The sequence below is a fragment of the Dictyobacter formicarum genome (genome assembly GCF_016587435.1).
Map to the genome: position 1 here is coordinate 1 of NZ_BNJJ01000023.1, position 57,671 is coordinate 57,671.

The 57,671-nt window shown below is 50.3% G+C and carries 53 protein-coding genes and 2 tRNA genes; 26 read left to right on the top strand and 29 right to left on the bottom strand.

From position 1 onward, the window contains the following. The 6 genes from JMI88_RS30695 to JMI88_RS30720 form a co-directional block, all read right to left on the bottom strand. On the bottom strand, positions 1–1,330 hold a 1,330-nt coding region (locus JMI88_RS30695), incomplete at its 3' end, for an LON peptidase substrate-binding domain-containing protein (protein WP_201365863.1). 75 nt (positions 1,331–1,405) lie between these two features. After that, the gene (clpX, locus tag JMI88_RS30700; protein WP_201365968.1) at positions 1,406–2,680 is read right to left on the bottom strand and encodes an ATP-dependent Clp protease ATP-binding subunit ClpX; all 1,275 of its coding nucleotides are present in this window, start codon (positions 2,678–2,680) and stop codon (positions 1,406–1,408) included. A 67-nt stretch (positions 2,681–2,747) separates the two neighbouring features. Beyond that, complete coding sequence (gene tig, locus JMI88_RS30705) at positions 2,748–4,184, bottom strand: trigger factor (protein ID WP_201365864.1); 1,437 nt, start codon at positions 4,182–4,184, stop codon at positions 2,748–2,750. Positions 4,185–4,517: 333 nt separating this feature from the next. After that, a tRNA-Gly gene (locus JMI88_RS30710) sits at positions 4,518–4,592 on the bottom strand. 36 nt (positions 4,593–4,628) lie between these two features. Continuing rightward, positions 4,629–4,711: transfer RNA gene (locus JMI88_RS30715), tRNA-Leu, on the bottom strand. A 149-nt stretch (positions 4,712–4,860) separates the two neighbouring features. Then, positions 4,861–5,097: a hypothetical protein gene (locus tag JMI88_RS30720; protein WP_201365865.1), complete on the bottom strand. Its 237-nt coding sequence runs from the start codon at positions 5,095–5,097 to the stop codon at positions 4,861–4,863. Positions 5,098–5,418: 321 nt separating this feature from the next. On the opposite strand from JMI88_RS30720, the gene JMI88_RS30725 reads away from it, so the two are divergent. The 10 genes from JMI88_RS30725 (at position 5,419) to ilvA (ending at position 17,034) form a co-directional block, all read left to right on the top strand. Then, entirely contained in the window at positions 5,419–6,630 is a 1,212-nt protein-coding gene (locus tag JMI88_RS30725) for a helix-turn-helix domain-containing protein (protein WP_201365866.1), read from the top strand. A 227-nt stretch (positions 6,631–6,857) separates the two neighbouring features. Then, entirely contained in the window at positions 6,858–8,615 is a 1,758-nt protein-coding gene (locus JMI88_RS30730; protein ID WP_201365867.1) for a tetratricopeptide repeat protein, read from the top strand. Next, positions 8,615–9,436, top strand: a complete 822-nt coding sequence (locus JMI88_RS30735) for an ABC transporter permease (protein WP_201365868.1) — start codon at positions 8,615–8,617, stop codon at positions 9,434–9,436. Before JMI88_RS30730 ends, JMI88_RS30735 begins: the two co-directional genes overlap by 1 nt. A 185-nt stretch (positions 9,437–9,621) precedes the next feature. Then, positions 9,622–9,948: a hypothetical protein gene (locus JMI88_RS30740; protein WP_201365869.1), complete on the top strand. Its 327-nt coding sequence runs from the start codon at positions 9,622–9,624 to the stop codon at positions 9,946–9,948. Further along, positions 9,945–10,364 carry a type II toxin-antitoxin system PemK/MazF family toxin gene (locus JMI88_RS30745; protein ID WP_201365870.1) on the top strand — a complete coding sequence of 140 codons (420 nt, stop codon included), beginning with the start codon at positions 9,945–9,947 and terminating at the stop codon, positions 10,362–10,364. The genes JMI88_RS30740 and JMI88_RS30745 overlap by 4 nt, the downstream gene beginning before the upstream one ends. Before the next feature lie 443 nt (positions 10,365–10,807). Then, on the top strand, positions 10,808–11,695 hold the full coding sequence (gene pdxS, locus JMI88_RS30750) for a pyridoxal 5'-phosphate synthase lyase subunit PdxS (RefSeq protein ID WP_201365871.1): 888 nt from the start codon (positions 10,808–10,810) through the stop codon (positions 11,693–11,695). Positions 11,696–11,728: 33 nt separating this feature from the next. Further along, on the top strand, positions 11,729–12,337 hold the full coding sequence (gene pdxT / locus JMI88_RS30755; protein WP_201365872.1) for a pyridoxal 5'-phosphate synthase glutaminase subunit PdxT: 609 nt from the start codon (positions 11,729–11,731) through the stop codon (positions 12,335–12,337). Between the two features lie 43 nt (positions 12,338–12,380). Continuing rightward, a complete protein-coding gene (locus tag JMI88_RS30760; protein ID WP_201365873.1) occupies positions 12,381–13,454 on the top strand; it encodes a hypothetical protein in 1,074 nt (357 codons plus the stop codon). A gap of 10 nt (positions 13,455–13,464) precedes the next feature. Then, the gene (locus tag JMI88_RS30765) at positions 13,465–15,378 is read left to right on the top strand and encodes an AAA ATPase domain-containing protein (protein WP_201365874.1); all 1,914 of its coding nucleotides are present in this window, start codon (positions 13,465–13,467) and stop codon (positions 15,376–15,378) included. A gap of 378 nt (positions 15,379–15,756) precedes the next feature. Further along, positions 15,757–17,034 carry a threonine ammonia-lyase gene (gene ilvA, locus JMI88_RS30770; protein ID WP_201365875.1) on the top strand — a complete coding sequence of 426 codons (1,278 nt, stop codon included), beginning with the start codon at positions 15,757–15,759 and terminating at the stop codon, positions 17,032–17,034. 175 nt (positions 17,035–17,209) lie between these two features. Here ilvA and JMI88_RS30775 read toward each other — a convergent pair whose 3' ends face one another. The 8 genes from JMI88_RS30775 to JMI88_RS30810 all read right to left on the bottom strand — a co-directional run bounded on the left by JMI88_RS30775 (position 17,210) and on the right by JMI88_RS30810 (position 29,699). Next, positions 17,210–17,677 (bottom strand): acetyl-CoA carboxylase biotin carboxyl carrier protein, encoded by a 468-nt coding sequence (locus JMI88_RS30775; RefSeq protein WP_201365876.1) that lies wholly within the window; start codon positions 17,675–17,677, stop codon positions 17,210–17,212. Between the two features lie 6 nt (positions 17,678–17,683). Next, positions 17,684–18,922: a beta-ketoacyl-ACP synthase II gene (fabF, locus tag JMI88_RS30780; protein ID WP_201365877.1), complete on the bottom strand. Its 1,239-nt coding sequence runs from the start codon at positions 18,920–18,922 to the stop codon at positions 17,684–17,686. Positions 18,923–19,021: 99 nt separating this feature from the next. Next, positions 19,022–20,374, bottom strand: coding sequence for an acetyl-CoA carboxylase biotin carboxylase subunit (gene accC / locus JMI88_RS30785; RefSeq protein WP_201365878.1), 1,353 nt, complete (start codon positions 20,372–20,374; stop codon positions 19,022–19,024). 272 nt (positions 20,375–20,646) lie between these two features. Then, complete coding sequence (locus JMI88_RS30790; RefSeq protein ID WP_201365879.1) at positions 20,647–23,946, bottom strand: type 2 lanthipeptide synthetase LanM family protein; 3,300 nt, start codon at positions 23,944–23,946, stop codon at positions 20,647–20,649. Between the two features lie 123 nt (positions 23,947–24,069). Continuing rightward, positions 24,070–24,306, bottom strand: coding sequence for a mersacidin/lichenicidin family type 2 lantibiotic (locus JMI88_RS30795; protein ID WP_201365880.1), 237 nt, complete (start codon positions 24,304–24,306; stop codon positions 24,070–24,072). Between the two features lie 639 nt (positions 24,307–24,945). Then, the gene (locus tag JMI88_RS30800; protein WP_201365881.1) at positions 24,946–28,254 is read right to left on the bottom strand and encodes a type 2 lanthipeptide synthetase LanM family protein; all 3,309 of its coding nucleotides are present in this window, start codon (positions 28,252–28,254) and stop codon (positions 24,946–24,948) included. Positions 28,255–28,455: 201 nt separating this feature from the next. After that, positions 28,456–28,704, bottom strand: coding sequence for a mersacidin/lichenicidin family type 2 lantibiotic (locus JMI88_RS30805; protein WP_201365882.1), 249 nt, complete (start codon positions 28,702–28,704; stop codon positions 28,456–28,458). Positions 28,705–29,462: 758 nt separating this feature from the next. Beyond that, positions 29,463–29,699: a mersacidin/lichenicidin family type 2 lantibiotic gene (locus JMI88_RS30810; RefSeq protein WP_201365883.1), complete on the bottom strand. Its 237-nt coding sequence runs from the start codon at positions 29,697–29,699 to the stop codon at positions 29,463–29,465. A 584-nt stretch (positions 29,700–30,283) separates the two neighbouring features. On the opposite strand from JMI88_RS30810, the gene JMI88_RS30815 reads away from it, so the two are divergent. The 12 genes from JMI88_RS30815 (at position 30,284) to JMI88_RS30870 (ending at position 42,865) form a co-directional block, all read left to right on the top strand. After that, positions 30,284–30,766, top strand: a complete 483-nt coding sequence (locus tag JMI88_RS30815; protein ID WP_201365884.1) for an Lrp/AsnC family transcriptional regulator — start codon at positions 30,284–30,286, stop codon at positions 30,764–30,766. Between the two features lie 732 nt (positions 30,767–31,498). Next, positions 31,499–33,253 carry an efflux RND transporter periplasmic adaptor subunit gene (locus tag JMI88_RS30820; RefSeq protein WP_201365885.1) on the top strand — a complete coding sequence of 585 codons (1,755 nt, stop codon included), beginning with the start codon at positions 31,499–31,501 and terminating at the stop codon, positions 33,251–33,253. A gap of 186 nt (positions 33,254–33,439) precedes the next feature. Further along, positions 33,440–34,792 (top strand): transposase, encoded by a 1,353-nt coding sequence (locus tag JMI88_RS30825; RefSeq protein ID WP_201364419.1) that lies wholly within the window; start codon positions 33,440–33,442, stop codon positions 34,790–34,792. A 244-nt stretch (positions 34,793–35,036) separates the two neighbouring features. Further along, on the top strand, positions 35,037–35,486 hold the full coding sequence (locus tag JMI88_RS30830) for an FAS1-like dehydratase domain-containing protein (RefSeq protein WP_201365886.1): 450 nt from the start codon (positions 35,037–35,039) through the stop codon (positions 35,484–35,486). Between the two features lie 59 nt (positions 35,487–35,545). After that, positions 35,546–35,998 carry a MaoC/PaaZ C-terminal domain-containing protein gene (locus JMI88_RS30835; RefSeq protein ID WP_201365887.1) on the top strand — a complete coding sequence of 151 codons (453 nt, stop codon included), beginning with the start codon at positions 35,546–35,548 and terminating at the stop codon, positions 35,996–35,998. Positions 35,999–36,242: 244 nt separating this feature from the next. Next, the gene (locus JMI88_RS30840; RefSeq protein ID WP_201365888.1) at positions 36,243–37,436 is read left to right on the top strand and encodes a sensor histidine kinase; all 1,194 of its coding nucleotides are present in this window, start codon (positions 36,243–36,245) and stop codon (positions 37,434–37,436) included. A 351-nt stretch (positions 37,437–37,787) separates the two neighbouring features. Beyond that, positions 37,788–40,412, top strand: a complete 2,625-nt coding sequence (locus JMI88_RS30845; RefSeq protein WP_201365889.1) for an FAD-binding oxidoreductase — start codon at positions 37,788–37,790, stop codon at positions 40,410–40,412. Between the two features lie 122 nt (positions 40,413–40,534). Beyond that, positions 40,535–40,786 (top strand): hypothetical protein, encoded by a 252-nt coding sequence (locus JMI88_RS30850; RefSeq protein ID WP_201365890.1) that lies wholly within the window; start codon positions 40,535–40,537, stop codon positions 40,784–40,786. 447 nt (positions 40,787–41,233) lie between these two features. Then, entirely contained in the window at positions 41,234–41,878 is a 645-nt protein-coding gene (locus tag JMI88_RS30855) for an RNA polymerase sigma factor (RefSeq protein ID WP_201365891.1), read from the top strand. Between the two features lie 118 nt (positions 41,879–41,996). Next, the gene (locus tag JMI88_RS30860; RefSeq protein WP_201365892.1) at positions 41,997–42,203 is read left to right on the top strand and encodes a hypothetical protein; all 207 of its coding nucleotides are present in this window, start codon (positions 41,997–41,999) and stop codon (positions 42,201–42,203) included. Between the two features lie 162 nt (positions 42,204–42,365). After that, positions 42,366–42,539, top strand: a complete 174-nt coding sequence (locus JMI88_RS30865; RefSeq protein WP_201365893.1) for a hypothetical protein — start codon at positions 42,366–42,368, stop codon at positions 42,537–42,539. A gap of 167 nt (positions 42,540–42,706) precedes the next feature. Then, the gene (locus JMI88_RS30870) at positions 42,707–42,865 is read left to right on the top strand and encodes a hypothetical protein (protein WP_201365894.1); all 159 of its coding nucleotides are present in this window, start codon (positions 42,707–42,709) and stop codon (positions 42,863–42,865) included. Between the two features lie 341 nt (positions 42,866–43,206). Here the strand turns inward: JMI88_RS30870 and JMI88_RS30875 are convergent, their stop codons facing one another. Together JMI88_RS30875 and JMI88_RS30880 are read right to left on the bottom strand one after the other, a co-directional pair. After that, on the bottom strand, positions 43,207–43,617 hold the full coding sequence (locus JMI88_RS30875) for a RidA family protein (protein ID WP_201365895.1): 411 nt from the start codon (positions 43,615–43,617) through the stop codon (positions 43,207–43,209). A 185-nt stretch (positions 43,618–43,802) separates the two neighbouring features. Then, the gene (locus JMI88_RS30880) at positions 43,803–45,086 is read right to left on the bottom strand and encodes a multidrug effflux MFS transporter (protein WP_201365896.1); all 1,284 of its coding nucleotides are present in this window, start codon (positions 45,084–45,086) and stop codon (positions 43,803–43,805) included. A 141-nt stretch (positions 45,087–45,227) separates the two neighbouring features. On the opposite strand from JMI88_RS30880, the gene JMI88_RS30885 reads away from it, so the two are divergent. The 3 genes from JMI88_RS30885 (at position 45,228) to JMI88_RS30895 (ending at position 48,415) form a co-directional block, all read left to right on the top strand. After that, a complete protein-coding gene (locus JMI88_RS30885; RefSeq protein ID WP_201365897.1) occupies positions 45,228–46,121 on the top strand; it encodes a LysR family transcriptional regulator in 894 nt (297 codons plus the stop codon). Between the two features lie 266 nt (positions 46,122–46,387). Further along, positions 46,388–47,497, top strand: a complete 1,110-nt coding sequence (locus JMI88_RS30890) for a sensor histidine kinase (RefSeq protein WP_201365898.1) — start codon at positions 46,388–46,390, stop codon at positions 47,495–47,497. A 444-nt stretch (positions 47,498–47,941) separates the two neighbouring features. After that, complete coding sequence (locus JMI88_RS30895) at positions 47,942–48,415, top strand: hypothetical protein (RefSeq protein ID WP_201365899.1); 474 nt, start codon at positions 47,942–47,944, stop codon at positions 48,413–48,415. A 23-nt stretch (positions 48,416–48,438) separates the two neighbouring features. Here JMI88_RS30895 and JMI88_RS30900 read toward each other — a convergent pair whose 3' ends face one another. From JMI88_RS30900 to JMI88_RS30910, 3 genes are all read right to left on the bottom strand, one after another. Then, positions 48,439–49,440, bottom strand: coding sequence for a tyrosine-type recombinase/integrase (locus tag JMI88_RS30900; protein ID WP_201365900.1), 1,002 nt, complete (start codon positions 49,438–49,440; stop codon positions 48,439–48,441). Positions 49,441–49,450: 10 nt separating this feature from the next. Further along, entirely contained in the window at positions 49,451–50,761 is a 1,311-nt protein-coding gene (locus JMI88_RS30905; RefSeq protein ID WP_201365901.1) for a hypothetical protein, read from the bottom strand. A gap of 216 nt (positions 50,762–50,977) precedes the next feature. Continuing rightward, positions 50,978–51,568 (bottom strand): SprT family zinc-dependent metalloprotease, encoded by a 591-nt coding sequence (locus tag JMI88_RS30910; RefSeq protein ID WP_201365902.1) that lies wholly within the window; start codon positions 51,566–51,568, stop codon positions 50,978–50,980. Positions 51,569–51,703: 135 nt separating this feature from the next. Here JMI88_RS30910 and JMI88_RS30915 point away from each other — a divergent pair, with 135 nt between their 5' ends. Then, positions 51,704–52,534 carry a DUF6414 family protein gene (locus JMI88_RS30915; protein WP_201365903.1) on the top strand — a complete coding sequence of 277 codons (831 nt, stop codon included), beginning with the start codon at positions 51,704–51,706 and terminating at the stop codon, positions 52,532–52,534. A gap of 62 nt (positions 52,535–52,596) precedes the next feature. On the opposite strand, the gene JMI88_RS30920 is transcribed toward JMI88_RS30915, so the two are convergent. The 10 genes from JMI88_RS30920 to JMI88_RS30965 form a co-directional block, all read right to left on the bottom strand. Next, entirely contained in the window at positions 52,597–52,833 is a 237-nt protein-coding gene (locus tag JMI88_RS30920) for a hypothetical protein (protein WP_201365904.1), read from the bottom strand. A gap of 10 nt (positions 52,834–52,843) precedes the next feature. After that, positions 52,844–53,047 carry a hypothetical protein gene (locus JMI88_RS30925; RefSeq protein WP_201365905.1) on the bottom strand — a complete coding sequence of 68 codons (204 nt, stop codon included), beginning with the start codon at positions 53,045–53,047 and terminating at the stop codon, positions 52,844–52,846. 11 nt (positions 53,048–53,058) lie between these two features. After that, on the bottom strand, positions 53,059–54,036 hold the full coding sequence (locus tag JMI88_RS30930) for a TOTE conflict system archaeo-eukaryotic primase domain-containing protein (protein WP_201365906.1): 978 nt from the start codon (positions 54,034–54,036) through the stop codon (positions 53,059–53,061). An 81-nt stretch (positions 54,037–54,117) separates the two neighbouring features. Further along, on the bottom strand, positions 54,118–54,831 hold the full coding sequence (locus JMI88_RS30935; protein ID WP_201365907.1) for a hypothetical protein: 714 nt from the start codon (positions 54,829–54,831) through the stop codon (positions 54,118–54,120). Then, positions 54,747–55,124, bottom strand: a complete 378-nt coding sequence (locus JMI88_RS30940; RefSeq protein ID WP_201365908.1) for a hypothetical protein — start codon at positions 55,122–55,124, stop codon at positions 54,747–54,749. The genes JMI88_RS30935 and JMI88_RS30940 overlap by 85 nt, the downstream gene beginning before the upstream one ends. Positions 55,125–55,138: 14 nt before the next feature. Beyond that, positions 55,139–55,777 carry a hypothetical protein gene (locus JMI88_RS30945; RefSeq protein ID WP_201365909.1) on the bottom strand — a complete coding sequence of 213 codons (639 nt, stop codon included), beginning with the start codon at positions 55,775–55,777 and terminating at the stop codon, positions 55,139–55,141. Between the two features lie 87 nt (positions 55,778–55,864). Continuing rightward, on the bottom strand, positions 55,865–56,164 hold the full coding sequence (locus JMI88_RS30950; protein ID WP_201365910.1) for a hypothetical protein: 300 nt from the start codon (positions 56,162–56,164) through the stop codon (positions 55,865–55,867). Between the two features lie 12 nt (positions 56,165–56,176). Continuing rightward, complete coding sequence (locus JMI88_RS30955; RefSeq protein ID WP_201365911.1) at positions 56,177–56,800, bottom strand: lytic transglycosylase domain-containing protein; 624 nt, start codon at positions 56,798–56,800, stop codon at positions 56,177–56,179. A gap of 187 nt (positions 56,801–56,987) precedes the next feature. Continuing rightward, entirely contained in the window at positions 56,988–57,377 is a 390-nt protein-coding gene (locus tag JMI88_RS30960; RefSeq protein WP_201365912.1) for a DUF488 domain-containing protein, read from the bottom strand. A 13-nt stretch (positions 57,378–57,390) separates the two neighbouring features. After that, a complete protein-coding gene (locus tag JMI88_RS30965; protein ID WP_201365913.1) occupies positions 57,391–57,546 on the bottom strand; it encodes a hypothetical protein in 156 nt (51 codons plus the stop codon). Positions 57,547–57,671 lie beyond the last annotated feature (125 nt).

The following is a 57,671-nucleotide window of genomic DNA, read 5'->3' on the forward strand; positions in this document are numbered from 1 at the left end:
GCTTATCGATCTCGTCCAGCAAGAAGACGGGATTGCGCACCCCGACAGTTTTCATGCTCTGAATAATGCGGCCGGGCAGCGCGCCCACATAGGTGCGGCGATGGCCACGAATTTCAGCCTCATCGTGCACGCCACCGAGAGAGATACGTGCAAATTTTCGATTTAACGCTTTGGCGATTGATTGTGCCAGCGTAGTTTTACCGACGCCGGGGGGGCCAATCAGACAAAGGATTTGTCCCTGGCTCATGCTTCTCGGCTTGCCACTGCGTTGAGCGGCCTGAATACGCAATTGTCGTACTGCCAGAAACTCTAGAATGCGCTCTTTAATACCTTCCAGGCCATAGTGATCCTCATCAAGGATATTACGTGCATTTTCAATGTCGAATACGTCTTCGCTACGCTCATTCCATGGCAGAGCCAGTACCCAATCTATATACGAGCGGATTACCGTAAGCTCCGCCGACTGTGAAGGGGTTCGCTCCAGACGATCGATTTCCTTGCGCACTTTCGCCGCGGCTTCCGCTGGCAGCTGTTTTTCAGCGAGTTTGCTACGCAGTTCATCGGCTTCCGAAGAGGTCTCCATACCCAACTCTTCCTGGATGGCACGCAACTGCTCACGCAGATAGAACTCTTTTTGCGAGCGATCTACCTGCGAACGGACTCGACTGCGAATAGTCGTTTCCAGTTCAAGGATTTCAATCTCGTTACCCATAATCACACAGATCTTCTCCAGCCGCTCCATCGGGTCCGGCGTCTCCAGCAGATCTTGTTGCTGCTGCATATCTGTCACTAAATGGGCTGCGAGCGTATCAGAGAGGAGTGTGGGTGTTTTGAGCGCCACAATCGAGTTAATATCCTCAACGGAAAAACGCCGATTGAGCTGTGCATAGCGTTCAAAGAGGCTGGTCGTATGACGTACCAGAGCATCGGCCTTCGGGCCCTTCGGTTCGGGCTCAACCTGCTCGGTTACGCGTACCCGAATGAACGGCTCATGGTCCAGATATTCATCGATAGTGACCCGACTAATGCCTCGAATCAGCACCTGCAGGCTACCATCCGGCTGCCGATGCATGGTCACTATTTCGATTAGAGTACCAGTGGGATAGATATCTTTTGCCTGAGGGTCATCGATGTCAACACTACGTTGAGTAGAGGCCACAAGAATATGCTCAGGTTGTAACATTGCTTCTTCAATAGCACGTATGGTCTTCTCACGAGCGATGGGGAGTGCCTGACGATTGTGAGGAAACGCAACGATGCTCTTTAACGCAACCAGAGGATACCCGTTGTCTAAATTTTGTACCACATCCAGGCGTTCTTGCTCACTCATTGGTTTCCACCTATCTTCTAACTGATCAACCACAGAGATAACACAACTGTATTGAGAAAAACAGAAGAGTCTGCATTAAGCAGACTCATCTTCAGAATAGGTTGTATTTCTTTCACCACGCGTCACTAGTAGCGGTTTATTATGGATGTTTATCACGTCTCCGTTAATAATCACCTTTTTCACATCAGCACGAGAGGGTATCTCGTACATTATATCTAAGAGCACGTCCTCAATAATCGTACGCAATCCGCGCGCGCCCGTCTTTTGACGGAGGGCACATTCGGCGGCAGCCTCAAGGGCATCGTTCGTGAAAACTAGTTCAACACGATCAAGTTGTAAGAATTTCTGATATTGTTTGACAATCGCATTTTTCGGCTCAGTCAAGATACGGATCAGAGCTTCTTTATCCAGGCTGTCAAGGGCAACCTCGACTGGAAGACGCCCGACAAATTCAGGGATCAAACCATATTTAAGCAGATCATCGGGGATGAGCTGCGTCAGCACAGTCTCACCACTTTCTTTCGCCTTTGTGGATTTTTCGCTTTTATCTGCGTTGCGGAAGCCCATCGATTTATTGCTGCCGAGGCGCTGCTCGACAATCTTATCCAGGCCTTCAAAAGCGCCACCACAGATAAACAGAATATTGGCTGTATTGATTTGGATGAAGTCTTGATGTGGATGTTTGCGACCACCTTGTGGTGGAACGTTCGCTACTGTACCCTCAATGATTTTCAACAAGGCCTGCTGCACGCCTTCGCCAGAGACATCGCGTGTAATCGAAGGATTGTCCGATTTACGAGCAATCTTGTCGATTTCGTCGATATAGACTATCCCACGTTCCGCCCGAGCTACATCGAAATCAGCCATCTGGATCAAGCGCAAGAGAATGTTTTCCACATCTTCACCGACGTAGCCAGCCTCGGTTAAGGCGGTGGCATCGGCGATGCAGAAAGGCACATCCAGGACCTTGGCGAGCGTCTGTGCCAGGAGGGTCTTACCGCTACCGGTAGGGCCAATCATCAAGATATTACTCTTGCCTAGCTCGACGTCATCGACTTGCATCCCAACGCCAACACGTTTGTAGTGGTTATAGACCGCCACCGACAACGCCTTCTTGGCGCGTTCTTGCCCGATTACATACTGGCTGAGCTGTTCGTAGATCTTCTTCGGCGTGGGTAGTTTGCCCGTCTGGAGGCGAGGCTTGGCAACAGTGGCTTGCTCTTCCTCGATGATTTCTCGACAGAGGTCGATACACTCATCACAGATGTAAACACCGCCAGGGCCAGCGATCAAGCGCTGAACCTGGTCCTGGCTTTTACCGCAAAAAGAGCACCGGTATGTCGTACGCATATTCTTTGAGTTTGCCACTTCTGTTACCTTTCCTGCATGTACAACACAGCACCAAATGGTTGCATTTCTACTCTACTGTCTCCGTTTTTTGGTCGTCGGGTAGAGGTGTTGCTGCTGCGGATTCCTCAGCACTGGTATCAGTTGCCTCGGTTTCACTCGCTAGTGCTGCCGCCTCAGCGTTGGCTACTGCCGCATCCTCTGCTGCCTCTTCTTCCTCGATTTCCTCGTCGGGCTCGGGCTCAGTCGTCAGTTCGATCAAGCGCGTCAGAGTTTTTTCGCGGCGGAAGCTCAGCATCAAGGAACGAATCTGATCTTCTGTCTTTGGTAGCGGCTGACCGATCTGCTCATATGCATTAAAGAGCGCCTCAATCTCAGCGGGCTCAACCGTAATGTTTTCCTCATTCGCAATCTGTTCCTGCACCAGCTGGCGCTTGATGCGCTCTTCTGCGTCAGGGCGGAGCTCCTGGCGATATTCCTCTTCGGTTTTGTTGACCATCTTTAAGTACTGAGCCATATTGAGGTGCTGCTGCTCGAGCATATGACCAAACTGGTGCTCCATTTCAGCGACTTCCTCATCGATCAATACCGGGTGAATCACGAATTCAGACTTCTCGATAATGGCTTTCATGGCATTATCGCGCAATTCCTCGGTGATCGTGCGTTTTTTGCGCTCCAAGATATTGTCGCTGACTGCCTTTCGCAGATCTTCCATATTATCGAACTGATCGTCGCTTACCTTTTTCGCGAACTCATCATCCAGAGCAGGAACCTGCTTGGCCTCAACCGTATTCACGGTCACTTCGTAGTTCGCTTCTTTCCCGGCCAGCTTCTCATTACTGTAATCTTCAGGAATGGTCGTAGTAAAAGACTTGCTCTCGCCAGCTTTCATGCCAACGATATGCTCGTCCATGCCGGAAAATAGACCATGACGTTCTTTCGTAATCTCAAAGGTATTATCTTTTAAATCCGAGATCTGCTGTTCGCCCGAGGTCAACTTCAGATCAGCTTTAATGCGATCGTTATACTCTACCGGGCGCTCGACGCTTTCCCACTCAGCCAGGCGATTCTGGAATGACTCAATTTCCTGATCCACCTCTTCAGAGGTCACAGTGGCCTCTTCACGGTCAAAATGCATGGATTTATAATCGGGCAACTTGACCGGCGTAAGTATAGGAACCGTCAAACTGAAGTGGTAGTCCTGTCCCATTTCGAAGATTGGAGCATCCAGTTTAGGCTGGCTAATCGGAGTAAGATCATTTTCTTTCAGAGCGTTGCGATAGGCCTCTGAGATCAGGTCATCCAGACCCTCTTGATAGATATACTCTTTGCCTACACGGCGTTCCAAAATGGTGCGGGGTGCTTTACCACGGCGGAAGCCTTGTATATCGACTTGCTTTACCAGTTTGCGATAAGCTTTATCTGAAGCCTTTTGCATCTCGTCCCATGTCACATCTACATTCAGGACGGCCTCACTTGTTGGCAACTTTTCTACAGAGACCTTCACATTTCCTCCAACGGGTTTTCTTTGTTGTATTTGTGTCACTTGACAGTGTTTAACTTTTTTGCAAAGCTGCTTTTCACTTCTGTCTTGCTGTACTGGTTGCAAAAGCATAATGCTCGCCGTACATTTGAAAGAAGGAATAGCATATTGAAACCAGACTACGGGAAGCGCAGGGGGAATCACTACCATAGACCACCCCACAGCAGAAGCTTGCATAACCGCATTAACCAACTATCTGTATACTTTACAAACGCGTTGTGATCTACGTCTGATGCAGGTTGCTTGTGCGCTTACCATAGAGGGCAGCCTTGCGGATGCCCTCTGTCTTAGATAAGTTGGAGCGGGAGACGGGATTCGAACCCGCGACATCTTCCTTGGCAAGGAAGTGCTCTACCACTGAGCCACTCCCGCTTAACTGCGTCTACTATTATAATACATTTTGCTAAGTGGGCGGTGAGAGACTCGAACTCTCACGGTTCATCACCAACAGATCCTAAGTCTGCCCTGTCTACCAATTTCAGCAACCGCCCATATACTTAACGGATAAGAGACAATGGCCTCCACTTGTGGATAATACATCAGTAGCTCACCTGATGTCAAGACAATTTTGGCTGTATTCCGTCTGGATCACGCCTATTTCGATGCTTTACCGTTTTAACCCGTGGCCATCAGATTTTTGTTATGTGCCCGTGCTCTTATTACTCATTAGTGCACTTTTTGTACTATTAATATGAAGATTTTCCGCTTGATAAGGAGTAGTCGTCCAGTTGCCATAATCCTGTTTTGTGGTCTGGGTTGCATTGTAAATATCAAAGCTTTTGCCAGCTATTTGACCACCGGTATTGGTGCTGCCGATAAATTTGATGACCTGGCCAGAATTCAGCATGACTGAAACATTTATGTGTTGATGCGACATGCGCTCTTTGAGCATATGTCGCATCAACACATAAAACAAGTCAAGGGGGTGCACATGCGCTTGTCCGCCGGGGGCGACAAACTTTGAAAAGTAAAAGGGAGGAGGGGGGTATTTAAAGTACTGGGTGAGACCGATGTTTATAGTAAGAATTTTGTTTTGTCCCTCAAATAGAGTCTTATACAATATATTACTATGCCAGAAACGGATGATGGACGCAATACCCTTGACTATGAGTGCTCTATATTTTAATTTTTATATTTGACGTATAACGAGGAATGGGCTTATAAAAAAGCCAGGTAAAATGTGCTGGGCGAGGATAATATGGAGAAACAGAACCGCATGCTCAAATCTGCTCGTATGCAGAGAGCCTGGACGCCAGAGTTTGTCAGTGGATTGGTTGGGGTGAGTCGTAGCACATATATTCGTTGGGAATCTGGCGCTCAGAGGCCACGCCATGCCTCATTAGATGCCCTCTGCAAAGTTTTTGCCATGTCCCCTGCAGAATTGGGTTTTGTTGCGAGCCGCATGAGGCAGGTGCATGCATTAGAAAAGCCAGAAAAGCCCGCAGACATTTCCTCTACGCTGAGCGCGGATGGGATGGTGGAGGTGGATGAAGACGATACGTTCGATATTGCCGAGGAGGATCTTCCAGCCTCTTTAGCAACCTGGTCTATCGGGCTGGCCTCCTGCTGGCAATGGTATATGGCAGGGAGCCAGCGAGAGCTAGAACGGTTGGTTCCCACTTATCTGACGCGTCTGATGAAGCCGACCCTGACCCCTGGGCCCGAACAGAAGACGGCGGCCTGCCTGACGGCACAGGCCTATCAATTGATCGCGCTACTAGATTTACAGCGTGGAGATTTCGCCTCTGCCCAGACAAATGGCACCCAGGCATTGGTCTATAGCCAGCTGGCAAAAGACTGGAATGTCTATGTCGCGGCGCAGATTCGCCTGGCCACCATCTTTTCCGCCCGTAAGCGTATTGGCTCGGCCTTAAATGCGTATAATAATGCTCTGCATCGTATCAATACCAACAACGACAACATTTCGCCAATACTCCATAGCTGGATCTTCGCCGGTCTGGCAGAGATCCAGGCTACCATGGGACGCGAGACAGAGGCCCTGCAATTTTTGAAGTTGGCGCTGGCTGTCTTTCCTGAGAAACCAGAAGAAGATGCCTGCATGACCTATGCCCAGTGCGATCGCTCCATGCTTTATCTGTACCAGGGACTAGTCTTTCTCAGGCTGGGACAGCCCAGACTGGCCTGGGAGGCGTTCTCCCAGGTTGATGAGCTCAAGCCGGTCCCTTCTGAACGCATGCGCGCAGAATTTTTAAAATATCGCACCTATACCTCGCTGGTGCTCGGCAATATGATTCAATCATGCATTTATCTGGAGGCGGCAGCCAGGGCGGCGCGTGCCATCAATAGCGACCTTGTGTTCAGCGAGATTTACGTATTATATGAACACATGCTCGCTATCTGGGGACAGGAACCACGCGTCAAGGCGCTGGCGGTCCTTTTCCAGAGCTGAGCTGTCTCTCCCCTGGCCGTTTTCAGGCGCTGGTCACACCCCTACTGATCTTGATGCTTTACCTTCCAGCACGGGCGTCACACAAAGAACTCATCCTTAGTGCCGAGAACATAGTTGACAAGCAGCAAGGCACAACATACAATCCATATGAGAAGTTTTTTGTTTTATGCATATAACGCGCCTGGAGGGGCCCCTCCTTTTCGTCACATGCAGGATGTTATTTCGGAATGAAAGACGACAAAGAGTGGCGCATAGCCGCTGATGCCCAATATGCATTGGGCATAAAATATCGTAACATTTCCACAGGAGATCAACAGGCCAATCTGGAACAAGCCATTGCTTGCTTTCAAAAGGCACTGAGTCTCTATTCTTTACAAAGCACGCCCGTTGAATGGGCCAGGACGCAGCAACAATTAGGCATCTTATACCGCAATTTAACGACTGGCCCCGACCGTCAACAGCATTTAAGTAAAGCCCTGGCTGCCCTGCAATCCTCACTGGAAGTGTTCACCAGTGAAGAATATCCTTTGGATTGGGCGCAAATTCAGTATGAGCTGGCTTTGACCTATTTATATCTCCCTGGCGGCAATCGGCGATCAGTGCTTTTTAAGGCACTGGCCTGTCTGCAATCATGCCTTGAAGTGTATACCATCGAGGCCTTTCCTGAGCAATGGGCCAGCATTCAATACAATCTAGGCAATGTATATTGCCTGCTTCCCTCCGATGATCGCTATTCAACTTTGCGTAAAGCAATCCTTTGTTATGAGGCCTCATTGCGCGTCTATACCTGTGACGCCACGCCCCAGGAATGGGCGATGGCACAGTATAGTCTGGCCAATGTATATGCATTTCTGCCTGGAGGGGAGCGGCAGACGAACCTGGAGCGCTCGATTATCCACTACCAGGCTGCCTTGCAGGTCAATACATTTGACAAGCACCCGGATCTGTGGGCCAATACTATGCAGAGCATGGGCAATGCCTACCGCAATATGCCCGGCGATGAAAGTGAGGCCAGTTTGCACCATGCCGTAGATTGCTATCAAGCTGCCCTGAACGTCTATTCGAGCGAGCATACGCCGCTGGATTGGGCTTCAATCTATAATAATCTGGGTATTACCTATAACTTGATGTCTAGTGGTAATGAGCAGGCGCGTTTAGAGCAGGCTGTGACCTGCTTCCGGACCGCGCTGAAAGTGTATACACGTAATGGCTATCCAGCCGAATGGGCCAAGACCAACAATATGCTGGGCCTGACCTACCTGGACATGCCGGAGGGAAATAAGCAAGAGCAACTGCGCCAGGCAATTCTTTGCTTTGAAGCTGTGCTGGAGGTCTACACCTTTGTGCAGCATCCATTGGCCTGGGCCAATGTGCATTATAATCTGGGCCATGTGTATATGCTCATCCAACCAAAAAATGAGGAAGAGTGGCAACTGCATATTCAGAAAGCCATCACGTCGTTTGAGTCTGCTCTGCAGGTGTACAATCGCAAAGATACGCCCTACGAATGGGCCAAAACGCAGAGCAACCTCGGGAATGCTTATAAAGATTGCCAGATTGATGGGCGCCATCCTTATCTCCAGCAAGCTATCGAGTGCTACAGGGCCGCCTTGCTTGTCTATGCGCGTGAAAATATGCAAGATGAGTGGGCCACCACGCAAGGGAACCTCGGCCAGGCCTACTGGAAGCTCGCCAAAACGGAGCGGCGGGATTATCTAGAGCGCGCCATTGCCTGTTTTGAAGAAGCACTCCAGATTCAGACGTGCGAGACGACGCCGCTGGAATGGGCGCAGAACAAACATACATTGGGATTGTCCTATGCCGATCTCGCTCGTGGAGACCAGCAGCACAATATCCGCCGGGCGCTGGCCTGCTATGAAGCAGCCCTGACAACCTATCAAAGCCTGCAAATGTCCACACAGGTCTCTATAGTTCAGCGTGACATTGAACATGTGCGCCATTTTCTCTCTCATGATCTTGCCTGATGATAAATAAACACGTAGTACTCAACGGCCGCTACAGCGGATGGCTGGTCAGGATTCTTACCGTGCTACTGAGCAGCCTCTTTTTTCTATTTCTGGGCATTCCGCTGGCAGGCCTGTTGTTTAGAGAAGCGCCAGCGGCGATCTGGAATGAGATCTTACAGCCAGATATTTTTCAGGCCCTGCAGCTAAGCGTACTCACTACCACCCTGAGCACGCTGCTGGCGATCGTGTTCGGGTTGCCCGTCGCCTATGTGCTGGCGCGCCAACGTTTCTTCGGGCGCGGCCTGCTCGAAACCTTGATTACTTTACCTACTGTACTGCCGCCAGTGGTAGCTGGCGTCGCTTTGCTGCTGACATTTGGGCGTCTGGGACTGCTTGGCCGTTATCTAGCTATCTTCAACATCAGTATTCCCTTTACCACCGCCGCCGTAGTCATGGCCCAGACCTTTGTCGCAGCCCCCTTTTTTGTGAATAGCGCGAAGGCAGGATTTGAGCAGCTGGACCGGCGCTATGAGCGGGCCGCCTATACGCTGCGCGCGTCTCCGTTGTACACATTTTTTCGTATTACCCTGCCTCTGATTCGGCCGGCCTTACTGTCTGGTATCGGTCTATGCTGGGCCCGTGCCCTGGGAGAATTCGGAGCTACCATCACGTTTGCGGGCAATTTTCCTGGCGTCACCCAGACCATGCCCATTGCCGTGTATATCGCCTCAGAATCCGACCTGGATAAATCTATAGCCCTGGCCGTCGTTTTACTGGCCGTTTCCTTTGGACTCCTGCTGACTTTAAGGCTAAGCCAGCGCACACGGGAAAAAAGGTAAAAAAACATTGGCAAAAACATGCTTTAAGCGTGAATTAGCCTATCTTGCCAGTCAAAAAATAGGCATTTCGCCTACTTAAAATTTCTAATGTTTCTAAGAAAACGACCTTATCTTCATTGACAATTAGCAGGTGCCTCGGTACAATAAGAAAAGATGAAGTCGTGTTATGACTAGGAGGCAACTTCATGGCTGTTGTACATACAGACCTATATCGTCATGAGAACCTCGTTCGAAAATCGATTCAAATACCTTCAACGCAGCACAAAGAGCTGAAAGCGTTGGCTGTGGAACTCGATTCCTCAATGGGAGACGTATTAGAAGCTATTATGGATCTGATGCGACAGGATGATTACCAACAATTAAGGTTAGTAATTATGGAAAAACGTGAACGTGAACTCTCCTCACTCAACCACTCTCTCGACGAAGCATATGCTTATCTCTCTACCGTTCCCGAAACCCTTGATGAAGCCCAATTTTGTTTTAGTGCTGGTTGTGAAGGTATGTTTGCATGAGTAATGAGGCCAGGCAGTCTTTGCCGAGCCTGAAACAGCAGCAGGATGCGAATGCTAGTATTCCAAGTCCTCGTCGCGGTGAGATTTGGGATGTCAATTGGTCACCTGGTCGTGGCGCAGAACAACAAGGTACGCGACCGGCGTTAGTGATACAAAATGATCGGGGCAATACCTCTTCTTCCTATCCTTTAACCATCGTAGCCTCGATGAGTCGCACGGAACGTGAGCTTCCGTTGCATGTACGCATTACACCTACTCAAAACAATGGCTTAACTGATTACACTGATGTAAAATGCGAGCAGATCATGACGATTGAGAAAACACGTTTAATCAGGCGTCGTGGCTCGATCAGCCCTGAGGAGTTGCATCGCGTTGACCAGGCTTTACGCTTAAGTCTTCATCTCATTCGAGATTAAGAGGGTTGAAGCGCCCGCAAGGGGCGCACCTACGATTTTATCCTCTCATTTTATTTAGAAGCGTCCGCAAGGAGCGCACCTACCATTTGCCCTGCCGGGTTTATCCGGGCATATATCAGCCTGTGTTTTTTGTTTCAATTAAAGAGAGAAGTATTTTTTTGTATGCCAATTTGGTGGATGTTGGGGAACGTGATGATAGACCAACTCCCTCCCCCGTAGTGCGCCCCTGCGGGCGCTTCACACCTCGACGCACGATTCATGCGGGGGCATTATAAATCGGAGGCGAGCTCCGAATTTATACCATGTCGTATCGAGATGGCTGGCCTCACTTCTCGCAATTGGCTGTAGATGCCAGCCATGTTCTTGTGTTAGAATTTTAGTGAAATAGGCTACTTATTTTCTTATATATACAGTTAAACAAGCACGCCAGGAGAGATAAATATATGCAAAAGCAGGTTGGAACTGTACAGGTTAAACGAAGTTTTCCGGAAATGTTAAAGGGCGGAGTAATCTGCGATGTCGTCAATGCCGAACAGGCAAAGATCGCGGAAGAGGCCGGCGCCTCTGCTGTTATGGCTCTGGAGCGCGTGCCTGCCGATATTCGTGCTCAGGGTGGCGTTGCTCGTATGAGTGATCCAGAGCTGATCATCAGAATTAAGGAAGCCGTAACTATTCCTGTAATGGCGAAGTGCCGCATTGGACACTTTGTGGAGGCCGAAATTCTTCAGTCGCTAGGCATCGATTGTCTTGATGAGTCTGAGGTTCTGACACCAGCCGATGAGCGCTTCCATATCAATAAGCATGAGTTCTCGATACCCTTTGTTTGTGGTGCCCGTGATCTGGGCGAGGCTTTGCGCCGTGTGGGCGAGGGAGCCGCGATGCTACGTACCAAAGGCGAGGCCGGTACCGGCAACGTGATCGAAGCTGTGCGCCACATGCGCACCATCATGGGTGGTGTACGCCGCCTGCAATCATTACCCGAAGAAGAACTGATGGCCGAGGCCAAAGAACTGGGCGCCCCCTATGATCTGGTACTAGAAGTAGCCCGTACAGGCAAACTGCCGGTTGTCAACTTCTCTGCTGGCGGTATCGCCACACCCGCTGACGCCGCCCTGATGATGCGTCTGGGTGCCGAAGGCATCTTTGTTGGTTCAGGCATCTTCAAATCGGGCGACCCCAAGAAACGCGCCCAGGCGATCGTCAAAGCGACCACCCATTATCAAGATCCCGAGATCCTGGCCGAAGTTTCGCGCAACCTGGGCGATCCAATGGTTGGCATCAACCTGGACACCCTGCTTGATCAGGAAAAGATGGCACAGCGCGGCTGGTAATGATACTCGATTGACATTGGTTAAGAAAAACATATGGAAAAATACAACCCAACCCCCCGTATCGGCGTATTAGCATTACAGGGTGATTTTGAAGCACACATTAAGATGTTGAAGGAATTAGGGGCGGACGCGAAAGCTGTTCGCCTCCCCGAGCATCTCGATGAAATAGATGGTATAATACTACCAGGTGGCGAAAGTACGACAATCGGCAAACTCATGATTGTCTACGGCCTCCACGAAGTATTGCAAAGAAAGATTAGCGAAGGTGTCCCCGTATGGGGGACATGTGCAGGTCTCATTTTATTAGCGAAGGAGACGGATAATGCGCTTGCCGGCCAACCACTGTTGGCTAGCATGAATATTCGCGTCCGCCGCAATGCGTTTGGCAGTCAGCGGGAAAGCTTTGAAACTGATCTGTTAGTGCCCGCACTAGGCGAAGCGCCATTCCACACCTTCTTCATCCGTGGGCCACTGGTCGAACAGGTTGGTCCTGAGGTGGAGGTGCTGGCAACGCTCGACGATGGAACCATCGTCGCTGTCCGTGAAGGGCCCTTGTTAGGCACTGCATTTCATCCTGAAGTTTCAGGAGACACACGTTTTCACGAATACTTTCTCCGCATAGTACAGAGCGTGAAGAGGTAGAAGTATTCTGATACATGGCTTCTATCTAACACAGGAGTAGTGGATGATAAGACCGGTGTTGTATGTAGATTTACCGGGAATCATCTACGCTATTGACCACCGTGCTCGAGGTAACCAGCACGACTTTGCAAATTTTGTTTGCTGGCTCGAGTCGGTGGAAAGTGCGCTTCCTTCGCCTCCTATTTTGAGGCAATTTCTTCCAATTTCTCCAGCTGTCCGCACCTGGATTTGTGAGGACCACTGGCGCCTGTTAGGCTTTGCCCAGGTACGCGAACGACCGTCTCATATGGCATGGGACCTCTCCTACCTGGCATCAATGACCAAACGAGATGGCGCGCAACTGGCCGGCGATGATATTCTCGCGGCCCTTCTTGAGTATGCATTGGAGATGGCCTCAACACATGGTATTCTCCGAATTTTTGCGAAGGTTGAAGACGAAGTACCCGAGATCGAAATGTTCCAACGTTCGGGCTTCCAGCGCTATGCGCGTGAACTGACGTATGTCTATGACCCATATCAACAGAAATCCAGGTCGACACACGTCGCACCGGAGCAGGCGCTCCCTTCGCTTCGCCGTTGGAATCGCCACCACGTGTGGGGATTATATCAGCTGTATCGTTCTGTGACGCCGCAACGCGTGTTGACGGCTGAACTCTACGAGAATAGTGAAGAATACGCCAGGCTCCAGGTCGGGTCACTGCAGCCATTACCTTCCTTTTTTGGTCGTGGTAATGAGAATTATGTATGTGACGTAGGTGTACGTGTAGGAGCCTGGATGCGGCTTTGTCGAGGTCACGGCTCGACACCTCACCGCATCTCGTTGATGGTGCATCCAGAACACGCCGAGCTTGCCGAGCCGCTCATCCAGTTCGGCATCAAGCGACTACTGGACGCAGACGTACGACGCATCTATTGCCTGGTGCGCGAGTACGATTCTTTTGTTAACACCGCTCTTTGCAATAGTGGATTTGAGCAGGTCCTGGCCAAGGTACTGCTTGTGCGACACGTGGCCTTACTGGCCACGAGGCAGAGCACGGTCCCCCTGCTGGAGCAACGTGCGGTCTATGGCTTGAAGGGCCTGGGGACGGTCAATTCGCGCCAAAAAATTATGAGGTGATAAACTGCCTATGCAACATGTGATCACTGACGATCTGGAGGCTCTGCTGGCTACTTTACCGCCAGGCATCCACGACGCGGTCAATCGGCTAGAGAACCGAAGCGAACTGCTGGAGATCGTAATGGACCTTGGGCGTCTGGCCGAGGGCCGATTCCCCGAGGGGGAAGTGATCCTTAGTACGACACCGGTGGAATATGCCGATCTCGAGTACGTCGTTGAACGTATTGGGGAATTCGGTGATGACAACCGGGCGGGTATTGAGCGGACACTCCACCGTATTAGCGCGATGCGCAATCGGAAAGGGAGGATTGTCGGTTTAACTTGCCGTATTGGTCGAGCAGTGCTTGGCAGTATTGCCCTGATCCGTGATATTGTCGAACAGGGCCAATCCATCCTGATTCTTGGTCGTCCAGGTGTGGGTAAAACAACGCTCCTGCGCGAAATCGCCCGTGTGCTGGCAGACGAGGCGAATAAGCGCGTGGTGGTTGTGGATACGTCTAACGAAATTGCTGGCGATGGGGATATTCCTCACCCTGGTATTGGGCGTGCCCGACGTATGCAAGTGGCGCGTACGGCGGAACAGCATGCTGTGATGATCGAGGCTGTGGAAAATCACATGCCGCAGGTAATCGTTATTGACGAGATTGGTACCGAGTTGGAGGCGGCCGCGGCACGTACGATTGCTGAACGTGGTGTCCAATTGGTCGCAACGGCTCATGGTAATTCGCTGGGAAACTTGCTTGTAAACCCAACCCTTTCAGATCTGGTGGGGGGTATTCAAACCGTCACGTTAGGTGATGAAGAGGCGCGTCGACGCCATACCCAAAAGAGTATTCAGGAGCGTAAATCGCTTCCCACCTTTGAAGTAGTGGTCGAACAGCAGAGTTGGGATGAAGCTGTTGTACATCGTGATGTGGCAGATACGGTTGATAATATGCTGCGCGGCCAGCCTGTCGTGGCCGAGGAGCGTACACGTGATGAAGAAACCGGACATGTTTCGATTCGCCGAGTGACGGCGGGTGGCATGGAGGTTCCAGGTTGGGGTAGCGGACTCGGTGGTCCCGGTGCTCGTCCTGGACAAGGTTTCACGGCAAGCATGTTTGAGCGCTCAGATCGCAATGATCGCGGTTATTTAGATCGCAATCATACCCATCTGAGTTCGCTGCGTGGCGCGGGTGCGCCTACCTTAGATCCGCGTGGTGGCAGTGAGCGCATGCGTGGTCGCAATCAGACCACTGCACATATCGCTCCACAGGTCCAGGCGCTGGCACCTACAGGTACCGCTCCCAATGACGGAGAAAGTCATGCGGCCGTTCTGGTCAAGACTCGTCCGGTGACCGAGATCACGGAAGGAATCTACCAGGCCAGCGAGCCAGCAACTGAAATTCGTCCGCCCAAGACGCTCAAGGTTTATCCATTTGGTGTAAATCGTGACCGACTCTCAGAGTCTGCGCGCCAACTGCGCGTGCCGATCTTGATTACCAACAATGAGCGCGAAGCCGACGCAGTAATTACGCTCAAGAATTATTATCGCCGTCAGCCCGAGCGTTTGCAACAAGCGGAGCAAGAGCGTAAGCTGATCATTATCCTGAAAAATAACACCATTACGCAGATGCAGCACGCCCTGGCGCGTATATTCGATATTCCTGAAGTCGCATCCGAAGGTGATGGTGCTAATGCTTCTGATACCCAGGTGAGCTTGAACGAGCGTGAATTTGATGATCCAACCAAGCAAGCGTTGCTTGAGACAGAAGATGCGATCCACCAGGTCTTGAACAAAGGCCTCACGACAGCTGAACTGGCCCCGGCCAACGCATACATTCGGCGTTTACAGCATCAAATGGCGACTCGCTACAACTTAATCTCGCGCAGCCGAGGTAAAGAGCCTCATCGCCGGGTTAAAATTTTTCGTTCGCGTGACTAATATACATACTGCGTGAGGCCGTCGACCTTCACGCCAGGGTTTCTGAGAGGTGTTCCCACAAAAACACCTCTTTTTTTTCGCATTGCATAGGACCTTTTTGGCCCCTGCGACGCTCATAATTTTTTAATATGTTGTGTCGAACAGGCGCGCAGCGCCTGTTCGACACAACAAAAAACAACGGGCGGGCGTATGAGCCCGCCGGATACCCTTCCCCAAAAATACGCGCCGCAGGCATAACATTTTAAAAAAAGGAAAAAGGACGGTTGTCAGACAGATCGCACATGCGCTATAATCCTTCCCATAACATTTAGGCACTGTCGCCTACAAATGTAGCCATGACGGCTGGGCGTCCTGTGTGGGACTGGAAGGAGTCGTACTATGCGTCTTGTAGAGAACGATCTTACTGCTGAAACTATCCGGACAGGGGTAGTAGGTTCTGTCAAAATAGCAGATATCCGGCAAGCATACAAGTTTCTCAGGCCTCTGATTCATCATACGCCGCTATCGCATTCACGTACTATGAGCCAGTTGACCGGAGCCGAGATTTATCTGAAATGCGAGCATATGCAGCGCTCGGGCGCTTTTAAAGTGCGCGGAGCTGGATATAAGATCTCGACGCTAACGGAGGAGCAATATCGCGCTGGTGTGATCGCGGCTTCGGCTGGCAATCACGCGCAAGGTGTCGCGATCTCTGCCGCCCAACACAATATCCCCTGTACTATCGTCATGCCCGAAAGTGCTCCCCTGGCTAAAGTTACCGCCACCGAAGGTTACGGTGCGCGTGTCGTATTATATGGAGCAACCTATGATGACGCCTATCAGCATTGCCTGGAATTACAGCAAAAGAGTGGCGCCACCTTCATCCATGCTTTTGATGATCCCAAAGTGATCGCGGGCCAGGGAACGCTTGGCCTGGAGATGCTTAATGATCTACCTGATGCGGATGCTATCGTCGTACCCATTGGTGGAGGCGGTCTGATCGCCGGCATTGCGATCGCCGCCCGGGCTTTAAAGCCCGACATCACCATCATCGGTGTGCAGGCCTCTGGTGCTCCCAGTTGTCGCGTCTCCCTGGACGCCGGCCACCTTTCGACCCTGCCAGCAATCACCACGATTGCGGACGGCATTGCCGTCAAGAAACCCGGCAAGCTTACCTTCTCAATTATCAAGCAACTGGTCGATGATGTGGTGCTGGTTGACGATGAAGCCACGATAAACGCGGTACTATTATTGATGGAGCGCTGTAAAATGATGGTCGAAGGCGCAGGCGCAATTGGCCTGGCGGCCCTCTTAAGTGGAAAAATCCAGCTCAAAGGCAAGAAAGTGCTGGTCCCGCTGACCGGCGGCAACATTGATATCAACCTGGTGGGACGCTTTATTGAACACGGCCTGGCCAGTGCCGGTCGCTACTTTGTCATCCATACCCGTCTCACCGACCGGCCGGGTGAATTAATGCGCATGCTCGCGATTATTACCGAAATGCGTATCAACGTCATCGACGTACGGCACCAGCGTATCTCCAACCGCCTCCCGATCATGCAGCGTGAAGAAACCATTACGATGGAAACCAGTGATCGCCGTCAATGTGAGGAACTGCTACGCCGCCTGCGGGCCGAAGGCTACATGGTTGAAGAAGCGCAATCCTTTGACGATTAATAATAACGCGCGGGGCTGGCCAGCCTCGCGCGTTTGATGAGTGATTAATCGGAGCAAGCTCCGAACCTATGGGGACGGTATCGCCCGCCAAGGGAGCAAATCGGGGGCAAGCCCCGAACCTATGGGGACGGTATCGCCCGTCAAGGGAGCAAATCGGGGGCAAGCCCCGAACCTATTATAGGGGCTCGACGCGCATTATCGCCTCGCCTTTTTGGATTACCGATCCATTGACGGCATTGATTGCCACCACGCGACCGGACACCTCAGCGTTAATCTCATTGAAGACCTTCATGGCTTCGATCAAAGCCACGACCTGTCCCACATGGATTACATCACCAATATTGACAAATGGCGGTGAGGTTGGTGAGGCGGACGAATAATAAACGCCGGTCAGGGTCGCCGTCACTGGCAGCGACTTATCAACCTTTTTTGGAGCGGTGGTATGACCTGCGCTCAGAGCGGCAGCCTGGCCAGCCACCATAACCGTTGTAGGAGCATTCGTTAATACCATGCCGGGACTCCGGCGAATAGTAATCTCGGTCCCATCTTCAGTTAAGGTCAGCTCGCCAACCGTGCTTCCTTCGAGCACATCCACAATCTCTTCCACCCGCTCCAGCCACGATGAATTATTTTGTGTATCCATGTCCTTTTACTCTTCGTAGCGCTTGAAGACCAAGCTTGTATTATGGCCGCCAAAGCCCATCGAATTAGACATTACCACATTGACGGTAGCATGACGAGCCTCATTTGGCACATAATCCAGATCACAGTCTGGATCTGGATGGTGAAGATTAATCGTTGGAGGAATAATACCATTCAGGATCGTCTGGATCGAAATGACTGCTTCGATCGCTCCTGCGGCACCCAGGGTATGACCTGTCATGGATTTAGTCGAGCTAACCGCAAGACGATAGGCATGATCACCAAATACCGTTTTGATGGCCTGGGTCTCAGTGCTATCGTTGAACTCTGTGCTGGTGCCGTGGGCATTGATGTAGTCAACCTGGTCGGGCTGGAAGCCAGCTTTTTGCAGGGCGCGGCGCATAGCACGAACCAGCCCCTCACCTCCCGGTGCTGGCGCGGTCACGTGGCTGGCATCGCCAGTGCTGCCGTAACCGACCATCTCGGCCAGAATCGTTGCCCCGCGTGCCTTGGCGAACTCTAACTCCTCAAGGATGAGCACGCCTGAGCCTTCGCCCATCACAAAGCCATCGCGTTTAGCATCAAAGGGACGGCTCGCCTCTTGATAATTTTCGTTATGGCGTGACAGCGCATGCATATTATCAAAGGCGGCCATCGCAATTGGTGTAATGGCTTTTTCGGAGCCACCCGCAATCATCGCCGTCGCATCGCCACGGCGAATGGTCTCCCATGCCTCACCAATGGTGTTACCGCTGGTGGCACAGGCAGAGACTGCGGCCCAGTTGGGACCCTTGGCGCCGGTCAGGATCGAGACGATGCCGGGCGCGCCATCGATAATCATCATATTGATGAAAAAAGGACTGATGCGGTCAGGACCCTTCTCATGCAAGACTTTGAATTGGTCGTGCAGCGTTACCAGGCCACCGATACCGCTACCAAGATAGACGCCGACTTCAGGGGCAATCTCATCCGTGATTTCTAACTTTGCCTGTTCCAGCGCCTGCATCGCGGTCGCGATCGCCAGATGTTCATAGGGATCATTGCGACGAAGTTCTTTTCGATCCATATATTTGGTAGCATCAAAATTTTTGATCTCGCCACCAAAATGAACACGATGATTGCTGGTATCATAGGCAGTAATCTCACCAATACCAGACTTACCCTGGATAAGCGCTTCCCATGATGAAGCCAGATCATTGCCCAACGAGGTAACCAGTCCCAATCCGGTTACAACTACGCGAGACATAAAGTCACCTCCCGTTTGTCTAAAAGCATCTTAGCTGAGATGCCCATTTTTCACGTTCCATGTCACTGGCAGTGCTGCCTGCGGCTAGAGGAATTATTATTACTTGATACCCAGCGCGCCCGCTTCCTCCTGGATGAAACGCGTATAGGTATCGCCGCTAATAAAGCCCTCGTGCTTCAGCAAGCGCTGATGAAACGGTATAGTTGTTGTGATGCCCTCGATAACAAACTCTTCCAGAGCACGCTGCATGCGTGCGATGGCTTGATCACGATCTTCAGCCCAAACAATCAGCTTGGCAAGCAACGAATCGTAGTGAGGGGGAACTTCATAACCCGCATACAGGTGACTATCGACACGCACACCAGGACCACCTGGTGGCAAATATTTCTCGATAACGCCGGTTTGTGGTCGGAAGTCCTTATCCGCATCTTCAGCTGTAATGCGGCACTCGATCGCATGGCCACGCAACTGGATATTCTCCTGTCGTAAACTCAAAGGTTCACCCGAGGCGATACGCAGTTGCTCTTTTACCAGATCCAGGCTTGTTACCAATTCAGTAACGGGATGCTCAACCTGTAAACGCGTATTCATTTCCATGAAATAATAGCGATTTTGCTCATCCACCAGAAATTCCAGGGTACCGGCATTGCGATAGCCAATCTCTTTTACCGCGCGAATGGCGCGCTGCCCCATCTCATCGCATAAAGAACGGGGCAAAATAGGAGTTGGTGACTCCTCGATGACCTTCTGGTTGCGGCGCTGGCACGAACAGTTACGCTCGCCCAGATGGACTCCATTGCCATGATTATCGACCAGAACCTGAATTTCAACGTGACGAGCCTTTGGCAGATACCGTTCCAGATAAATACCATCGTCGCGGAAAGCCTCTCGGACCTCATTTTGAGCTACCGTAAAGGTGCGCTCAAACTCGTCCGCATGGTTGATCAAGCGAATACCGCGTCCACCGCCGCCAGCGACAGCCTTGAGCATCAGCGGGAAACCGATCTCGCGGGCAGCCTCTGTTGCCTCTGCTAATGTGCGCAAGACGGGAGTGCCCGGGAGGGTTGGTAAGCCTGCTTCAACCATGGCCTTACGGGCAGAAACCTTATCGCCCATGATTGCCATCACCTCGGCCGAGGGGCCGATAAAAGTGATATTAACGTCCTGGCAGATCTGAGCAAAGCTCGTATTTTCTGACAGGAAACCATAGCCAGGGTGAATTGCTTCGGCATTGGAGATAAACGCAGCGCTAATAATATTTGGAATATTTAAATAGCTCTTGCCGCTTGCTCCGGGTCCAATACAGATCCGCTCATCTGCCATTTGTACTGGAAGTGAGTCACGGTCGGCCTCGGAGTGAGCAATGACACTACGTACTCCCATCTCGCGGCACGCACGAATGACACGTAGAGCAATTTCACCACGGTTTGCAATTAAAATCTTACGAAACATATGCATGTAGACAAAGCGACCAACTTCGGGTGCTTCACCTTGCTCCTCTCACTTAAAGCCCTTGTGAGGGGTGTGATGTCGACAATTATATCACAAGGGCTAAAGATTGAGGAGGATGATTTCTCTCTAGTACGAAAGTTGTGCCTTTTCCCTCTGCAAGGGTGTCTTCTTTCGCGCGCTCCACACGTACCGACGGATTTCAACCCCAGACGGGCACATGTTCCCTCTCAAGGCCAAAGCGGGTGGATCTCATGATAAGAGTCGAAGTCTGACTATTGTCCCTGAATAGGAGGAGAGAGGAGCAGCACGGATGGCACCCTGTCAGGTTCCGCGAGCCTGAGCAACTCATAGCCAATGCCCGCCAATCCTGTCATCAAGCCTGGTGTCTCCACACTCAGTGGAACCCCGGTTATCCAACCATAAGCCTCAATACTTCCGACTATCAGGGCAATCGCTCGCTCTAATTGCGCGTGATCTTCAGGTCGGTTAAGGAGATGCGCTGCTGTCAGAAGCAGTTCTACATCTCCTAGTGCCCCATGACAGAGCGAGTGATTTCCAGTAAGACCTTGTGTGATCGTCGTGTGTAGTGCGATATCGATCTCTTCTCGTGTTGTTGCGTCATGCTCCAAGATGCCCAAACGTCCCAGCCCTATCCCTGGTGCTCCATGACACCAGGCTACCAGACATTTCTGGCTTGGTTCAGCTGGTATTTCGTTGGGCTGCTTTACATCTGATGTCAACGAAGGAAACACACGTAGGTCAGCCCAATTTTGTTGCGCAGGCACAAATAAACTGCGATCATATGTCAGCGCAGCCAGAGCTGTTTGACGGAAGCGTTCTTCTCCGCTGATAGCCGCTAATTTCAGCAAGCTCAAGGCAATACCAGCAGTCCCATGCGAAAATCCCCCCAATGGCGGTTCCTTTTTGAGGGTTTCCCAGGCGGTTCCTTCTGGCATGGCTTGAGCTGTGGCAAGCAAATGATCGCCACATTGCATCGCTATTTCCAGGATACGCGGAGAGGGATGGACAGCATACAAGCAAAGCAGGCTAAGGATACAACCAGCAGAACCGTTAATTATATCCCGTTGCTCGTCCTGAGGAATGAGTGCTGCCAGTTGTTCCATCAGTTCTTCCGCTTCCTGGAACAGCGTTGGTTCATTCCAGAGCACGCCGAGATGGGTAAGCAAATATATCACCGAGCCCAACCCCTCAAAGGCTCCAATGCCTGGGTCGAGCGAGTATTTTTTCTGTTCATCGATCTGCGTTCGGATCGAGGCAAGTGAGCGCCTGGCCAGGAGGGTAAAGGATGCTTTGCCTGTGCAGGCACCAAGGTAGGCCAGAAACAGAGCGATACCGCTGGTCCCATTGTACAAGTCGATGCCGGTTGGGAGAAGGCTCCAGGCATGTTCGTAAATAAGGTTCACTCCGAGCCAATATGCACCCTCTTCATGCTGCAAGGCAAGCTCTTCCAGACGCTTTCCTACAGCAGTGGCCAGGGTGAGCACATGTTCTCGCTTCACAGGCTGTTGTATGGGCTTGATTGGTAAAGTTCTTACAATCGAATCTTCACGACCCATCAGAAGCGTAGCAAGCGACGCCTCGATGACCCAGATCTGCTTGGTCAGATCCTGCTCACTCAGACGTTGGATCTGGCGCTTGACCAACTCCAGACTCGGTGTATCGAAAAAATCAACCACTGGCTCCCGCTCGGAGGTAAAGATTGTACAGCTATCAGGGAAGGTGGTAAAGACGGGGATATCACCTCTACGTAAGTCTTGCTGCTCTGCTGCAATGATGCGGGCAAGATAGGGACGGTGCTCCACTTCGCGCCACAAATGATCGAAGAAACGATCACGCTTAAGCGCATCGCGTAAGAGATCAGGATGAAAGCTTTCGAACAAGAGCGTCGAATATAAATGGGTTGAGCGTACGATTAAGCGTATTTCATCGTGCGCAAAATGTGGTAGTTGCTCAGTCAGCAGATCATCTCGATGTTTACATAAAAGTCGATACATCCGTGTAAAACCTGCAATGATGGCATCTCTATAGTCCAGGACCTCAACATCGCGGTCGCCCAGTCGGGGTCGATTCTGACTGACCTCAATCTCAACGCGCTCGCGCACAAGTCGCATCTGGTCGGTCCCTGTTTCCTGCCAACTGAAAATAGGATGTGGCGTCGTTTGTCCTGGTTGCCCTCCTAGCCCACTAATATCTATACCGGGTGAGTCTTTATCTGGCCATGCCCATCGCGGTAATAATCCTACCTGCAAGACAGACTGATCCATGGCTTGAAAAGCGAGGTTGCTGCGTAATGCTGGATCGTCGCCGTCAACACACGGATGAAAGAGAGTCTCCAGGTCAACGAGCATCGGATGTTCACCGGAGGCAATCACATTTTCGTTGTGCAAGTCGCCTGCATTGAGCGCATACAGGAGAGCCAGGTAACGTCCTTGACGTTCATAAAAACGTGTCACTTCGTCCTGAGAGGTACAGGGGGATGCAGCAACAAATTCAGACCAGCCATAATCACCGCGATCGATCAGTTTCAAGGGGCGCAAGCGAGGTTGCACCCCACGTTCGTTGAGCCAGGTCAGCAGCTCTTGAAAATGCACGTCTATAGCCAGAGGTTTTGGTTTATAGAGCAACTGCATCCCGGAGCCAAACCGCAGTAAGAGAACGCTACGGCCTCTACGATGCCTGTCACCCATTCCTGCCTGCATCTCCATCAGCAGACCTGGATTGCTCTCAGGCGTAAATGTAGCGCAGATAGCTTGCCAATCAGCACAGAGATGCGCTAAGAACTCGCACATGTACTCGGTCCACTGATCAAGAGTCGTTGCTAACTGGCGCGCGAGCATTGGATATTTAGCGAGAAGTGGCAACATCTGCTCTTCCTGGTTCAGCAGCCGTACAAAATCCGCGAAACGCTCTTCTGGCGTCTCACCCTGCAGGAGCCCTCGCAGACGCGCAATATGCATTTCCAGGATCACCGGTTTGCTCATCTGGAACAGTAGTCTAGGCACAATATTGTCCAGGAAGGTCTGAGAAAACTGTTGTGGATCAAAAGGCAGGAAGGCGTACTGTTGTTGGAGTGTGTGTATTCCTTCCTGGAGAGAAGTAAGGCCACGCTGGAGCAGAGGACTGATGGCTGGCAGGCACACCTTAAGAGGCTGATTAGCCAGGGTTTCCTGGGAGAGCGCTAGCATCTTCTCGACTGCATGTGCACCTGTACCTGTAAAGGCATCTCTGAGTGTGGCTAGCCAGTTCGGAAGAGTGGAAATCCGTGTTTGCACGCTCTCGATCGGCTCCGCAAGGAGAGAGAGGAATTCCTCTTCTGAGAGAGAGTCACTGGCCAATCGCTTCGCAAACAATGTTCCATGATCGAAAGGTTTCTGTGCTTTCCATGCTCGGAAACGCCTGATAGCTTTGTCAACAGTCTCTTTCTTCGTCGAAGAAAGATCACCAGTTTCTGCTTGTCGTGATGCAAGACGCTCTCTGAGGGAGAGTGCATGGTACCACCCAGGAGCTTGCCAAAACGCTTTCTCTTTCTCATTGAGAATACTCTTTTCCATCCTCTTCAATCCTCAAACCTTTCTTGTATACTGCCTTTTGATGTTGAAGATAGACCGATATTGAGTAATGATGAGGATCAAGAGGCAAGAGAACCTCTTGATCCCTTTGGATTCTACAAGACATCACGTTTGACAGCCACCACAAGGATGGGGAGTGCCAGAGTTCCCGCGAGTACAAGTTCTAGTGTTACAACCAACGCTCGCTCCACTTTGTGCAGCACCCACGACCGCACCTAGCTCATCCTCGGTCAATTCAATTCGGCCTACCGGCATTTCCGGTAGCAGAGCTCGCTCTTCCTCACTCAGACCCTCGCGATATTCGGGATCTTCCCAGGCGCGTATGGTATCAACAATACTCATGTGAAATCTCCTCTTGTTCTGAAGGAAGCCAATTCCAGTCGAAATGCTTCACACCATCAACGTTTCTGGTCTCGGACGAGGCCCTTTTTGGCACTTTTACTCGGCTGATTCTGGGTTAGAGCAACACGGGGTAGCCGTGCATACCGAACGGTCGCATCGTTTGTACAGCATCTCAAAAGCATCTTTTTCATCGCCTGAGTACTAGACCTGTAAAACGACACTCCCGACAAAATGAGCGTACATCCTTTAGGTATATCGCAGAATGACACGTTGTATTACGCGACGACATTCAACACCACGATCTATCGTGATTAGTGGTAACAAGGATATAGACCCTTGAAATATTGGATGACATAGCGGAAAACGTGAATGCAATTGGAATATATCAAGATGAGCGCTCTTTGGAATGTCATAAAAGTCGTTTGAGAATTTCTTCACCTCGTTGTCATCAAATCCGAGATGAGGACCGATCTTGACGCACCAGATCTCTCAGAGAGACCACAGGATCAGCAACGTCGCTGACTCTGGTTCCTCTCAGGAGGTGAACAGCACCCCCTTTTTCATCGAGAGTGGTGCGTCTCCAACGCCTGACGGTTCAAAAAGTTCGGGAGACTCAGCATGATCAGAGTCGCTGTCTGACTATTGTCCCTGAATAGGAGGAGAGAGGAGCAGCACGGATGGCACCCTGTCAGGTTCCGCGAGCCTGAGCAGCTCATAGCCAATGCCCGCCAGTCCTGTCATCAAGCCTGGTGTCTCCACACTCAGTGGAACCCCGGTTATCCAACCATAAGCCTCAATACTTCCGACTATCAGGGCCATCGCTCGCTCTAATTGCTCGTGATCTTCAGGTCGGTTAAGGAGACGCGCTGCGGTCAGAAGCAGTTCTATATTTCCTAGTACCCCATGACAGAGCGAGTGATTTCCAGCGAGACCTTGTGTGATCGTCGTGTTCAGTGCGATATCTATCTCTTCTCGTGTTGTTGTGTCTTCCAGTCCCAGTTGCTCCAATACGCCCAAACGTCCCAGCCCTATCCCTGAAGCTCCATGACACCAGGCCACCAGACATTTCTGGCTCGGTTCAACTGATGTTTCTTCGTTGGACCGCTTTGAAGCTGGTGCCAGTGCTGCAAATGTACGCCGATCAGCCCAATTTTGTTGCGCAGGCACAAATAAGCTGCGATCATATGCCAGAGCGGCCATCGCTGTTTGACGGAAGCGTTCTTCTCCACTGATCTCAGCTAATTTCAATAAGCTCAAGGCAATACCAGCAGTCCCATGCGAAAATCCTCCCAATGGCGGTTCCTGTCGAAGAGTTGTCCAGGCGGTTCCTTCTGGCATGGGCTGGGCGGTAGCAAGCAAGTGGTCGCCACATTGTATCGCTATGTCAAGGATGCGTGAAGAGGGATGGACGGCATACAGGCTGAGCAGGCTGAGAACGCATCCAGCTGAACCATTGATGATATCCAGATGCTCATCTTTGGCAATGAGCGCTGGTAGGTGCCCAATCAATTCTTCAGCTTCTTGCAACAGGGCTGGCTCGTTCCAGAGCACGCCGAGATGGGTCAGCAGATAGATCACCGATCCCAGGCCGTCAAAAGCGCCAATGCTCAGATCTAGCGAGTCTTTTTTCTGCTCTTTGATCTGTGCATGGATCGAGGCAAGTGCACGCCTGGCAAGATGCGTAAAATGCTCTTCGCCAGTAATCGCACCAAGGTAGCTCAGAAACAAGGCAATCCCGCTTATCCCATTGTATGCATCGATGCCTGTTGGGAACAGGCCCCAGACATGTTCGTGAACGAGATTCACTCCGAGCCAATACGCCCCTTCGTCATTCTGCAAAGCAAGCTCTTCCAGGCGCTTTCCTACAGCAGTGGCCAGGGTGAGTACATGTTCTCGCTCCACCGGTTGTTGGGCAGACTTGCTCTGTAAAGCTATCCCGATCGTATCTTCACGACCCATCACACGAGTGGCAAGCGATGCCTTGATGATCCAGACTTGCCTGGCAAGGTCACTCTCACTCAGGTGTTGTATCTGTTGCTGGACCAGTTCCAGGCTTGGTGTATCGAAAAGATCAACCAGTGGCTCCCTCGTGGATGTAAAGACCGTACAGCTATCAGGGAACGTGGTAAACACAGGAATATCACCTCGATGCAAGTCTTGCTGCTCGGCTGCAATGATTCTCGCGAAAAAGGGATAGTGTTCTACCTGGCGCCACAAATGATCGAAGAAGCGATCACGCTCAAGCGCATCACCTAAGAGATCAGGATGTAAGCTTTCGGTCAAAAGCTTCGCATATAACCGGGTTGAGCGTACAACGACGCGTATTTCATCGTGCGCAAAAAGGGGCAGTTGCTCTGTGAGCAGAGCATCACGCTGCTCGCAGAGGAGACGATACATTCTGGTAAAGCCTGCAACGATAGCATCGCTAAAATCCAGGACCTCGACATCGTGGTCGCCCAGTCGTGGTCGATTCTGACTCACCGCGAGCTCATAGCTCTGGCTCACAAGCCGCATCTGGTCAGTCCCTGTTTCCTGCCAGTTGGAACCAGGACGTGGAAACATTTGCCCTGGCTGCCCTCCTAACCCACTGATGTCTACACCGAGTGAATCTTTATCTGACCATAATCGTCGTGGTAACAATCCTACCTGCCAGACAGACTGATCCATAGCTTTCCAGGCAAGATTACTGGATAAAGTTGGATCGTTGTCGCCAACACGAGGATGAAAGAGCGTCTCCAGGTCAACAATGATCGGATATTCACCAACGGCAATCACATTTTCGTTATGCAAGTCGCCTGCACGTAGCACATAGAGTAAAGCAAGATAACTTCCTTGCCGTTCATAAAAACGTGTCACTTCGTCCTGAGAGGTACAGGGGGCTGCCACCACGAATTCAGACCAGCCATAGTCGCCACGATCAATCAGTTTCAAGGTGCGCAAGGGAGGCTGGGCCCCGTGGTCATTTAACCAGGTCAGTAGTTCTTGAAAGTGGACGTCGACAGTTAAAGGTTTTGGCTTATAGAGCAACTGCATACCCGAGCGAAACTGTAATACGAGCACACTACGGCCATTGCGGTGCCTGTCGCCCGCTCCTGCCTGCACCTTCAACAGGAGACCTGGATCACTCTCAGGAGTAAAGGTGGTAAGGATCATTTGCCAATCCGCACAGAGATGCGCTAAAAACTCGCTCGCGTAATGGATCCACTGATCAAGAGTCATCACTAACTGACGGGCAAGCACTGGATATCTGGCGAGGAGCGGCAAAATCATCTCTTCCTGGCTCAATTGTCGTGCAAAATTCGCAAAGCGCTCTTCTGATGTCTCACCATGCAAGCATCCTTGAAGGCGCGCTATATGCATTTCCAGGACCACTGGTTTGCTCATCTGAAAAAGCAACTCAGGCACAATGTTCTCCAAAAAGGTCTGAGAGAACTGCTCTGGATCAAAAGGCAGAAACCTGTATTGTTGTTGGAGCGTTTGTATGCTTTCCTGGAGAGCAGCGAGGCCCCGCTTGAGCAGAGGGTTGATAGCTGGCAGGCACGCCCCAAGCGGATGATTGGCGATGGTTTCTGAGGAGAGAGGCAATATATTCTCGGCAGGATGCGTCTCGGTAAAAGCATCCCTGAGCGCAGCCAGCCAGTCTGGAAGAGAGGAAACACGCGCCTGTACCCTCTCTATAGGTTCCGTGAGAAAAGAAAGGAGATCCTCTTCAGAGAGAGAGGCACTCGCTAATCGCTCCTCAAAAAAAGTCCCCTGGTCAAAAGGGGGTTGTGCTTTCCAACGTCGCAAGCGCATTCTGGCCTTGTCAACAGTCTCTCCATGCGTTACAGAAATATCATCTGTGCCTTCTCGTGGTGATGGCAGGCGCTCCATAAGTGAGAGGGCACGATACCATGCCGGATCTTGCCAGAACTCTTTATCTTTCTCCTGCAGAAGAATCTTTTCCATCTTTTTCAATCCTCAAACCTGTCCTCTAGAATGTCTGGTGTCGTTAAAGATAGAAGAATACCAAGTGGTCAAGATGCCTTAGAGGCTCTTGACCACTTTCATAGACACAAAAACATCATCCCTGGCTTCATACCCAGGAGAGTTGCTCGCGCTTCCACACAATCACGGATCCTACCTACAAGAACGCCTGTAACGGATGCACTACCCACAGGGATGAGGAACATTAGAGTTGCCACGACAACTACTGGTAAAACAGGGCGAAGTACAGGTCTTAGTATTACAGCCTGAACTCGCCCCACTTTGGGCCGCTCCAACGACCTCAAGCAGATCCTTATCGGTTAACTCAATCTGGCCCACCGGGTTCTCTAGAAGCCTGGCACGCTCTTCATCGCTCAGACTCTCGCGAAACTCGCGATCTCTCCAGGCGCGTATGGTATCAGCAATACTCATATGAAATCTCCTCTTGTTCTGTAGCCAACTTCAGTCGAAAAGCTCTTACACCATTAACGTTTCTGGCCTCGAACGAGGCCCTTCTGGCACTTTCACTCGGCTGATTCTGGGTTAGAGCAACACGGGGTAGCCATGCATACCGAACGGTCACATCGTTTGTACTGCATCTCAAAAGCATCTTTTCCATCATCTGAGTCCCAGAGCAGCAAAACGACACTGCCGACAAAATGAGCGTACATCCTTTTGTGTCTTGACATTCTGGGTCACTCTCACAGACATACTAAGGAAGAGCTAAGGTGGCGTAACTCCTTGTATCCATTTCTTACGAAGACTGAACACAGGATTTCGCTCAGGCATATCGCAGAATGACACGTTGTATTACGCGATGACACTCAACACCACGATCTATCGTGATTAGTAGTAACAAGGATATAGACTCTTGAAATGCTGGATGGCATAGCGGAAAACATGAATGCGATTGGAATATATCAAGATGAGCTCTCTTTGGAATGTCATAAAAGTCGTTTGAGAATTTTTCACCTCGTTGTCATCAAATCCGATTCAATCCTCAAAACCTGTCCTCTAGAATGTCTGGTGACGTTAAAGATAGAACGATGACGAGTGGTCAAGATGCCATAGAGGCTCTTGACCACTTTCATAGACACAAAAACATCATCCCTGGCTTCATACCCAGGAGAGTTGCTCGCGCTTCCACACAATCACGGATCCTACCGACAAGAACGCCTGTAACGGATGCACTACCCACAGGGATGAGGAACATTCGAATTCCCACGGCAATTACCGGTCATACAGGTCTTGGTATTACAACCTACGCTCGCCCCACTTTGGGCCGCGCCAACGACCTCAAGCAGATCCTTATCGGTTAACTCAATCTGGCCCACCGGGTTCTCCAGAAGCCTGGCACGCTCTTCCTCACTCAGACTCTCGCGAAACTCGCGATCTCTCCAGGCGCGTATGGTATCAGCAATACTCATATGAAATCTCCTCTTGTTCCGCAGCTAACTTCAGTCGAAAAGCTCTACACCATTAACGTTTCTGGTCTCGGACGACGCTCTTTTGGCACTTTCTCTCGGCTGATTCTGGGTTAGAGCAACACGGGGTAGCCATGCATACCGAACGGTCGCATCGTTTGTACAGCATCTCAAAAGCATCTTTTCCATCGCCTGAGTACCAGACCAGTAAAACGACATTGTCGACAAGATGAACATATATACTAAGGACATCTCAAGAGTTTCTTGAATATACTTAAGTACTTTGCAACAGAATTTACCCATCATTGGATACGCTTCACGAAACGAGGTTAGGATTCTAATATAACCAGTATCAGTAACTATTAAGGTATTTCTATAAAACCAGGCTACAAGCGGCTCGAATTTTCAGATAGGATAACCTGTTGTGCGTTGTCAGTAGTACTATAATGGGGGGTGATACTCTGGTTTATAAAGAAGCACTATTTGTTCTTTAGAGAGGCGTACCATATCTATCGTCATTTTTCTATGAAATATGACGATTATTTTGATCATCTGGATTGATTTTTGTAAGTGAAAAGGGATGAGAGATGATGAAATTCAATCTATTACAAGCTGAACTTGATGAAATTAACTGGCAACTCCTCTGGGAACTACAAGAGAATGCTCGGCAATCATTTACACAATTAGCAGGTAAAGTCGGCCTGACATCACAAGCAGTTCGGCAGCGTATAGATCTGTTGGAAAAACATAGGATTATCGTAGGCTACCATGCAGCGGTGAATACCGAGATGATGGGTTTGTCTCTTACCGCCTTTATTCGAGTCACCTTGCGGAGAGAAGGGCATCCACAATCACAATTTGCTATCGTGGTCAAGGGTTTTCCAGAAGTACTTGAGTGTCACAAAGTCACCGGAGAAGAAAGTTTTATCTTAAAAACAGTGGTCATGTCCCGTTCTCATTTGGATTACCTTGTTGAAGCATTGGAAAGCTATGGCAATTGTGTAACCTCAGTGGTATTATCATCACCAATACCAAGGCGATCTATCAGTAGAGATATACTGAGAGGGTAGAGATGCCTCAACAAGCACAATTTATAAAAAGAAACAGAAATGCGAATATCGCGCTCGGCCTGGCCGGGTTCTCCCGCGCTTTGACCTTGCCCCACCAAACCGGGGTAAGGTCAATCGTATGGGTGATCGGAATAAGTGCTGTCTGTATAATCTCCACAGGAATCTGCTCAGTATGATTGTTACTGCATGCGTACATATCAATCTCCTTCTCTTAATGACTCGTTTATACTAGCTTCAGAAACCAGAGGCTTTTAGGCTAGTAGTCAGTCAAAGGTTGGCCCACTTCGTGGGCCAAGGGGGAAGGTAACCAGGGCACAGCTCTAGACCCAGCCAGGGGATTGCGTCCTCTGCACCCCTGCCTTTCATTCATATGGCTCTTGACTGACAACTAGTGTCTTGACGCCTTCATTTGACGGGTTCAGTGCGGGAGTGCAGAGGGCCGCGGCCCTCTGCCTGGGGCCTGGGGCCTGGGGCCTGGGGCTGTGCCCCCCACGTTTCCTCTTCTCCTTGCCCACGCAGTGGGCAACTATTCAAATGAAGACGGTTAGTCTACTAGCCTCATTGTCACTATGTTTGGAAAAAGGGGATCGTGGCATGTTCACAGTACTACGCAAGCAGTCACCTCTACAACCAAGTACTGACCCGGAAAAGGATGTACGTATACGTGATGTATCATGTTACGGGTTAATGCGGAGCAATATGGCTCGTGGACTCTCACTAATGCGGAGCAATATGGCTCGTGGACTCTCACTGATGCTTCTTATCATTCTTCTCGGCACTCAGGGTAGTTCTTGCTTAAAGCTGATGGACTTAAAGCTGATGGGTGCTCAAGTATATCAGCAACAAACGGTGACTCAAGGGGCCTTTCATGTCTCTGTATCAGCCTCTGGATGGCTGCGAAGCGCTGTATATAATTTGTCCCTTCCAAATGTAACCGCCAATATTCAAGAGATTTATGTCCGACTCGGGCAAAAAGTGACCAAAGGCCAAATCTTAGCACAATTGGACCCACTGACACTTCAGCAAGCCTATTACACGGCTCAGGCATCCGTGAATTCAGCGAAAAAAAACCTCTCTGGTGCACTTTTATTTGAGCGTGACGCCATCACATCGACTAATATTCGTATTGCGCAAGCTCAAAATCTGGTTCAAGCTGCTCGAGCTTTTGTATTTGCTGCGTTCAAAAGTTCAGATGCCAATCTGGTGGCCGCTCAAGTCATCGTAGAAAGTGACCAACTTATTCTCGATGCTGTACGTCAGCATTTTGACGCCACACTCCGAAGAGCCCAAGCTCAGCTTCGGGACAATCTCAACGTCTGCAATTCAACATTTACTTCACTCCCTGATAGTTCTTCAGGATCTGCTACGGATAGTAATGCTCCAGGTCTTGGAATACCCGGCAACCCGTCACAAGAGAGCCAACCACAAGACGATCAATCTCCCCGAGAAGGCGCTCAAACTGTCGCTGATTGTATTCGATTGGCGCATGCAACCTTCAAACAGATGGTTACTGAAGCTAATGTGGCTTTGACCACAGCCGAACAACAGGTAGTAAAAGATCAGCAACTTATTAATATAGCTCGTGCCAATGGGGGTGAGAACAACACAGGTGCTCTCTTAACATATGAGTATGCTCTTGATCTGCTTGTTATAGAAAAACATAACTATGTTGTAACGTCAGCTATCGCAACGGTTGAGACTGCTCAAGGACTGTTAGAGGTAGCGCTTGCACAATTAGAGGTTGCCAGACAAAACATGGGGAACGCTACGCTGAGGGCACCACACGATGGGGTGGTGACGGCAATTAACGGAACTGTTGGAGGACTTCCAGGATATGTCGTTAACCCTGCTGTTGGCAGTTCAGCGCCTGAGGGCATTTTCATCCAGCTCGTCGATTTGTCCAGTGTGCGACAACTTCTGACCAAAGTCAAAGACGCAGATACCCCAACCATACGGGTTGGGCAGCCGGTTCAGTTCACGCCCAAGCCGTATCCCCATCGTCAATTCAGCGGAACCGTCAGTGCAATTTCGCCCAACGGCTTGACCGGCAAAGCTGGTGACATCGAGTATCCTGTCATCGTCGATTTTGATCCAAAGAATATAGTTGGCGCAGTCCTCTTACCGAATACGACAGCCAACGCCACAATCACTGTCCTTGATAAGCCCAATGCGATCCGGGTTCCCGTCAGTGCAATCGATAACAACTTTACCCAACAACATGATGGAGATCCACCTTTAATTAGCCAGCGCCAGGCTAACGATGCTCTAAGCCAGGCCCAAAACATGTTTACCCGGTTGGTAAAACAGGATCCTAAACTCATCAGCCAAAAGCCTTTTCCCTCATTTGTTGTCGAGCCAACTGGCTCAGGCAACACATATATTGTGAAGCCAGTGGTATTGGGCCTTTCAGACGGAACGTATTACGAAGTACTCCAGGGACTTTCTGTCGGTGAGCCTGTTATGGTTGTAAAGGCGAAAAAGAAATGAACCATTTTCTTGTGGGGGATCATCCAATCTTTGTGCTGCCGGCGCGAAGGAGAGGGGATCAAAGGGGCGGCTAGCCCATAGGTGCGAACGTAAGCAAAATAGTACTTGAACAACGAAAAAAGAGGCCAAACACGGTCTTTCTCTTGTATCGTGACAAAAACGAAAACGTAACGAAGGAGAAAAACCATGTCAAGCCGACCCCATCATACGCAAAAATGTCTGACAGAGCAATTCCTGGGCCAGATGAACGATGCCCAATGGCAAGAGATCATTGCTCTCTTACCCCCAGATGTCAATGAGCAAGCCTTTATCCATCAGGCCTTTAGCCGTGCCAATGGATTGCAGTGCCCCACCGATTTGCTGCGTGGTCTTTTTGCCTATGTGTTTTGCTTCCGCTCGTTCCGTGAGGTCGCAGCCTGGGCAGTGAGCACGGGACTGAGTTCCAATGGAGCCCGCTCGTGGGCCAAACGGATGCATCAATCCTCCGATTGGTTGCTCTCGATGGTGCAAACGCTGGTGGGATCGACCCAGCCAGAGCAAGCACTGGGTCTGCCCAAGGACTTCACCGGACGGATCCATCTGGTAGATGCCACCCATCTCCGCACCTGGAGACGCTCGGGAGAAAGTCGCCGTTTGCACTGCAGTTATGATCTGCTTGGCAAACGGCTGGACCAGATTCTGTTGACGGATCACCATGTGGGCGAAGGGCTCAAACACTTCCATGGACATCGTGGAGACATTGTTGTCGGTGACTGTGCCTATTGTCGTCGCCAAGCGATCCTGGATCAATTGGATGAAGGGGTCGATGTCGTGACCCGGTTGCATTGGTCCACGATGCCCTTACTGCAGGCCGATGGCCAGACGCCGTTTGATCTCTCTGGCTGGCTGAGCCAATTGGAGCCAACCGGCAAGGGAGAAGCCAACGTTGTGTTCCAGGTGCGTACCCGCCAGCAACCGATGCGTCTGGTGGCCGTTCATCTGAGCCCGGAGGCGGCCAAACGAGCGCACAGCAAGCGAAAGGAGAAGGCACGCAAGAATGGGCGCACCAACCAGGCGTTGACGATCCAGATCGCAGATTGGTTGGTGGTGCTCACCTCGTTGCCTGCCGATCGCTGGTCAGCCGAGCAGATCCTGCAGCTTTATCGGGCGCGTTGGCAGATCGAGCTGCTTTTCAAGCGCATCAAGCAATTGGTGCGTTTGCACCGCTTGCGCAGTGATGATCTGCAAAGCAATCAAGCGGTGCTTGCGGCCATGCTGGTGGGCTGGATCCTGCTGGAGCAGCAGGTGAGCCAAGCACGTCGTGAGTTGCACGAGCAAGCGAGAGAGTGCCTGCCAGGGCCGCTGAGTACCTGGGCGCTGTGTGCCGTCTTTGCTCAAAGCCTGCACACGATGATCTTGGGCACTTGGACGTGGTCGCAGATCCAAGCGTCGCTCTTCCAGATGCGGCAGGTAGTGCGGTATCATCCACAAAACCGCGTGCATCAGGAATCAGATGTGGTCACGCAACTGGCCCAGACGCTGTATCTCTCATCTGTCTGAGGTCTCTTTCGTTGATTCAATTGTTTAGGTACTGCTTACGTTCGCACCTATGGGGCGGCTAGCCCCTTTGCGGGGTGCCAGGGGTGTCCCCTGGCTCTCTCTTTTTTTCCTGCCGCCGCAGGCGGCGAGTGAAATGGACGAGAAATTTGTAGTATCAAACTTGACATAGGTGATGTCAAGTTTGATACTACAAATGCAAAACACTGCTGGGGATCGCATTGAGATGCGTATGAAGGAGTAACTTATGTTTGATAAGGAGAAGGTAGGATATAGCTTTCCCGCCTTTACGATAACGATAGAGCGCAGTAAAATCCACGAGTTGGCGCTGGCCATCGGAGATGAGAATCCTATTTATCATGATCTGGCGGCGGCTAAGGCAGCCGGTTATGAAGACCTTCCGCTACCTCCAACGGCCCCGACTATATTTACTTTTTGGGGTAATACGAAGCTGTGGGAGCAGCTGGCCAGCGTGGGTATTAACGTGGCTCGCGTGCTTCACGGCGAGGAAGAATACGAGTATGTCGCTCCTATTGCCGCCAATGATACTTTGACCGGCGTAACCACGATTGTAGATGGCAAAACCCGGCGTACCAGAGAAGGTTCGATGGATATTTTGACAACCGAAACACGCTATACCAATCAGCACCAGCAACATGTGTTGAGTGCAAAAACGATGTTTATTGTGCGCGAATAATTCCTCTTGCTTGCTTACGGCTCAGCTAGTAATTTGATGGTATATAAGGAGAAACAGACATGACAACACCTGCCGCCATTCCAGCCAGACGCTATTTTGAGGATGTAGAAGTTGGCGAAGAAATTCCCCAACTGATTAAATCTCCAGTCAAGCACTTACAACTGGTCCGCTATGCGGGCGCCTCCGGCGACTTTAATCCTCTGCACACTGATCCTAAGGTTGGCGAGGAGATTGGTACTGGTGGTATTATTGCTCACGGCATGCTGATTATGGGCTTTGTTGGTCAGATGCTTAGTGATTACGTTGGTCCGCAGGCGCTACGCAAGTTTGGTGTGCGCTTCAAAGGTATGACCCACCTGGATGACGTGATTACCTGCACCGGTACTGTGACAGAAAAGTATGAGGAGGACGGTAAAGGCTATATTGCCGGCAAAGTACAGGCCAAAGATCAGCATGGAGATCTGAAAGTTGCTGGTACTTTCACGGCCTACCTTCTCTACCGAAACGCATAGCTCTACCACGAAAATCGAGAAATGACCTACTTCTCAAGAGATTCCGTTGCCGAGTCTCTTGAGCTTATAACCATGGATAGCCTAAAAGATTGATTGGTATCAATTTTAGATAGGCCCGTGGTAAAATAATATGCAGATATAAAGAGCAGATGCAACAGTTAAGTCTACTGTTCGATTGTCTGGAGGTTCATAACATTTAGAAAGGGCTTTGGACGAGCTCTGCCGCGATGAAGGGGAGGAGAGCGTGCGTTATCCAAATGCTTTAGCTCGTTTCCTGCTTAGTATTTCAATATCTTTTCAGATAAGCCTGGTAATTTTGTCAGCGCTTGTTTCATCATTCCTCTTAATTTACACGCCATGGGTAGGACACAACCCTATTATTTATGTTGTGCCCGTCATGCTTTCTGCCTGGTTGTTCAGGCGAACGGGACTCTATCTTTGTCTTCTCTTCCTCTTCCTCATTTTCTGGCTTTTTCACTCGATGGTGATTGGCAGCCTGCTACTATCAAATAATGATATTATTGCGACGGTTGTCAGCGTTTTTATCCTGCTTACGCTCGGATTGTTAGTGAGCGCCCAGCGTGAGGCCTCGGATTATGCTGATGATGTGCAGGAGCAGCTACAAACTTATAGTGTGGAGCAGCAAAAGCTCAACGAGATCAAAGACCAGTTTCTGCAGAATGTCAACCACGAACTGCGTACTCCATTGACGGCGATCTATGGATACCTGGAACTGCTGCTGGAGCACGATGATCAGTTAAATAATGAGATACGCACCACCTTTTTGCAGCATGCCATGCAAAGTTGTGATGAGCTCCAATTGCTGGTGAATAATGTGCTGGATACAATGGGAATCGAGAAGCAACGGCAAACTCTCTACATTGAACAGATTGTAGTGAGGGATGTTCTGTTTGAAGTACTGGAGCGGTTTGATCCTCAAAGCGTGCGACGTCATGACATTTACGTTGACATCCCTGATTATGTGGTTGTCCTGGCAAATGCACAATATTTGCGCCAGATTTTGCGCAACCTGCTCTCGAATGCTTTTAAATATGCCCCGGCGGGCACTCCTATTACCATCAGTGCCGCCCTGTATGGTATGGTTGTCCATCCCTTGCACGCCTCGCCAGAAATCTGTGTGCGCGTCAAAGATGCAGGTCCAGGTATTCCTCCAAACGAGATGTCACTGTTGTTCGGACAATTCGTCCGCTTACGGCGCGACACCTCTGGTAGTGTACGCGGCTCGGGCCTGGGGCTCTTCTTAAGCAAGCAATTTGTCGAAGCAATGGACGGGCGCATCTGGGTCGAGAGCGAAGGGATTGAAGGGAAGGGGAGTACATTTTGTTTTACTTTGCCGTGTGTTGTGCATCCAAAAGTGGAGGCACAGACCCCTCTTTCTGACTTTGAGCAGTTCCGCTCCCCCCTTCCCATAAATTAATAGGTTCTTCTCCCACACTCGCCGCCTATCAGCGGCGGAAAAGAAAAAAAAGAAATCGGGGGCACAGCCCCCGGTCCCCCAGTCAGGGGCTGCCGCCCCTGCACCCCGCTGATCGGCGGCGGAAAAGAAAAAAAGAAATCGGGGGCACAGCCCCCGGTCCCCCAGTCAGGGACTGCCGCCCCTGCACCCCGCTGATTGGCGGCAAAGCATGCTATACTCTGTTATAATGGATGATCGCGTATGTGATAAATATTTTTACCAACTTTTAAATCGCAATGTGCATTGATGGCACACAAAAAGCCTATTTTTTGCTACCATCATTTTCAATGACAGAAAGGTCGGGGGAGATAGATGTTAAAAGAGAGCGTCCTTTATACCCTGAAAAAGATACTGCCTGCGGGCCAGGTCTTTACTGATAGAGCCAGCCTGATTGCTTATGAGGTTGATGCAGGTCTGGATAGAGGATTGCCCGAGGGGGTGGTCTTTCCTCGCACGACTGATGAGGTAATGAATGTGATGCGCTGGGCTTCCACTCATGGTGTGCCGTTGATTGCGCGGGGGGCAGGTACAGGACTCTCCGGTGGGGCGGTGGCTGATCGTGGCGGCATTATCGTTGAGTTCGCGCATATGAATCGCCTGAATGAGCTTGATCCCCTGGGGCGCAGCGCTATTGTTGAGCCAGCCCTGATTAATCTGCGCCTGGATGAGAGGGCACAAACGATGGGACTCTATTTTCCGCCCGACCCTTCCAGTCAGCGTGCTTCAACCATGGGCGGCAATGTAGCCGAGAACTCTGGTGGTCCGCATTGCTTTAAATATGGGGTGACCACCAATTATGTGATCGGTATGAATGTAGTGTTGGGGACCGGCGAGCGCATTCGCGCAGGTGGCCTGGCCCTGGATTATCCTGAGTATGATTTTTGTGGGTTGATTACGGGTAGCGAGGGTATGCTGGGGCTGATCACCTCCATGTCGCTACGTCTATTGCGTCGTCCACCGGCAGTGAAGACGCTGCTGGCGATCTTTGATTCGGTGGAACAAGCGGGGACCGCGGTGTCGGCCGTCATTGCCTCCGGATTGATGCCGGCGACGATGGAGATGATGGATCAACGTATTGTGCGCATTATTGAGCCGTTCGCGCACGCAAACTTGCCACTGGATGCGGGTGCGGTTTTGATTATCGAGTTCGATGGCTATCCAGAAGGGCTGGATCGCCAGTTAGAGGAGGTCGTTCATATCCTGCAGACGCATGGTGGCAAGGATATGCGTATCGCACGCGATGAAGAGGAGCGCTACAAGATCTGGCTGGCTCGCAAAAGTGCCGCGGGCGCCATTGCACGCGAGGCTCCGGCCCAATATACCGTGGATATTACGGTGCCACGTAGTCGCCTGGCCGAGATGCTCGCCGAAGCTAATCGTATCGGCGATGAATTTGATCTACGCATGGGCCATGTTTTTCATGCCGGCGATGGTAATTTGCATCCGTTGATCCTGGTGTCAGATCCAGATGATCAGGATCTGATTAACCGTATCCACGCAGGTGGACGCGAGATGGCTCGTTGCTGTGTAGCTATGGGAGGTAGCATCACTGGTGAGCATGGAGTTGGGATTGAGAAGCGCGACTTTATGCCCTTGATGCATAAGCCGGAGGAAATGCTGGCGATGTGGGACGTCAAACAGGTCTTTGATCCACAGTTCTTATTGAATCCAGGTAAAGTATTTCCTACGCCAGCTCCGGGTGAGACTGGTCCCTATGCAGGCTATGTGCCACTAGAACAACTGGTGCCGGCCACGGCCGAACTTTCCCCACAGGGATACACGCCGACTACGGCTGAAGAGGCTGCTCGCCAACTGCAAGCGCTCTCGCAGGCTGGACGAGCCGTGACCATTACCAGTGCGCCGCTGAGCAAACAGAGCAAGACCGGACCTGCTCAGATCAGTACGTCCGCTCTGCGTGGCGTGCGGGCTTATGCCCCTGAAGATCTCTATATAACCGTTGGCGCAGGTACTCCGCTGTCAGAGATTCAAGCTTTCCTGCGCGAGCGTGGACAGCATATACCGCTGGTCTCTCCGTGGCCAGATATGAGTATTGGCGCCTTGGTGGCGACCAATCTGAATGCACCTTTGCGTATGCGTTATGGCGCGGTGCGTGACGTGGTGTTGTGCGCGACGGTAGCGCTGGCGGATGGACGCGTAATTCGCACGGGTCGACCGATCGTAAAGAATGTAGCTGGTTTTGATCTGACCAAGGTGTTTGTCGGCTCACATGGCACACTTGGCCTGCTTACCGATATCTCATTAAAAGTTTTTGCCTTGCCGCGTACACAAAAGACTCTGCTCTTTCCCGTTGAAGATCTCAGTAGCGGTCTACTCTGGGGGCAGGAGATGCTACAGCTGGCGTTGACCGCTTCAGCCATTGCATTGACACAAGATGGTGCTCAACCGCCAGAGATCTCGAGTCCCTACCTGCTGACATATACGGCTGAAGGAGTACCTGAAGATGTCCAGGCTGAACTGGCCCAGGTGACTGAGGTATTGCAGCGGTTCAATGCACCAGCACCTTTGACGACGGAGACAATGACCGGCACAGCACTCTGGACATCCAGTATTCAAAAAGCAGGCCAGCAAGCGCTGGTTGTGCGGATCGGCGTGCCGGTAAAAAATCTGGCTATCTACCTGGAAGGGGTTGCTCAGCTGCTGCAGGACACCTCTTATATAGTCGATTTTGCCAGTGGTTTTGTCTACGTCACGCGTGCTGTGGAAAGCGCCGAGGCGGTCAGCACGTGGCTGGACGCTTTGCGACAGATGGCCCTAACCTTGCATGGTTACGCCATTGTGCTGGCGCAGCCAGCGACGCTGGTGGGACAACTGGAGCGCTGGGGCTACCAACCATCGAGCCTGGAGGTCATGCGCCGTTTGAAGACTCAATGGGACCCACAACATATTCTCAATCCGGCTGCTTTTGTACTGGATTAACGCCAGTTGGCACCTCTGTTTTGTATCTTTTTTTGCCGTTCCTGCGTGCCTTACAACAAGAGGGGTTGTGATTTTTCCAATTTATATGTATGTACTCATAGTAAAAAAGGAGGTCATCAGCTATGTCTGAGCAGTATGGGCAAAAAGATAAGAGCAAACAGCCAGGTGAAGCAGAATTATATGGAGCTCAGGGAAACGAGGGGCAATATGGTCAGGGCCAGTATGACAGCAAAGGCAAACCTGACCCCCATGGCTCTCAGGGGCAGCAGATCCATCCTGATGACCAGGCGCGTAAAAGTGATCGCTCTCGTACTTCCAATACCAGGGCGGATTCCAGGGATCAAGCGACCCAGCCTGAGGTGCCACAAGATTAAATTTAAAAGTAGCCAAAAAGACGAGGTTGCTGCTGGCAACCTCGTCTTTTTTTATCAACATTGTAAGTTATCCACATATTAGAACACTTGTCCACATAGTTATCCACATTCCGCTCTGTGGCCTTTTTTTTAATTTTTACAGATGTGTCTATTTGTATCACAATGACAGTTGTGAATCGTAATCTAAGAAAGAAGCTTAGTTCCTCTAATAAAACCTCACCTTTTGACTCCAATCAGACCTCAAGCTTAGAATGAGATAAGAAGTAGATTAGAGAGAGATTAAAAATAGAATTTCAGATCATTTTAAGCAATTACCAAGCTTGTTTTAATTTCTTAAAATTACGCTTAGAGCGCATTACAGTAGAGCTTATAATCTCGAAAAACGCTTGCAATTTCAATCTGAAAAATCTATGCTATAGAAGTCAAAAGAAAGTGAGGTTGTTAATAATGCAAGTTAAAGAACGCACTCGAATTCAGAAACCCCAGAATAATAATGAAATTACTGATGGGATGTTAGTTACACGTACACTCTCAGGTGACCAGCAGTCATTTGAAGTATTAGTGCAACGCTACAATACACCACTCTTCAATTTTATTTGTCATTTGTTGGGTGATTATGATCTGGCCTGTGACGTTTCTCAGCAAGTCTTTTTACAACTTTACATTTCGATGCCTACCCTACGTACAGGCGAGCCTCTAAAAGCCTGGCTATTCCAGGTCGCACGTAACCGCTGTCTGGACGAACTGCGCCGTAAACGTTCGATCCACTTCTCGGAGCTTGAGGCCAGTCACGACGACGACGAACTGTCTCCCCTGGATATTATGCCCGATACCCAGCCGCTGCCAGACGAAATGGCTGAGCGCAGTGATCTGCAACAGGCCCTGCGTAACGCTATTGATGCCCTGCCGCCCAAATTCCGTTCCGTGGTACTGCTGCGTTATGCCAGCCAGTTAAGTTTCTCTGAAATTGGAAAAACCTTGAGCATGCCTGAGGCAACTGCGAAAACATATTTCCAGCGTGCGCGCCCATTGTTGCGTGCAGCTATGGCTAAACACTGGAAACCAGAGCAGGTTGAAGAGGCCGCATCCTAATGTTTCTTAAGAGTTAGCTGGATTTTTGATAAGAAACCTTGGAAAAACTGAAACTTCTTTCTAATGTTATTCGTGTTAAAAACAGATGACACATACGAATAACGTAGAGGGAGTTCTTATGAATAATGTATCACTGAATCTGCTGGAAAACGATTTTGATAACGACGCGGATATCGATGAGCTTTTCGAACAATTGGAACAATTCGAGCCGCCAGTTGATATGGTTGATCGTATTATGCAAGCAGTTGCTCAGCTTCCTCTTAGCTATAATAAGAAACCTGTGTCGCCATGGTCAAACTTAGAAGTATTGGCGATTGCACAATAAATCACTTTCTGCATAATGATAATATAATAAAAAAAGCGGGCCCATTGGGGGCCGCTTTTTTTATGCCTGAATAACCCTGGACGTGACTTCTGACCCGTGCTAGCTTGCTTAGGTGAAAAGGACAGTGTAGACTAGAATAAGATTTTTTGCTGGAGATTATTGATGCGAAACATTGCCCTACAAACCTATGTCTTGCTGGCTGGTGCCGCCTTAATATTGGTGGCGGTTATCATTGCCCTGACAGGTGGCACTACCTCTAACTATATGACCGTGGGTGGTATTGGCGCCGGTGTTGTGCTTGCCTACTTCATGACCCGACCCCGCAAGCAGAGCTGACTGGTAACTCGCCAGTATCCTGACCTTGAAATAGCGTGCATAAGAAAATATTCTCTGCAGCACGAGGAAAAGTAGCATCTTGCTTCGTCCTATGCTACAGTTTATTCAGACTATAAACAATAGCTTATGTATTTATCTATCTCTTTCAAGGGAAGGAAGCAAATCTTATGGTACAGGATGTACTAAAAAAAGCCAATAAAATCTCATTTTTGCTTATCAAAGACGACAAAACTGGAGATACCATCTTTAATCTTCCTGTTTGGATGGTTGCCGTAGCTGCCATCGTCGTTTTTAGCCTGATCCGCTTGCGTAAAGCCCGTTCTTGAAACAAGCGTCGGGTTTGATTAAATGCACAAGTCGCTGCAATCTACTACCTCCAATCTACTTATCGTCCTGAAAAGAGCTAGCTGGAAAGATGAGCTGGACAGCTCATCTTTGAGTCCTGTCGCGGTGAACCAATGCACAAATCCCTGACCGGCGCAGAAAGTATCGCCGGCCCAACCCTTTGCCTTCATGCAAAAGCGAGATAAACCCAACAAGAAAAGAGAACGAAATCGTAGGTGCTGAGCTTATCCCAGCACCTACGATTTCATTCTCTTTATGTTTTTTGCTTTATTTACCGTCTCCAAATCAAATGAAAGGTATTGGACACAGGAACGTGCGTTCCCTACTCGGGTAGATGGGCGACCGCCTCGATTTCAATCAGTAATTCTTCTCTGACCAGTCTGCGTATTTCAACCAGTGTGCTTGCTGGTGGATTCTGGGTGTTCACATAGCGGTCGCGTACCTCGCGCAGGATGGGTACCTGTGAGATATCGACGACGTACATGTTTAGTTTGATAACATGGGTGAAGTCGGCTCCAACGGCGACCAGGGCGGTTTTGATATTTTCAAAGACCTGTTGCGTCTGGGCGCGGAAGTCATTGCGGCCGACGATTTCTCCGGATGGGTTGATGGCCACCTGGCCAGAGATGAAAATCGTCCGTCCACCGGTTACCTCAACCACGTGGCTGTAGCCGGCGGTACCTGGCAGCGTCGAGGGATTAATGAAGTGCGTCTGTGTTGATTGATCGCTCACTATTTTTCCTTTCTCGTGGTCTTACATGGATCAAAATTACTGCCCGCAAAGACGTCAAACGAGGCATCGTTATTTAGCTCTATGGCTGCGTCCACCAATCGCTGATCAAGTCGCATTTCTTACCTCGGCTAATTCTTTATATTTTTATTTCGCTATTTTAGCCAGAATCATTGTAGCATCACTGATCAATGGGAGCCAGGGCGGCAGAGGATGAAGAAGGTTGCCAGGGTGGCAAGCGCAAACGCGGCGATTGCTGTCCCCATGGGAACCGCGCTGGCGGAACCGCTAAGCCCCACTATGGGTGCGACCAGTGCTCCGATGGCGAGTTGCAACACGCCCAGCAGGGCCGAGGCGCTCCCGGCAGCCCGTGTGTTGGCGAGTGCCAGCGTGGTGGCGTTAGGCATGATCAAGCCCAGGCTAGAAGCCAATATAAAGAATGCGGGTATCAGACCGATGAGTCCAATGCCACTGATGGTGACCGCGAAGGTGGCGATTCCCCCAGCGGCGATGATGGCGTAGCCCCAGGTCAGCAGGGTTTGTGATGAGAGGCGACTAACCAGCCTGGAATTGATCTGTGCTACGATGACGATGCCGAGGGCATTGATGCCGAAGATGATGCCCAGCAACTGGGGTGAGACACCGTACATATTTTGTAGAATGAAGGGCGAGACGGAAATGTAGATGATGCAGGCGGTGAAGGCGAAGCCGCAGGAGAGCGCATAGCCCAGGAAGCGGTGATCGGTCAGCAGATCGCGAAAGGCCACCAGCGTCGCGCCGATGCCGCCGCTCTGGCGCTGGCTGATGGGCAGAGTTTCCCTTAAGTCGAACAATACGGCAAGCAACATGAAAATCCCAAAGAGCGCCAGGGTCCCAAAGACGCCGTGCCATGAGGTGAATCTGAGTAGCTGACCGCCGATAATGGGCGCGACCATGGGAGCAATGCCGTTGATTTGCATCAGGAGTGAGAAGAAACGCGCCTGCGCGATGCCGGTGTAGAGATCGCTGACGATAGCGAGCGCGATAGCGATGCCCGCTGCCCCCGCCACCCCTTGCAAGAAGCGCAGCAGGATTAATATAGTAATCGAGGGAGCAACCATACAAAGCAGTGATGTAACTACATAGATTGCCACCCCTATAAGTAGGGGCCAGCGCCTACCGCTTGCATCGCTGATCGGCCCCACCACAATCTGACCCAGGGCCAGGCCGAGAATGAAGGCGCTCAGAGTCATTTGGGCTTGCGAAGTAGTGGCCAGCAGGTCATGACTAAGGGCTGGTAGTGAGGGCACATACATATCATTCGCTAGCGGACCCAGCGCTCCTAGCCCACCCAGTATCAGCACATCGCGCAGCCGAATCCTGATTTCTGTCTGCTTGCCATCTGCTATGATCTGTTCATCGAACCTATTAATCGCGCCCAGTGCGCTTCTCTGCCTGGTGGGTTGTTTTGTGGATAAATTATGTGTCGCCATAATATTGGTTGATCCTTCACTATTTTGTACTGAGACGTTGTAAGAGCAATATGTCCTTGAATACTCTCTTGCCAGCAGTATAATCGGGTTGTTATAATGAACACAAATCATGTTTGTCATATACTTATGAAAGATGTGCATATGAACTTCTCACAACTGCAAAGTTTTGTGGCCCTGGCAGACACAGGAAGCTTTACTGAAGCCGCGTATGCGATTAATCTGACGCAATCCGCGGTCAGTCATGCTCTGGCTGCCCTGGAAAGCGAATTAGGAGTAACGCTGCTAGAGCGCAATCGCAAAGGCGTAGTCTCGCTCACGGCGGTGGGGCAAAAGATCATCCCTCATGTGCGGACACTGCTGGCACAGGCAGAGTCTATTGAACAGGAGGCCAGAGCTGCCCACGGCAAGACCTCTGGCAAACTACGGTTGGGCAGCATCAACTCCATCATTTCCCCACGTTTGCTTGCCAGTCTGCTAACGAACTTTCAGCAAAAATACCCTGACATGGAGGTCGTGCTATTTGAAGGTGCGATGCAAGAAGTTGGGGAATGGATCGAGGACAGCATTGTCGATGTCGGTTTTGTAGTTCTTCCCGCTCCCAATGTTGAGAGTAGCCCGGTTACTACTGATGAATTATGCGTGCTGGTGCCGCCGGGGCATCGCCTTCGCACAAGATCAGCGGCAACCTTCAAAGAGCTGCGCGAAGAAGGATTTATTATGGAAAAGAGCCAGTGTGCCCTGCATCTGCTCCAGCGTGTAGGCTTTGGAACCAGCAAGAACCGGCCACATATTCGGTACCAGGCCAGTGATAGCGCCACCATCCTGGCCATGGTACGTGAAGGACTGGGCATCACGCTGCTACCACGACAGATGCTGCCCCAAAAACTGGAGGGTGCCATTGCCCTCCCACTTGATCCTCCTCAGCCACTCCAAATTGGACTCGGCATCAGATCAGCCAGAGTGGCATCTCCAGGGGCAACCCTATTTATTCAGACCGCCCAGATCTGGGCGCAAGAGCGGGATGAACTCTTTTGAGAAAAATATGGTATGATCTAAATAGTTCAGAAAAAACTTCTAGGAGTCAATCAAGAACATCTTGTTCTGTTCCAGTACCTGTCTATTCACTCCTAAAAAAGATATAATATTAAGAATTGAATGGTTTATCATAGAGGAGCAATGCGAGTAAAAAATTATACGACTATAAAAAACCATCTGCTCGGCTGAGAATATTATGCTGATGGTATAGTATAATGAGAACCCGCTGATAGAGCACCTATAATTTCTGAAGAGGATAAAATAATATGGCATCACAAGCCGGGAAAATTACCAACTCTGATACTCCCATAGTCAAAGAAATAGAAGAAAGAGCTCTCCTGGCAGCGATTGTTGACTCTTCAGATGATGCAATTGTTAGTAAGACACTTGATAGTATCATTATGAGCTGGAATCATGCGGCTGAAGAAATGTTTGGCTACACCGCTGAAGAAGCCGTTGGGCAATCAATTCTCTTGATTGTTCCCCCTGAATTACATCATGAAGAGGTAGAAATCATTCAGAAACTTCGGGCAGGTATTCGCATTCAGCACTATGAAACCGTACGCGTGCGCAAAGATAAAACACGCATCGAGGTTTCCTTGAGTATCTCTCCAGTCAAAGATAGTGAAGGACGAATTATTGGGGGCGCTAAAATTGCTCGTGATATTAGCAAACGAAAAGCTGAAGAACGAAACAAAGATGCGTTCATTAGTATGGCAAGCCATGAACTGAAAACACCCATCACCAGTCTAAAAGGTTTTACGCAAGTATTGCTACGTCGTTTCAAACAGCAAAATGATGAATATACCGTGCGCCTCCTATCACGTATGGATGGACAACTCAATAAGCTCATAAAACGTATCAACGAGATGCTGGATATTTCTATCATAGAATCCGGACAACTCGAATATCATAGAGAAGCATTTGCCGTGAATTCAGTCGTGCAAGAAATTGTGGAGACCGTACAAGAGACGACGCGCACTCACCATATCGTGATAGAGCAGCAGCCATACGTGCAGATATTTGGAGATAAGGATCGTATTGAACAGGTCTTGATGAACCTGCTGACTAACGCTATCAAGTATTCTCCCCAGGCAAATCGCGTGATTGTCCGCGTCGAAACTGATACCAACGGAAGCAATGCCATCATCAAGGTACAGGATTTCGGCTTAGGCATTGCCAGATCTCACCAACAGCACATTTTTCGACGCTTCTATCGTGTTAACGAGGAAAAGAGTCAAAACTTTCCTGGATTGGGTATTGGCCTCTACATCTGCGATGAAATCGTTAAGCGCCATGGAGGGCACATCAGCGTGCAAAGTGAAGAGGGAAAAGGCTCTACTTTCTCGCTTGTGCTTCCTTTATTACCCCAATAGATTGAGCGCATCCACAATAACATACCACTGGTGATTCAGGAAGCGTTGCCACCTGGCTCTCTCATTTTGTGCCAGGGATCTCCAACCAACAGACGAATCAGTAGTTCTCACGCGCCAAAAAGCCCATCCATAGCTTTACTGTCTGCTTGCTATGAATGGGCCTGTCAGGCGGGTTTAGGTGGGCGATTAGGGATTCGAACCCCAGACCTACTGTGTGTAAAACATAGGGTAAGAAAAACGCCCTAAATCAGCCTGTAGAGCCAGTTCACAGGGTATGGAACTGCTACTTTTTTGAGCGAATAAGTAGTTTACAGGACAAAAAGCAGCAGTTCTCAGCTAATTATATCTTTAGAATATTATTGGATTAGAAGACAGCATATACGTTCTCAATTATATAGGCCCCCACAAGTTTTTTCTATTATTAAAAGTAATATGGAGCTATAAATGTTAGACCAAAACATCACGACGCTCTTAGCTGCGCTAATTGGTGGTTTATTATCAGCATTAGGTGGTTTTTTTGCTAATTATTATATACAATCAACCTCCGATAAAATCTCTAAGAAAAAAGAAATTCGTAATATGGCAGAGAAGGTATTTAAAAAAACAGATGAGATAAGCCAAGAACATTTAAATATTCTTGACAATTTGAGTAACCTAAAAAACCTTAAAGATAGTGCCAGGAAAATCACTTTAGCTTTGAGTCAAATAGAATTCATGGTAAATTTTTATTTGCCGCCATTAAGGGAGGACTTCGCTGAATATAAAGGTAAATTTGATAATTTAATAGATGCTATAGAATTTCACAATCTAGAAGATTTAACAACTTACGAAAATACGCATAAATTAAGTAAAGTAAGTAAAAAATATCAATTATCGATTATCGCTTTCTATAATAAAGAAGGATACAGCTATTTTTAGCTGTGTCCTTCTTTTGGTTATTTCTACTCCGTCCAATAACCAGATCCATACACATCGTTATCAGATGAGTTATTTTCATTCCTCAAAGGCGAAAACTTCTCATGAGATTTACGCAAGTGTTGGGTGCTGATAGATGCATAATGGTTTGTCATAGTCAGAGTAGTGTGTCCCATTTGGCGCTGGACATCCAGAGGACTACGGCCCATTTCTAGCTGAGTAGTCGCCATATACCGACGGCAATTATGCGCACCAACTTTTTTCCCATCGATGCCAGTACGTTTCTTTAATCGCTTAAAAAGCATAGAGACACCATGATGTGTAAGAGGCCGCCCATCATCAGCCAGGAAGACGCGATCATCTTTACGCGCAACATCTGTACGCGCCAGGACTGGCCTATGTCCACTCAGATAATGATGCAATGCTCGAAAGCCGTCACGCGAAACCGGAACTTGCTGCCACTTCTGCCCCTTGCGATGCACCAGGAGTAACCTGTCATTCTTATCTATATCGCCCAGGCGAAGCCCGGCTAGCTCGCTCAATCGTATACCAGTATCAATGAACAGTGTGACAATAGCTCTATTCCGAGCTGTCAATGCGCGCCGAAGCGCGGGCTTGTTTATATCGCCTTCTTCACAAGCAGCCAGAAGCTTTTGAATATCATCAGTATTATAAGTAGGGACAAATTTTTTCTCGACACGAGGCAACTTGAAACGGGTAGAAATTGGTTTTTCCAGGTATTCTTCTTGTTCTAACCAATGGCAAAAAACGAGCATTGATTGACCATAGCTATGGATTGATTCGTCGCTCATCTCCTTTCCGCTATGCGTAGGTGTCTTTTTTAAATAGGCCATCCAACCCCTCAAGTGCTCCAGTTTCAACCGTTCCACTTCTTTAATACCATGAGCTGAATGGAGCCAGGTAGAAAAGTAACGCAATCGCTGCTCGTACGTCTGAAGCGTTTTGGGTGTGCAGTTATCCAGCTCGCGCACTTCAAGAAATTCCTGTATAGCCTGCTGTATTTCCATAGAGCACTCCTTACTGAATATCCTCAGAATTATAAATCTGCTGTTTACGATGAACCTCTGCCAGGAAATCACGGCCCTTTTCATCCAGATATTCTTGACCATGATCATAAAGCCACTGGAAGGTAAGAGACATATCAGCGCCAGGCGCAGCATATTCCCCGCCGAGCCAGGCTGACAAGGTTGACGTGTAGCCAATTATCCCAGCCAGGCCACGCTCAAGATTTTTCTCACGTATACGACGACGAACCACCGGCCCCAGGTCAGGCTCAGATGGTTCAGAAAACGCCGACTGAAGAACCACCCAGGCCGGATGTGTCGGCCAGCGCGAACGGTTACTATCTTCTGTTGGCATCACATACCGGAGCCAGCCGTCAGCATCACCGTCAGCGTCACCATCGGCCCGGCCAGCTGCATACGACCATAGCGACGAGAAATGATTGAGGAGATCATAGGCACCCTCGATAGGAACGGCCAGGTTATGCAGAAATGAGCGCGTGATATGAAACTCATTGCGCCAGACGGTAGATGAACCATCCCACTTCCCACCATAGGGACCAGCTGTCCCTTTTTTCCATAGATCATACATCCAGGTCTTATGCGATTTCTGAACAATCTCCAGTGTCTTGTTGTAAATGCGGCAGGAGATCGGCGAAGCACCGGAGCTAAAGCGCATATACGAGGGTATCCGACTATCCAGGTCTACGGTATCTGGCCCATACACGGTTGACTGTTTACGCGCACGAGTCACAAAATCTTGCTGATAGTTTGCCAACGCGAAGTCATAGCCCGTTACGTCAGCGCACAGGTCCACAGACGACACCTGCAAATGGATACGCTCACCGAAGATCGATGCCAGGAACAGATGCATATTGGTCAGCGCATCACCCGCCCAGGGCTGCGACCAGAGGTATTCTGAGGAAAAGCGAACTTGCGCAATGACACTGTTAAACGTGCCACGCGAAATGGTCAGTGTGAGCAATGGACAGGTGAGCAGCCAACGCCACTGACGACCCGCCCCATGTGGCTCAACAAAGAGTGTTGCCCCTTGAAATGACCAATCAGACGCAACAGCCGTCTCGACGCGCTTTGCTTCATCCTGTAAATAACCTAATTCTTGCTGAAGCGCATCATCAAGTTCTTGCTGAATCGGTTGAAACGACTCATCTGAATAGCGAACATTCAAGACCAGGGTATCCACTCCATAGCCAACCAGTTTAATATTGTCGATCAGGGCATCAAAAACCGACAGAAATGATAATGAGGGTGGAGCAGATCCACCCTCAGAACCAGGAGTCACCTTTTCGAAAGAATATTTGCACATAGGCTTACCTCCTCTTGAACTTTTCATATCGACGAGAGAGATAACACTTTGCTCGAAATTCAAGCCAGTTTAATTCAACGTTCATGGCAAAACCGTATGGAGAACGACCCGCAAAGATATCCTTGAGATCGAACCAGGAAGTTAGGTACACGCCATAGAGGAACTGGACAAAGTACCAGCAGAGCCGTGTATACCTCATCATATGTATCCTTTCATTTATTCATCTTTAACCACGAGCGTAAAAAGATCACCACACTGGTTACAAGTTGCATCAAACTCATCACTTGCCACGCGCACCTTGACCGGCTTTTCACAGGAGCACTGGTACAAGCGTAGGCGAGAGCCAGGCGCTTTCTCTTTTGTCCGTGGCACAATTGCAGCATGTGGATAGGGACCGATCCGTGACACATACTCTTGTAGCACCGGAAGCAGCTGCGCCCCAACAACTGTCGCCGTTGGAGGACCATCCAGCCCCACTTTCCGAGCCGCTTGTGAGAACTCTTTCCGATGTCCAAAGCGACCATGAAAATGAGCATGGATCAGTTCATGCAAAAGCGTTCCAAGCACCTGGATAGAGTCAGAGAGACGAGGAGAAATGAAAATTTGCGCGACCCCATCGGCGCACATCGTTGGAGGGAAACACTGTCCAATGGTGACATGTTTATCACCGCCACCGCCGGACATCGGCCAACCACAGGAGACACGAACGGGAACCGGAGCCAGGCCGCAGCGTTGCATATGCTCAAAAAGAAAGAGCGTTGCATGATACAGCCAGGACTCACGGAACTGCTGAAGCTGTTCATCCATAAAACCACCTCAAAAGTTAGCGTTTAAACGGGGACTTTTTTCCTAACTGTTATACCAGGATTAGAACATCCGTTATATATTCATATTGATATATGTTGGTTAAACCAGACACATCATGTAGAAAGTGGAATTACAATGGCAAAACTTATTCTCAGGCACTTTTTCTATCTCAACGAAAGCATAGTAGATGACTATCTTTCGCAGTTGGAGGGTGGTTTACAAGAAGGACCATATACCACAAAGGAAGTAAAATCGGGAAATAAAGGAGGAAGTGCAGGGACTAAATACTTTATTGAAGCCAACATAAATGCTGGTTCATCCACGTCTTCTGAAACGACACAAACGATACGCGAAACTCCCACAGCAAAATTTAATCGCATGTACAGTCTCTTACAAGAAAATGAGGAAGAGATAATACATCCTTTAAGTGGGTTCGACCAGGCTGTATATGATCAGATTGAGCCTGCGGAAATCGTAGAAGTTCGAGGAATTGCAAAGTTGCCCCAATGGGAAAAAATAGCAAAGGCAGTTAATGATACGTCAGGTCTTTTAGATATAATGAAAGCGCTAGGGCAAGACCCTTTTGCCGATCCAGGAGCGCTTGAGGCTTATCAAGGTATCACTGGCATCATGAATAGTAAAAGTCAGGATGATACAGTTCTGATAATCGCACCTATAGGCTCACCTAAATTTAAATTTGTAACAAAGCTTGAAGCGTCATACATACGTAGTAAGAAAGAAGAGTTCGAGACAGAAGTAACCATATTAGGCAAAGTAACCAGGCGCTTAGCCAAAGGTGAAAAAATTGACATCTTTAGTGTTCTACCAGATGTAGATGCGCTGCAAAATCTTAATCGAGCACAACGGAGGCAAGCTGGAAAAAATAAAACATCTACAGAAACACCATTGGATGAAAAAGTAGGTTATCCTGCTATACAAATACAGCCAATAGCCATTTATCAGTAAAACTCACAGAGAATGTAAATAGACAGGCGCGTGTTACTTGTGTGCGCCTGTCTACCATGCCGCTAGTACATGCTCAATTCCCAATGCTCTAGCAGATTGACTGTACACTCAGGACCATAGAGTGAGGCAGAGGAAGCGGAGCGAACACAATAAACGAGCGACGACCGACAGCAAAATGACGCATACCCAAAGGCTTTCACAATCATATTGGCTTGCTGTTCGGTGGTTGCCCAGGCGACAATGCCCAGGCAGCCATCAATTTGAGCCATGTCATAGGCCACAACAATAAACAGCGGCATCCTCTACCTCCTATGCTTGATAGACCTCGATAGGAGCCAACCAACGGCCAACATTCAGACTATGGACTTGCAGGACACCACGCACACGGCGAGCACGATTGATACGATGAATGCCACCATCAGCCATCCGAGCATACACACCGTTATTGCGACCATTTACATTCGCCCATACGGCTTCATTAATTGCCCGAACACCGGCTAAACGTTCCATCATTGAGATACCTCCTAGAAGTGACCACCCGCCAGAATGTGTGACCACAAGTCGCGAGCGGAGAGTCCATAGTAGTAGCGGAGAAAATCGAAGAGCGATCCACCTTGACGCCAGACATGACAGTACCAGCAACAAATGTCAGGATAGGTGGGATAATAGGCACGAAACGACGGATGGGTGTCCACACCATCATCATGATGAGCACCAAAGGGACAACACCCCAACCCTCGCTGATCAAGCTGGACATACCGACTAATGATTGCTACCGGGTCTTGCTGGTTACACCAATCCCGAATGGTCAGTGATGAGCCAGCAGAATCTGTACGAGCAACAGGATTGAAGGATATGGCCCGCGGTGTCGTGGGCGCAGCCTGGTCAGTGACCAGGGACGGGGCAGACGCCGGAACCGGAGCCCGCTGGACAGTGGAGAACCAGGCCAGCATGTCAGCCAGCGATGCCGCCACCGGCACGAACTGCCCCTGCGACCAGGTTACAAACGGATAGCATTCACCCGTCAGACGATGCACACCGAGCGGCAGCCGAACCAGCGAGCCTAGCGGCATACTCTCAGATAAAGCATCCTGCTTTGGGTAGAACTCGACACCAGATGGACAGAAGGGTAACAACCAACGACGCGCTAGTGCAGGCGAGGCCGGATCACGGAAGAAGACGCGCAGATGCGCGCCACGGCGCGACTGTTCCAGGTAGGACGGCACCCCCGCCCCCGCCAACTGCATTTGGGCCTGGAGGAGATCGACCAGGCCAGACGACGCGTCACTATCAAAGACGGCGAACCGACATAGCCCATACTCATCAATGAGATAGGAGCCAATCGTCTGCACGCCTTGCAGGTGACGATAAACCACATCATAGGTGAGCGGGCAGCCAGCGCGATAATAGCGGCCATCCGACCGCTGATACGCATAATCATCACGACGGCCTACACAGCATGCCATAAAGGCATCAAGCAGGTGTTTTGTGACCACAACCATAGCAATCACCAAGAGCAATGAACGCACGCCTGCCAACCGTAGAGAACGGCGTGCAGGCGTGCAGGCGTGCAAGAGATGGCGTTAGTTTCCGGCTGACCAGTTTGCCAGTTGACCGAAAAGCCCTCGCTTTTGAGGAGGAGCAGGAGGTATGGCGACCGGAGGACCACCGACGTTCAGTTGTTGGGTCGTGCCAGTAAAGGGTGCATTCTGCGTGACCTGGCCGGGGATAATTGTTGGCTGATTATAGGCAGGACCAGGCGCAGGAAGCCCAGGAAAAGGAGGAGCTTGCGGTGCAGCCAGCGCAGGAGCGGCAGCCGCAGGCGTGATGCGTGTCACCGAGGATTGATGACGTGCCGGGAGTTGCAACGGCTCTGTTTTCAGGCCAAAGCTATAGTCACCCTGTTCAGCATAAGTGACGGCCTGTTGGGCGTTGTTGGCCGCCATGCGCTTGTAGGCATCTTTGATGCTCTGGTCCTGATTAGCAACTTTCTGCGCTTCACGGAGCATATTTTGATGATGTTCCGCATTCTCAACTTTCATCGCCATCACGGCCAGTTCCGACCCACTTTCCATATGCTCCTTAATCATATGCTTGGGATCGTAGACGGCCAGGACCGCCAGCGCCACCGGGAAGAGCATACCCATACCCGCCTTGAACACATTCGCCAGCGACGGCGACATGTAGGTTGTCACTGCACTGACCAGGAAGTTCATTTCGCCCGATTTGGCCGCCCAGGCCAGGCCGCAGCCAGCCGAGACGACGACGCCGAACAAACCGACCAAGAACGGTACCAACGCCGCAATGGTATACTTCCAGCCCAATGAACAGAGGATTTTGACGAAGCGGAAGAAACAGAACACCAGCGCCTCGACAAACAGCCCTTTGAACGTAGCAATCGCCGTATTGGCGAAATCGGCACCAGTGAGCGCCAGATGCCCACCCGTGAAAGCCCAGGCGTTTTGGTATAGGACGAGACGACCATGAGGAACAAGGGCAGGACCACCGTGAGCAGCACATCAAAGCGCTCACGGTTCTGATGAATGCCAATCATGCTGCGCAGATTGACTTTAAACTTTGCGACGGCCATGCGCACACCTCCTGTTAGGCAACTTGGACATTCAGACCCGGCAACGACACACGACTGACAGTAAAGTTGACTTGTGGCTGATCAGGACGGCCATCCTGAAACTTGCGCATGCGCAGCGCATAACTGACGACTTCAAAGCCTACCGCCTGACGGCGAGCCGACGCGATCACCGGCACCAACTGGGCATGCTGGGGATCATCCGGCCACATCTGGCACGGCCAGGCATTGCCCATTTCATCAATGGCGGTCAGCGAGATGAGCTTAGACGGCCCATTCTTGGTATTGAGATCAAAGACATTGCCAGTCTTGACCGTGCCAGAGAAGAACAGGCCAGAGGCCGACGCCGGTTGTTTGGGATCAGGTTGCGTCACATTCGTAACAATGAAGTTGATTTGCGGCTGTTTATTGCCATCCTTGAATTGGCGCATGCGCACCGTATAGCCAGCAATTTCAAACTGAATGCGTTGACGGCGAAGAGAGCCAATCAGTTGGAGCAGTTGAGCATGTTGCTGATCATCCGGCCACATCTGACAGCTGAAAGTATTGCCCAACGCATCGACAGCCGTAAACGAAATCAACTGTTTCTCAGAACCATCTTTACCCTTGACCACGAAGACACCACCGTTTTTCACCAGACCAGTAAAATTCATCATAGTGTTTTCTCCTCGAAATGAACAAAAGATGTGGCCTGATGCACAGCGCAGCAGGCCAGAGATGGACAAACGGACGACGAAACGACCTTACCAAAGTGTTTGTTGCTCAGCCGTGTATGACGAGAACGCTTGATGTGATGAAGCATGCTTCATCGGCAAGCGCTGGAGATTGATACTGGAGTGTACTGGACACATGACCACATGAGCACCGTGTAAGACATAGCCCAGGCAGCCAGGACAATGGCCCATAGCATGACAATAGACGACCTTAGCAGGCATATCAGCAAACCGCCCTAATTTGACCCCGACCTCGCGCACACATCGATACCACCCAGGCGCAGCCGTCACCCGCCAATCGTGCCCTAACGTGTCGCATTTTTCTTTCATTGGCCAGACCTCCTATCCAAGAATCACCGCAATATAGTGCTGTGTCTCAGCAGGCAGACACAACTGCCACCGAGCACCACACTGAACACGCGCATGGTTCAAAGCCACAGGGCCAGCGTTATAGGCGGCCAGCGCCGCCGACTCACTACCATATTGGCGAATATACGAGGCCATCAGCCGGGCCGCCGCTTGCAGCGATTGCACCGGATCATGTGGATTAATGCCCAGGCCCGCAGCAGTTGCAGGCATGAATTGAGCGATCCCAACGGCACCAGCGGGAGAGATCGCGCCAGGATGAAACCCGCTTTCCTGATTGATCTGTCGCACAAACAGATCAGGATCAATACCAGCTGCCACCGCATCTTGACGCGCCAGGCTGGCATAGTTGACGGAGCCAGCGCTTGACGGATGATGGATCAGCGCAGCCCCCGATGTATCAGCCAGAGCGGGAACCTTGACCAGAAAAGTCACGGCGAAGAGATGGTAGAAGAAGAGGAGGAGACTCAAAAGAAACACATTACGAGCCAGGATACGACACATGCGAGGATTGCCAGGCCGATTCGTGACCAGGACAGCCAGAGCAGCAACGATGATCACAACCGCGTACAATCCCCAATCACGAAGCAGCGACATCATGTCACATCCTCCATGAAGAGCTAGACGAACACGTGTAGGAACCGCAGCAGCAACGGCCAATCCAGATAGATGCCTACCACAGCCAGGACCAGCAGCATCACCACCAGCCAGTTGTGTGACCAGCGCATACCCACCACCTTTCAAAAGTCAGCGTTTAAACGGGGACTTTTCCAGAAGTGAACGAAAACTAAAGGTGAGCAACCTCACACCCATAGCGTTGTTGCAGAAGACCAGCGACAACAGAGCGATGGCACGAGCCAGGTTGACTACAGGCGCACAATAAACAGACAGCATAGCCACGCTGGAGCCAGAAACCAACCGACGAAAGACCAGCAGCAGGATCAGCGAGCACAATGGGCAGCGCATGATCACGATAGTTCAGATTGCCAAGTTCAGGCACGTGATGATATTGATTGCCGAACCGCTGCGCCAGGACGGAGCCACGAAACCGAGGATGAAACCGTGACTTAGGACTCAAACGAATATCGATGAGGATCACGGACGGATTCAGCATCAGGGCCGCTAGTATATCTTCAGCCCCACGAGCAGCATAACCAAACGTAAAGACCGTACCCACCTGCACCACCTTTCTAAGCTGCATATAGCAGGCTCAGATCATCGCTCAGAATCCAGTCAGAACACTCAACACAGATATAAATTTTGAGCAGCAGGTTGGGATCATCAAGGTCGAGAACTGGATAGACTTCTTCGCACTCAGCGCCGCAACATTCACAATGACACTGCATAGGAACACCTCTTTCACAGGCGACTAATTATTGACAGGAAGTATCGCAAGCCAGAGCTATCTAACCGTGGCTACCAGGGTTAGCGTCTAGCGGCCAGGCAAGGAACCCGACCGCCAACCGTCAAC

Excerpts from the sequence above, each read along its gene's own strand:
- JMI88_RS30845 (WP_201365889.1), top strand. The coding sequence starts at position 37,788 with ATGTTAAAAGAGAGCGTCCTTTATACCCTGAAAAAGATACTGCCTGCG.
- JMI88_RS30725 (WP_201365866.1), top strand. The coding sequence starts at position 5,419 with ATGGAGAAACAGAACCGCATGCTCAAATCTGCTCGTATGCAGAGAGCC.
- JMI88_RS30850 (WP_201365890.1), top strand. The coding sequence starts at position 40,535 with ATGTCTGAGCAGTATGGGCAAAAAGATAAGAGCAAACAGCCAGGTGAA.
- JMI88_RS30855 (WP_201365891.1), top strand. The coding sequence starts at position 41,234 with ATGCAAGTTAAAGAACGCACTCGAATTCAGAAACCCCAGAATAATAAT.
- JMI88_RS30790 (WP_201365879.1), bottom strand. The coding sequence starts at position 23,946 with ATGGAAAAGAGTATTCTCAATGAGAAAGAGAAAGCGTTTTGGCAAGCT.
- JMI88_RS30735 (WP_201365868.1), top strand. The coding sequence starts at position 8,615 with ATGATAAATAAACACGTAGTACTCAACGGCCGCTACAGCGGATGGCTG.
- JMI88_RS30805 (WP_201365882.1), bottom strand. The coding sequence starts at position 28,704 with ATGAGTATTGCTGATACCATACGCGCCTGGAGAGATCGCGAGTTTCGC.
- JMI88_RS30775 (WP_201365876.1), bottom strand. The coding sequence starts at position 17,677 with ATGGATACACAAAATAATTCATCGTGGCTGGAGCGGGTGGAAGAGATT.
- JMI88_RS30795 (WP_201365880.1), bottom strand. The coding sequence starts at position 24,306 with ATGAGTATTGTTGATACCATACGCGCCTGGGAAGATCCCGAATATCGC.
- fabF (WP_201365877.1), bottom strand. The coding sequence starts at position 18,922 with ATGTCTCGCGTAGTTGTAACCGGATTGGGACTGGTTACCTCGTTGGGC.
- JMI88_RS30920 (WP_201365904.1), bottom strand. The coding sequence starts at position 52,833 with ATGCCGCTGTTTATTGTTGTGGCCTATGACATGGCTCAAATTGATGGC.
- JMI88_RS30910 (WP_201365902.1), bottom strand. The coding sequence starts at position 51,568 with ATGGATGAACAGCTTCAGCAGTTCCGTGAGTCCTGGCTGTATCATGCA.
- JMI88_RS30950 (WP_201365910.1), bottom strand. The coding sequence starts at position 56,164 with ATGAAAGAAAAATGCGACACGTTAGGGCACGATTGGCGGGTGACGGCT.
- JMI88_RS30740 (WP_201365869.1), top strand. The coding sequence starts at position 9,622 with ATGGCTGTTGTACATACAGACCTATATCGTCATGAGAACCTCGTTCGA.
- accC (WP_201365878.1), bottom strand. The coding sequence starts at position 20,374 with ATGTTTCGTAAGATTTTAATTGCAAACCGTGGTGAAATTGCTCTACGT.
- pdxT (WP_201365872.1), top strand. The coding sequence starts at position 11,729 with ATGGAAAAATACAACCCAACCCCCCGTATCGGCGTATTAGCATTACAG.
- JMI88_RS30930 (WP_201365906.1), bottom strand. The coding sequence starts at position 54,036 with ATGGTTGTGGTCACAAAACACCTGCTTGATGCCTTTATGGCATGCTGT.
- JMI88_RS30815 (WP_201365884.1), top strand. The coding sequence starts at position 30,284 with ATGATGAAATTCAATCTATTACAAGCTGAACTTGATGAAATTAACTGG.
- JMI88_RS30760 (WP_201365873.1), top strand. The coding sequence starts at position 12,381 with ATGATAAGACCGGTGTTGTATGTAGATTTACCGGGAATCATCTACGCT.
- JMI88_RS30900 (WP_201365900.1), bottom strand. The coding sequence starts at position 49,440 with ATGGAAATACAGCAGGCTATACAGGAATTTCTTGAAGTGCGCGAGCTG.
- clpX (WP_201365968.1), bottom strand. The coding sequence starts at position 2,680 with ATGCGTACGACATACCGGTGCTCTTTTTGCGGTAAAAGCCAGGACCAG.
- JMI88_RS30745 (WP_201365870.1), top strand. The coding sequence starts at position 9,945 with ATGAGTAATGAGGCCAGGCAGTCTTTGCCGAGCCTGAAACAGCAGCAG.
- JMI88_RS30915 (WP_201365903.1), top strand. The coding sequence starts at position 51,704 with ATGGCAAAACTTATTCTCAGGCACTTTTTCTATCTCAACGAAAGCATA.
- JMI88_RS30965 (WP_201365913.1), bottom strand. The coding sequence starts at position 57,546 with ATGCAGTGTCATTGTGAATGTTGCGGCGCTGAGTGCGAAGAAGTCTAT.
- JMI88_RS30955 (WP_201365911.1), bottom strand. The coding sequence starts at position 56,800 with ATGATGTCGCTGCTTCGTGATTGGGGATTGTACGCGGTTGTGATCATC.
- JMI88_RS30835 (WP_201365887.1), top strand. The coding sequence starts at position 35,546 with ATGACAACACCTGCCGCCATTCCAGCCAGACGCTATTTTGAGGATGTA.
- JMI88_RS30825 (WP_201364419.1), top strand. The coding sequence starts at position 33,440 with ATGTCAAGCCGACCCCATCATACGCAAAAATGTCTGACAGAGCAATTC.
- JMI88_RS30765 (WP_201365874.1), top strand. The coding sequence starts at position 13,465 with ATGCAACATGTGATCACTGACGATCTGGAGGCTCTGCTGGCTACTTTA.
- JMI88_RS30885 (WP_201365897.1), top strand. The coding sequence starts at position 45,228 with ATGAACTTCTCACAACTGCAAAGTTTTGTGGCCCTGGCAGACACAGGA.
- pdxS (WP_201365871.1), top strand. The coding sequence starts at position 10,808 with ATGCAAAAGCAGGTTGGAACTGTACAGGTTAAACGAAGTTTTCCGGAA.
- JMI88_RS30820 (WP_201365885.1), top strand. The coding sequence starts at position 31,499 with ATGGCTCGTGGACTCTCACTGATGCTTCTTATCATTCTTCTCGGCACT.
- JMI88_RS30830 (WP_201365886.1), top strand. The coding sequence starts at position 35,037 with ATGTTTGATAAGGAGAAGGTAGGATATAGCTTTCCCGCCTTTACGATA.
- JMI88_RS30940 (WP_201365908.1), bottom strand. The coding sequence starts at position 55,124 with ATGGCCGTCGCAAAGTTTAAAGTCAATCTGCGCAGCATGATTGGCATT.
- JMI88_RS30870 (WP_201365894.1), top strand. The coding sequence starts at position 42,707 with ATGGTACAGGATGTACTAAAAAAAGCCAATAAAATCTCATTTTTGCTT.
- JMI88_RS30865 (WP_201365893.1), top strand. The coding sequence starts at position 42,366 with ATGCGAAACATTGCCCTACAAACCTATGTCTTGCTGGCTGGTGCCGCC.
- ilvA (WP_201365875.1), top strand. The coding sequence starts at position 15,757 with ATGCGTCTTGTAGAGAACGATCTTACTGCTGAAACTATCCGGACAGGG.
- JMI88_RS30895 (WP_201365899.1), top strand. The coding sequence starts at position 47,942 with ATGTTAGACCAAAACATCACGACGCTCTTAGCTGCGCTAATTGGTGGT.
- JMI88_RS30880 (WP_201365896.1), bottom strand. The coding sequence starts at position 45,086 with ATGGCGACACATAATTTATCCACAAAACAACCCACCAGGCAGAGAAGC.
- JMI88_RS30905 (WP_201365901.1), bottom strand. The coding sequence starts at position 50,761 with ATGTGCAAATATTCTTTCGAAAAGGTGACTCCTGGTTCTGAGGGTGGA.
- JMI88_RS30720 (WP_201365865.1), bottom strand. The coding sequence starts at position 5,097 with ATGTCGCATCAACACATAAATGTTTCAGTCATGCTGAATTCTGGCCAG.
- JMI88_RS30800 (WP_201365881.1), bottom strand. The coding sequence starts at position 28,254 with ATGGAAAAGATTCTTCTGCAGGAGAAAGATAAAGAGTTCTGGCAAGAT.
- JMI88_RS30810 (WP_201365883.1), bottom strand. The coding sequence starts at position 29,699 with ATGAGTATTGCTGATACCATACGCGCCTGGAGAGATCGCGAGTTTCGC.
- JMI88_RS30925 (WP_201365905.1), bottom strand. The coding sequence starts at position 53,047 with ATGATGGAACGTTTAGCCGGTGTTCGGGCAATTAATGAAGCCGTATGG.
- JMI88_RS30945 (WP_201365909.1), bottom strand. The coding sequence starts at position 55,777 with ATGATGAATTTTACTGGTCTGGTGAAAAACGGTGGTGTCTTCGTGGTC.
- JMI88_RS30860 (WP_201365892.1), top strand. The coding sequence starts at position 41,997 with ATGAATAATGTATCACTGAATCTGCTGGAAAACGATTTTGATAACGAC.
- JMI88_RS30890 (WP_201365898.1), top strand. The coding sequence starts at position 46,388 with ATGGCATCACAAGCCGGGAAAATTACCAACTCTGATACTCCCATAGTC.
- JMI88_RS30730 (WP_201365867.1), top strand. The coding sequence starts at position 6,858 with ATGAAAGACGACAAAGAGTGGCGCATAGCCGCTGATGCCCAATATGCA.